The following is a 57,671-nucleotide window of genomic DNA, read 5'->3' on the forward strand; positions in this document are numbered from 1 at the left end:
CGGAGCCAGACAACGTCAGGTTCCAGAAGGCGCGGATGACGATCAACGCCAGCACTGCCCACCCGGCAAGCCACAGGGTCGAGCTGCCGATGTGCCGAACCAGTGACTCGCCCGAATCGCTCAGCCGGGTAAGCAGGCGCTCATACCAGCCGGTTTCATCGAGCGCTTGCGCCGTCGCGGGAGAGTCTGCGGCAACAGGTGCAGCCAACGCGCGGGCACGCCACATCGCGACGTGCCTGGCCGACTGCAGGCCCGCAGCGAGCAGTATCAGCGCCGCCGACGCATTGCCCAGCACGGCCATCCACAATGAACCAGGGGAAAACAGATCGATGGACAGCGCCAGCAGCAGCCCGAACGCGCCCACCCCACCGCTCACATACATCAGTCGCCCGAGACGCCGAACCTGCTGCACCGCCATTTGAAAACGCGGCAGGCCTTCGAGGCCATCGTGCTCACCCAAATCAACCCGCATCACTACCCCGGCACCCGCTGATTATTGCCCTGTGGAGAGCCGTGTATCGGCATCCATTAATGCAGCTGCATCATAGCGTTACGATATAACACGCAGAGTGAAACTTTCGTCAGGACTATTGCCTGAACGAATACGATATAGCGGCAAATGATTGGGCTGGATATCGTGCAGATGCTCCGCACCAGCATGCGGTACTGGACGCTCGCCTGCGGCAGGCTGACATTTGCTCAGTTTGCGACCCGGCAAAATGGTTGCTGAATATTGCGCGCATATTCGGGCGCTCTGCGCCAACGCACCCTATCGCCCTGACCGGCGCTGCGCACCCACCTCGCTCGCAAGCCTTGCGCCAAGCGGTGCCGAGCGCATTCAACCCACCCCAACAGGCCTGAAAAACGTCCATTCCTGCCCTCTGGATGCCGCTTCCATTGAGCACAATCGGCGATTTTTTTTGACTGATTTCCGAACGGGATCTCGTCTTTGTTATCTGTTGTGGGTAGTTTGCGTTCGGCAAGGAGTCGTTGGCGCGCCATTTTTTGTGCAGGACGCACAGAATTACTCAGAGGCTTCACCCTTATGAATCGCAGAAATCTCCTGAAAGCGTCCATGGCGTTGGCCGCTTACGGCAGCGTGTCGGCCTCAGGGCTTTATGCTGCGCGAGCACTGGCCGCCGCAGCCGATGGCGAGATCGAACACTTCGATTTTGCAGAGCTGCAAGCCCATGCCAAGAAGCTCGCAGGCAAAGGCTATGTGAGCAACAAGCAAGTGCTGCCACCCGTCCTGGCAGATATGACGCCGCTGCAATTCAATGCCATTCGCTACGACCCGAACCACTCACTGTGGAAAGACGTCCACGGTCAGCTCGACGTGCATTTCTTCCACGTCGGTATGGGTTTCAAGACGCCGGTGCGCATGTACAGCGTCAACCCGCAGAACAAGCAGGCGCGCGAAGTGCATTTCCGCCATGACCTGTTCAATTACGAAAGCAGCGGCATCGACAAGAATCTGGTCAAGGGCGATCTGGGCTTTGCAGGCTTCAAGTTGTTCAAGGCGCCCGAAATCGCCATCAACGACGTTGTCTCGTTCCTCGGTGCCAGCTACTTCCGGGCCGTAGACAGCAACAAGCAATACGGTTTGTCGGCCCGCGGCCTGGCCATCGACAGTTACGCCAAGCGTCAGGAAGAATTCCCCGACTTCACCAAGTTCTGGTTTGAAACGCCAGATAAAAACGCCACACGCTTTGTGGTTTACGCACTGCTCGACTCACCCAGTGCAACCGGTGCCTACCGCTTCGACATCGACTGTCAGGCTGGCCAGGTAGTCATGGAAATCGACGCGCACATCAATGCCCGTACCGATATCCAGCAACTGGGCATTTCGCCGATGACCAGCATGTTCAGTTGCGGCACTCACGAGCGCCGCATGTGCGACACCATCCACCCGCAAATTCACGATTCGGATCGCCTGTCGATGTGGCGCGGTAATGGTGAGTGGATCTGCCGTCCGCTGAACAACCCGGCCAAACCGCAATTCAGCGCGTTCGCCGACACCGACCCGAAAGGTTTCGGGCTGGTGCAGAGCGATCACGAGTTTTCCAGCTATCAGGACACTGTAGTCTGGTACAGCCGCCGTCCGAGCCTGTGGGTCGAGCCGATTACCGCGTGGGGCGAGGGCGAGGTCAGCCTGCTGGAGCTGCCGACCACGGGCGAAACGATGGACAACATCGTGGTGTTCTGGACACCGAAGACGCCGGTCAAGGCCGGGGATTCGATGAACTACGGCTACAAGCTGTTCTGGAGCCCGTTGCCACCTGTAAGCACGCCGCTGGCGCAGGTCCACGCCACTCGTTCAGGCATGGGCGGCTTCCTCGAAGGCTGGGCACCGGGCGAGCATTACCCGAAAACCTGGGCGCGCCGTTTTGCCGTGGACTTCAACGGCGGCGGTCTGGATCGCTTGCCGGAAGGCACCGGGATCGAGCCTATCGTCACGGTCACGCATGGCAAGGTGCAGGACTTCAACATCCTCGTATTGCCGGACATCAAGGGCTACCGCGTCACCTTCGACTGGGTACCGGACAGCGACTCGGTCGAGCCGGTTGAAATGCGCATGTTCATCCGCACCGCCGACCGTACGCTGAGCGAAACGTGGATGTACCAGTACTTCCCGCCAGCACCGGACAGACGCAAGTACCCGTAGTCCGCAGATAGGTGACGCAGAGCGTCACGAAAGGCATTCCCACGCGGAGCGTGAGGAACGATAGGTGCAACTATCGTGCGACGCTCTGCGTCGCATGCCTTTCTGGACGCTCCGCGTCCGATCCTGAATGTGCAGTGCGGCGCAGAATTGTGACGCGGAGCGTCACGCACTGCATTCCCACGCTGGAGCGTGAGGAACCATGAGTTCAACTAAGTGCCCGCCAAAACACTATCGTGCCCATGCTCCAGCGTGGGCACGCCGTTCTGGACGCTCCGCGTCCAATCCCTGGCACAAAGTGCAGCGCATAGCCCTTAATCCTGACTAATTAATTGACAGTTGCCCGAACTGCGACTGATATACGTGTTGTCACGCCGTTGCGAGCGTTCGCTCCAGACCTTTCATCTCCCAGAGCCTTCCTGTGTCGACACATGCCCGTGATCGTCGGGCGGTAGCTTTGTCCGCGCAATTCCCCTGACGCATATCCAGAAGGCAGCCAGCATGGCGTTGACTACTGCGAACAGCGCCGACACCAGGTCGTCGGTGATATCCTTTGATAAATCCACGGTTGTGATGTGGGTCGCCATCAGCCTGATTCTGGTCGAGACCTTCTCCGGAGCCTTGCGCTTCTACTTCGATCAGGCAGGCATCAGCCTCCTGCTCTACACGCCCAAAGCTGCCTGCATCCTGTTGTTTGTGCTTGAGCTGTGCACCTTCAAAGCGGGACGGTTGTTCTGGGCGTTCATGGTGGTGTGGCTGATTTCCGGGCTGCTGGCCATGCTGCATCGCGCCAGCGTCCACAACCTGGCGTTCAGTCTGTTCGCCCTGAGCCCGCTGGTGTTCGGCCTGGTGTGCAGCAAGCACCTGCTCTACCGCCGCACGCTGTTGTACCGCGCCATCGGCTTTTGCCTGCTGGCCTCACTGCTGGGTATGGCTCTGGACAAGTACACCTCGGTGCCCTGGAAGGGCTACAGCTACAGCGTCGGTGAAACCGAACTGAGCGCCAACACCACATGGAGCGCGGACGAGGTAGACCGCATTGCCGGTTTCGCCAGAGTGTCCAACGTGCTGTCGATCATGATCGCCTTCTACACGCTGTACCTGATCATTTTCGTGCGCTCACGCCTGATGATGATGCTGCTCAGTGCCGTGGCGCTTTACGCCATCGTGCTGACCACCAGCAAAGCGCCAGCCGCGGCATTCGCCCTGACCCTCATTCTGCTGTTGCTGCGGCGAATGAGCTGGACCTGCCGAACGCTTTGCATCGTGGTGGTAGGCATCGGGCTGCTGCTACCGACTCTAGGGCTGATTGTGAGCCCCGATGCCTATGCGGTGAGTAGCGGCGGCTCTCTGGCCTCGCTGTATGACCGGATGATCAATACCTGGCCCAACCTGATCAATGCCATGAGCCGCGAAGGCTGGATGATCAGCGGCGCGGGCTTCGGCATGGTCGGCAGCACAATGGGGCTGTTTCCGGTCGAAGGTGCCGGCGTATTTCTCGGCATGGACAGCTCGGCGCTGTATCTGTGGGCGATGCTGGGCGTGCTGGGGCTGTTGCTGTACGCGCTACAGATTCCGCTGTTGTTCCGACTGATCGATGATCAGACCCGCATCGGCCACATGCTGCTGGCGATCAGTTTCTGCTGGTGCCTGATCAGCTGGACCACCGACATGTTCGAGGTCGCTGTCGCCAATCTGTTTATAGGCGTGGCCATTGGTCATGTGATTGCCAGCAGACAATCCGCTGCAAGCCATGCGCTCAGGCTGCCCTCCACTGCCCACTGACGGACCGCCAGATCATTTACCGGCCGCTGCACAGTGCCATTCTCCCTTACGATCATCCACCGGATGGCTTCATCAAATGGACTTCAGAAAAGACATCAATGGGCTGCGCGCCATCGCGGTGGCTGCGGTGCTGCTCTTTCACTTTCAGCCCGCCTGGATGCCTGGTGGTTTCGCCGGGGTGGACGTGTTTTTCGTGATCTCGGGGTATCTGATTACCGGGATCATCCTGCGTGGCTTGAGGAGCGGCAAATTCAGGCTGACAACGTTCTACACGTCGCGGGCCAGACGCATCGTCCCGGCCCTCGCGGTGCTGTGTCTTGCCTTGCTGCTGCTGGGCTGGTTCTCTTTGCTGCCGCTGGACTACAGCGCGTTGGGCACTCATGTGGCCAGCAGCCTGGGATTCGTTTCCAACGTTGTCTATTGGCGCGAGGCCGGTTATTTCACCGCCAGTGCTCATGAGAAATGGCTGCTGCACACCTGGTCGCTGTCGGTGGAGTGGCAGTTTTACCTGCTGTACCCGATTGCACTGTTGCTCCTCAGTCGCTTTGTCGCGCTGCACAACCTGCGCTGGTGGGTGCTGGGCGCAAGTCTGGCGGGCTTTGTGGTGTGTGTGTTTGCCTCGTCCCGATGGCCAGAAGCTGCGTTTTACCTGCTGCCGACCCGTGCCTGGGAGTTGCTCGCGGGTGGCGTGGCCTGCCTGTTCCCGCTGCAACTCAGGCCCCTACAGCAGCGAGTTCTGGAACAGGTCGGACTGGCGCTGATCGTTGCCGGTTTCTGTCTGCTGTCCGTACAGGATACGTGGCCAGGGTATCTGGTGCTAATGCCGGTGCTGGGGACTTTCGCGGTGATCGCGGCGGCCCGCAATGATTCGCTGCTGACCTGCAACCCACTGTTTCAATGGGCAGGCAAACTGTCGTACTCGTTGTACCTGTGGCACTGGCCGGTGGTGGTGTGGATGAACTACACCGGTTTGCTGGGCGACACCCGCACGGTGCTATTGGGCATCGGCGTGGCTCTGACACTGGGGCTGATCTCATGGCGGTTGATCGAGCGGCCCGCCAGCCCACATCAACCTGACCAGCGCCGGAAATTTGCCATGCCTGGCGCACTGGTCGTTCTGGTCTTCGTGGCGGGGGCGCTGGTGGGTGCGACGCGAGGCGCGGTATCGCCACTTCGCCCGATCAGTGTTTCGGACAAGGCGCATTTCATCCAGGAATACGTTGATCGACAGCACAACCTGTACGAGCCCTACTGGCTGAAATGTGACGCCTTTTCCGCCCTGACCCAGCGTGGCCAGTCGGCCATCGACGAGACCTGCACGCGCAAACAGGGGCCGGGCGGAGTGTTCTTGTGGGGCGATTCTCACGCCCAGGCGTTGTCACTCGGGCTGCGTACCTTGCTGACACGCACGACCCCCTTCTATCAGGTGGCCTCGGCCAGTTGCGTTCCCGACCTGAATGACCACGAGGGACGCGCTTCAGCGACCAGCAAGGCCTGCGACTACTCCAACAGGACTGCCCTGCAGAGCATCGAGAGGCTGCGTCCGGACATCGTGGTCATCGCGCAGAAGGATGGCCACGACAAGACCGACTGGAAGCAGATTGCGGCCCGCCTCAAGGGCTTTGGCGTGAAACATATCGTGCTGATCGGTCCGATGCCATCGTGGAGCCCATCGCTGCCCAGTGTCATCGTCAACCGTCACTGGGGGCTGAGCGAGTCGCATATCCGCGATCCGGCGCTGGATCAAAGCGTCATGCGGGTGGATCAGACAACCCGCGCGCTGGCTGTATCGGCGGGCATCCAGTTTATATCGCTGATCGACAAGCTGTGCATCGCCGATGCCTGCCGGGTACGCCTGGAAAACAGCCGCTCATTGCTGCAGATCGACTCGGGACACTTGAGCGCAGAGGGTTCGTTGTACGTGGTACGCAACTACGTATTGCCACAACTGGTGAATGAGTCGAGCAAGCAGCGCGGCGCAGAGTTGTGACGCGGAGCCTCACGCAAGGCGGTCACACGCTGGAGCGCAAGGAACGATAAGTGTGCGGGCGTGGGTTAATCAACGGAGCTCTTTGAGCCGCTCGGCAAACTTGACCAGGTCAGCCAGCGAGTCGGCTTCCATCTTGCGCATGACCGAGCCACGCCGGACCTTGACGGTGATTTCACTCACGTTCAGGCGGGCTGCGATCTGTTTGTTGAGCAAGCCACTGACGACCAGTTCCATCACCTGCTGTTCGCCATGATTCAGGCTGGCGTGACGGCGCTGCAACTCGGCTTCCACGGCGGAGTTGCGGCGACGGCTGCGGTCTCGCTCAAGCCCTTGCTGGAGCGCATCCAGCAAGTCCTGGTCACGGAAGGGTTTGGTCAGAAACTCCACCGCACCGGCCTTCATCGCCCGCACGGACATGGGAATATCGCCATGCCCGGTGATGAAAATGACCGGCAGAAAAATCCCCGACCTGGCCATGTGCTCCTGAAAATCCAGGCCACTCATGCCGGGCATGCGAATGTCCAGAATCAGGCAGCCCGGCGCATCAGGACGAGGGGTGTCCATGAACTCGTGGGTCGAGCCGAACAACATACTGCGCAAGCCGACTGACGCCAGCAGGTCTTCCAGCGAAGAACGCACCGATAGGTCGTCATCGATGACAAAGATGACCGGCTCTTCGGCCTGCGGTGCAGTGGCGGCTGTGTTCATCAGGTTTCCATTTTTCCAGTGGGCAGCGTGAAATGAAACGTGGCCCCGATTGAGGGGTTGGGCGTCACCCAGATTCGCCCGCCATGGGCTTCGATGATAGACCGACTGATCGCCAGTCCAATCCCCATGCCTTCCTCTTTGGTGGTGTAGAAAGCGTCGAAAAGCCGGTCGGCTGCTTCCGGCTGAATCCCTACACCGCTGTCGCTGACAGTGAACTCGATTTCCCCGCCTCCGTGCCACTCGGCCCGCACGTCCAGTTGCGCCTGTTCCGGTTCGACTTTCCTCATCGCGTCCATGCCGTTGAGCATCAGGTTCAGCAGCACTTGCTGGATCTGCACCCGGTCAGCCAGCAGCGGTGGCATTCCCTCCGGCACGTCAACCGACAGTGTGACGCCCTGCCCGTCTATCTCGCTGCGCGCCAGCGCGACAATCTCGGCCACCGTGTCCGCCACACTGATCCACTCTTTGTGCGTCGACGAGCGCTTCGCCAGGGCGCGCACGCGCACGATGATATCTCCGGCGCGATTGGCATCACCGATCATGCGCTCGACTGCCTGACGGGCCTTTTCCAGATTGACCGGCTCGGTGGCCAGCCAGCGCTGACAGGCGTTACCGCTGATGACAATCGCCGACAGCGGCTGATTCACCTCATGGGCAATGGACGCAGCAAGCTCACCCAACTGATTGACCCGAGCGATGTGCGCCAGCTGCGAGCGCGCTTCATGAACCGTGCGGATGGCCCGCGCCATACGTAGCGCCAGCCAGGTGGTCATGGCGATGGCGGCCAGGCTGATGACGCAGTTGATCAGCCCGGACGCCTCGCTGCCTCTGGAGGTGGTCATTTCGTAACTGACCACCGTCAGCAGCATGCACACCGCCGCCATGACAATAACGCCCCTGAACGGCAAAAGCCTGACCGCCAGCAACACCACCGCGATCTGGAACACCCCCACGGCGATCTCTAGATCGGTCAGGGTATCGGCAATCGCGATGACCAGCGCCAGCGCCAGCAAAGCGACCCACCTGACGACCATCGCGGCTCTGCTACAGGATTCTGGCTCGTGCATCTGCACCATCTCGCTCTTCAAAAGGCCTGCCGAGTATGTCGTACAAACCTCAGGACGGGTTATCCAGACTGAACTGATCGGCCAGCTCATCATAAGCGAACAGCTCGGCGTAACGCCCCCATTGCGTAACGACATTCAGGGTCTGCATGGCATCGCTTTCCGACATGAAGTCTTCCAGTTGATCGCGAAAACGCCGCGCCGGTGCCGTGTGCGTGGGGCGATCATCCAGCACCCGCCGAATGTGCGCGACCAGCGGCACGAAGCTCAGCAGATGCTGGGCAAACAGTTGCTTGCGTTCGTCCACATCCGCCAGCGCATAGCGATTTGCGGCAGGCAACAAGCGAATATCACCGCCCTTGAGCTCTGCAAAACGCAGCAGTTGCAGGACCTCGGCAATCGGAAACAGCTCATCGGCGTTGTAGTGCAGCGCGCTGGCCAGTTCCGGCAGGTCCGCTTTGAGGCTGTAGGGCGGCGCATGAATGGCTTCGATCAGCCCTGCCAGCGCATTGGTGGACACCTGCGGCAAGACCATGCCCAGCCCGGTGCCTGGAAACACGCCCTGACGTATTTCGCCTGCATCGTTGTCCTGGGTCATTAGCACGTAGATCTCCTCCACCAGCGCCCGGAAGATCGGGTCCTGGCGATTGCGCGGCTGAGGCAGATCGACCTTGATCTCGCTGATCACCCGACCCGGATTGGAGGAGAACAGCAGAATGCGATCGCACATCAGCACGGCTTCGGCAATGTTGTGCGTCACCATAAGGATCGACTTGATGGGCATGCGCCCTTCGCTCCACATATCCAGCAAGTCGGTGCGCAGGGTTTCGGCCGTCAGCACATCGAGCGCGGAAAACGGCTCGTCCATCAGCAGTACATCAGGGTCGATGACCAGCGCACGTGCCATGCCCACGCGCTGGCGCATGCCGCCTGAAAGCTCTTTGGGGTAAGCACTCTCAAAGCCGTCCAGACCGATCAGGTCGATGGCCGCCAACGCGCGCTTGCGACGCACGGCGGGTGGCACACGTTGCGCTTCAAGCCCGACTTCGACGTTTTCCAGCACGGTCAGCCACGGGAACAGGGCAAAGCTTTGAAAAACCATGCCTACCGACATCGCCCGCCCCTGCACGCGGCGAGGAAAATTCACTTCGCCTTCGGTGGGCACCACCAACCCCGCGATGGAGCGCAGCAGGGTGGACTTGCCCGAGCCGGAGCGACCCAGCAGGCCCACAATTTCGTTCTCATTGAGCGTCAGTGTCACGTCATCCAGCACCAGGCGCTCTTTGCTGCCTTTGCCGTACACATGTCGGACTTTCTGAACATCTACCAGGCAACGCGTTTCGACAGCCATCATGATGGCGCCCTCCTCAATCAAAATCACACAAGACTCAGACGCCGCTCGGCAAACCCGTACAGCGGACGCCACAGCAACCGGTTGAACGCGATGACGAAGATCGACATGACAACAATGCCCAACGCAACGCGTGGAAAGTCTCCCGCCTGAGTCGCGTTGGCGATGTAAGAACCCAGCCCTGCCGCTTCCAGATGCTGATCACCCCAGGACACCGCTTCAGCGACGATACTGGCGTTCCATGACCCACCCGATGCGGTCAGCGCCCCTGTGACGTAGTAGGGGAACACCCCCGGCAAGGCCACACACCGCCACCACTGCCAGCCGCGCATGTTGAATATCGTGGCCGCTTCGCGCAGGTCAGTCGGCAAGGCGCTGGCCCCTGCGATCACGTTGAACAGGATGTACCACTGGGTGCCGAGCACCATCAGCGGCGAAAGCCAGATGTCCGGGTTCAGGTGCAGGCCGACAATCGCAATCACTGCAAAAGGGAACAGTACGTTGGCTGGAAAAGCCGCCATGAACTGCGCTATCGGCTGCAAGCGTTCAGCCCAGACCGGACGCAAGCCGATCCATACACCAACAGGCACCCAGATCAGGCTGGCGATGACGATCAGGACAATCACCCGCACCATTGTTGCCAGCCCCAATCCCAACGCGGTGACCAGGTCGCTCATGCCCAGCGATGTCTCGATGAACCTGAACAGGTAAACACTGCCGGTCAGGCAAGCAGCCATCACCAGGGCCAGCCATAGATAGTCGAGCAACCGGGCAACGCCAGGCGTGAGCTTTACGTTCCACAGCCGGGATACCACGCGCCAGTCGATCAGCATCAGGCATTTGCACGGCGCAGCGAGGATCGAGCCCAGCATCGGTGCCACCCGCGAGCGACCCAGCACGCTGTACATCCAGGAGCGCGGACGCTTTGACGACGCGGTTTGCTCGAAGCGAAACTTGTCCGCCCATGCCACGATCGGCCTGAACAACACTTGGTCATAGGCCAGGATCACCAGCGCCATTGCGCCCACCGCCCAGGCAATCGCAGCAAGGTTTTTCTGCTCGATGGCCAGCGCCAGCCACGAGCCGATACCAGGCAGATTGACCGTGGTGTCACCGACCGAAATGGCTTCGCAAGCGACCACAAAAAACCAGCCGCCGGACATCGACATCATCATGTTCCACACCAGCCCCGGTACGGCGAACGGCAGCTCCAGACGGGTAAAACGCAGCAGTGGAGACAGTCCGAACTGCCGGGTGACTTCATTCAGGTCGCTCGGCACGGTACGCAGTGACTGATAGAAACTGAATGCGAGATTCCATGCCTGGCTGGTGAAGATGGCAAAAATCGCTGCGCATTCGACACCCATTTGCCGACCGGGGAACAGCCCCATGAAAAAGGTCACTGTGAACGTCAGAAACCCCAGTACCGGAACCGATTGAAGAATATCCAGCGCCGGGATAATCACCTGCTCGGCCTTACGGCTTTTGGCCGCCAGCGTGGCCACGACAAACGTGAAAACCAGCGAAGCGGCCAGCGCGATGAACATGCGCAGCGTGGTGCGCAATGCATATTCGGGCAGGCGCGCAGGGTCGAGGCTCATCGGGCTTGAGTTCAGCGCGGCAAGTGGCTGCATCATCTGGCCCACGCCATACAGCACCAGCGCAATAAACACGGCAATAACGACCAGGCAAATACCATCGGCCCAATAAGGAGTGCGCGCACCGGGTTTTACAAAACGGGGCGTGCGCAGGCTTTTACCGAATTCAAATATCGAATGCATTGTTCACCTCGAATCGGCTGTGCAGGCGCGTACCCGCCAGCGTGATAAACAAACAGGCGGTCGGCGATAACAGAAAAAGGCCGTGAGTTAATAGTTGCCGGACAGTGAGTAAAGCTTATCGAGTTTTGAACAACTGTTAAAACCTGCAAACGTAGGTCATGTTTATCTGTGAGTATGAGTTATATATACCAACGTATATTTGCAGGACTAACGGGTATGCCGTTCTGAATGTTCTGCGCCCGATCGTGAACAGTCGGCGCTGCGTAGATTGGTGACGCGGAGCGTCACACACGGCATTCCTACGCTGGAGCGTGAGGAACGATAATCTAAGCTATCGTGCGACGCTCTGCGTCGCATGCCGTTCTGGACGCTCTGCGTCCTCTTTATGACTTCTTAGCTGGAGCGCAGGGAACGAGAGGTGTCCGAAAGAACACCTCACGCGCCCCGCGCCGCACGGGCACAACAGTGCGCTGGTTCAGACGCGGAAGTGGCTGACCATCGTTTGCAACTGGCCTCCCAGACGCGCCAGTTCGACGCTGGAGGCTGCGGTTTCTTCGCTGGCTTCGGCGGTCTGTTCGGATACGTCGCGAACGTTGACGATGCTGCGGCTGATTTCGTCGGCCACCGAGCTTTGTTGCTCGGCGGCGGCTGCGATCTGCTGGTTCATCGCCTGAATATTCGACACGGTCCGGGTGATGCTTTCCAGTGACGTACCGGCCCTGCGCGTCAACTCGACACTGCTGTCAGTCAGTGTGCGGCTGCCAAGCATGATGCCCGACACCTGACGCGTGCCATTCTGCAATGCCGCCACCAGGCCCTCGATCTCCTCGGTGGACTGCTGGGTCCGTTGCGCCAGGCCGCGGACCTCGTCGGCCACCACGGCAAAACCGCGACCGGCTTCCCCGGCACGCGCGGCCTCAATGGCTGCGTTGAGTGCCAACAGGTTGGTCTGCTCGGCAACCGCCTTGATTACATCCATAACCTTGCCGATCTTGTCGCTTTCCTGCTCCAGCACGTTCATTGCATCGGATGAGCGAACCACCTCGGCGGCCAGTCGCTCGATCTGCTGGATGGCTTCGCCGACGACCTTGTCACCCTCACGGGCCTGCTTGTCGGCATCGGAGGCAGCAACGGACGCCTGCTCGGCATTGCGTGCCACTTCGTGCACGGTGGCCGACATTTCATGCATGGCGGTCGCCACCTGATCGGTCTCGACCTTCTGGCTGTTGACCCCGGCGCTGGTCTGCTCGGTAACCGCCGACAGCTCTTCGGCAGCGCTGGCAATCTGCGTGACGCCGTCACGAATACCGGAAATCAGCTCGCGCAGGGTGGTGCCCATGCGCTGGATGCCCTGCTGCAATACGCCCAGTTCGTCACGTCGGGTGACGGCTTCGGTATGAGTCAGGTCGCCAGCAGCGATGCGCTCGACAATCGCCAGCGTGTCGCGCAGCGGCCGGGTGATCTGCCGGGTAATGACGATGGCCGCAAGAATGCCCAGCAACATGACCAACAGCACGCAACCGATCTGCAGATTACGCGCCTGAGCAGTGTCATCCTTGCCCATCTGCATCTGAATGCCATACAGCTCTTCGCCCAGTTTGACGATGGCAGCCCCTTGGGAAGTCAGGTCCTTACGCACGCTCGCAGCAGTCTGAGTGGTGGCCTTGAAAGCCTCGACCGAGCTGCGGTAGCTACGAAGAGCGCTTTCAAACTGGGCAATTTGTTCGCGGTTGGCAGCGCCAAAAGTGGTTTTGAGCCTGTCCAGATGACTGATCGCCGTATCCAGTTGCTGAAAAGCTGCTGTCTCGGTCTTGTCATTGGGGTTGCTGGTATAACCACGTACTTCATAGCGAACCAGAATCAGGTCTTGCCTGGCGGCAGTCGCCAGTTGGGCCTGATCAAAACGCGCCGGGTCCGCAGGATCGATCTGCGTGACGGCATCGTTCAACGAGTCGACAGCCCGCATGGCAACCATGGCATTGGCGGTCATCTCGTTACGCACTTTGGCGCCAGCCTGAAACGCAGCGCGCATGCTGTTCAACGAGGCTTCATAGTCACGGGTGACATCGGCCAGTTCGCGCAGAGGCTTGAGGTTGAGCGGGTTGTTGAAGCTGATGAGCAGTGATTGCTGCTGCGCCTTGAAGACATCCAGCTTGCTCTGCATGTTTTGTGCGGCGGTTTCATCGCCGTCAGTCAGCATATATTGCAGGCGCGCGACCCGCAGATTGGTCAAGTTGTCACTCAACTCAGTGATGTCGCCGATTCTGTCGGTGCGATTGATGAGTTTATCGAGGCTGGTCCAGCCGACCAAGGCGAGAATGGCAGTGAAAAAAAGAACCGTCCCAAAGCCCAATGCCAACTTCATGTTGACGCTGATATTCGCAAAGCTGCTGTTCATAAAATCTCCTGAAAATGCTTTTTGTGCGCGACGAAAGAGCTGAAGATTTGTTTTTATGGACAGCAAACCCGCGCGCCAGAGCTATCGGCTGCAGAAGAGCAAAACTTGATCAAAAAAAGGCAATCAGCGTTCGAACGCCGATTCGAGAGGAGAATCGGGGGGCTGCAAGCCCCCGATCCGGTCAGGCAGTCAGCTTGAAACGCGCCACGACATTGCGCATGTCGGTGGCAACTCGCGCCAGTTCTTCGGCAGTGACCGCATTGTTGTCGATACCCAGCATCAAGGTCCCGGAGCTGTTGCGGATCTCCATGACATTACGGTTGATGTCTTCGGAAACCGCATGCTGCTGCACCGCGGCGCTGGCGATCTGAGTGTTCATCTCGACGATACGCTCGACGCCCTGGCTGATGCTCGACAGGCTGCCAGAAGCATCGCTGGCGGCACTGATGCACGCTTGAGCCTTTTGCTGGCCGGCCTGCATCTGCTGCACGGCAACCTCGGTGGCACTTTGCAGTTGCTGGATGATGTTGCGGATTTCTTCGGTCGACGCCTGAGTGCGCGAAGCCAGTGTGCGGACTTCATCAGCCACCACAGCAAACCCACGGCCTTGCTCGCCAGCCCGGGCCGCTTCGATGGCAGCATTCAGGGCCAGCAAGTTGGTCTGATCGGCAATCGTACTGATGACCTGAATAACCCCACCAATCGACTGACTGTGCAGGGCCAGCGCCTGGACTTTCTGGGCGCTGACTTCCACTTCTTCAGCCAGAGCCTGAATGGTCGAGTGGGCCTGATGCATGATGCGCAGCCCGTTACGCGAGGCAGTGTTCGCTTCATCAGCAGCCAGCGCAGCACCTTCGGTGTTCTGCGCTACGTCGGCCACGCTTGTGGTCATTTCGTTGATGGCCGTCGCCACTTGCTCGGTTTCAGCCTGTTGCGCGTTCATCGACTGCTTGGCCAGACCGATGGAGGTGCCCAGGCGGGCAGCTACATCAGACAGCTCGTATGACGTGCGGTCCATGTGCGAAATGGAGCTGGCGAATGCTTCGGCCATCAGGTTCAGACCGTTGGCGATGTCAGCCACTTCGTCCTTGCTGCTCACCTGTACACGGGCGCTCAGATCACCGTCGGCCAGGCGACGGGTGACGCCCAGCAGACCATCAATGGTCAGGCGCAGGGCACGGTAGATGCTGAAGAACGCATAGAGCAACAGCAAGCCCATGATTACGCACATGGCAATCACGACTTCGCGTTGCAGCAAGAGCGCGTCGTAACGCGTATCCAGTTCACCTTGAAGCGCACTCTGGATTTCGTCCTGGGCCTTATAAAGCCCGGCTACCACGGCGTTACCGCGCGCGCTCAGCGCCTGCCCCTGCTGCACCGAGAACTCTGTACCTTTAACGTAGGCGTGCAGGTCGTTGCGAAAGCTGTCCATCGTCGAGGTGGCCGAAGCGATAGGGTCGCCAATGCGGGCAGCAAGCTCTGGAGCACGACGCTTGAGCAGTCGAATGCTTTGCTCCAGCTCCGCGCGAAATTGCAGTTCGATCTTCAACAGGCTTTCAAGCGAGCCGCGCATCGGTACGCTTAGCCCCTGACCGGTACTCAAACCGGCTGTGATACCCCGGATCTGACCAGCCACGTTGATTTCTCTGGGCATACGAATGGTGCTCAGGTCGATCAGAAACAGCGACGCATAATCTTCGTCGAGCACCATGCCCGAGGTAGCCGAGACGTAATAGATAAAGTTGAGTGTTTGGGCCAGTTGCTCATTCCACTGTGCAAACGCCTCGTCTTGCGAAAGACCAGGCTTGAGACTTTCCATCAGGGAGCGCGCACCTTCGCGAAGACGCTGCACGCGACTCTCGGTCTCCAGCAGACGTCCTTGACGGGCATCCATGTCGGCGAGGTTACCAAGCGCTGTTTCAAGCTGGGTGCGGTTGCTGGCCAGATCCTGGGCAGCGGAGGCATCGCCGGCGAGCAAACGGTTGGTTGCTGCACGCTGCAGCATGGAGAGTCGCAGAACGGGTGTCATGACATGCAGGTATTCGCGACCGATACGTTCCTGGGCAACGGTGTCGATGCTCGCATTCAGACTGTTGAAAACCCGAAGACCAAGAACGATCAGCGGGATGACAATGATGATGGCTAAAACGGCAAACTTGGCAGGGAACCGCAGGCGATTGGTAAGGTAAATACCAGGCGAAAGGATGTTCATAGTGGTCTCTATTTTAATTAGGGTGCCCGATCCGGCTGAAAAAGCTCCTTTATTTCTTTGCATCACGGCAGGTGCAAGGTCAGTGGTACCACCTCGAAGGGAATCATCCATTCAGATAGAGGCATAGTGACATCACTTCAGAGCTGTGCCCTATCAGGGAAGTTCAATGAGGCCATAATCTGATACCGGGCTATCGGCAGGGCCACGTAGAACGTGAGGTTGCGGGGATTTGCGGCGGGGAGCGGAAGCGGGGTGTGAGGTGCGGAGCTTGCGATGAACGCTGATCCAAATGAGGTGAATTCAGCTCAGTATGGCGGGAAACGGGTGTCCATCCGGCAGATCTGCCGACCACAGATTTTTCAGCGCGTACACCGTCGTGCGGCATCGTGACGCACGACGGTGAGCTTCATAGCGTTTTGAACGAGGACCTTTCAAGCCCTCGTCCACTCCACGTTCGACAACCCGAGCTTTTCAGCTTGAGGCTTGCTCAGCTTTGGTACCGGGTCGGAACGGTACTTGGGGATCGCACCGAATCCTGCATCCACCGACGCCCAGTGCCAGGCTTCTTTATTGTCCATGACAACCGCTCTTATATAGAACGTCTTGTAACTGCCATGCAGCAGGTAATCGATACGGTAGTGTTTTTCATCAGCCATTGTGGTGCTCCTGCTTTGTCGACTCGCAAAACAGATCGCAGGGTTTTCGAAAAATTCAAAATATTAATGCCATAATGTAAGCGATATCATATAGCCACCCTCACTCATGCCGATAGGGATGGCCGCAAGGCTATGACAACTAATAGACTTTGTTTATAACCCGTCTTTTTTGAATTTTTCGCCAACATAGACGGCTTACGCTCTGAGCATTGCCTGCGGGGCCTCTGAACTAAGAGTGTGTTGTTTTTCAAACATTCAGCGAATAAGAAAATTCTATTGAACCCGGATTTTCAGGCCGTTCATCCCGTTCACTAAATTTATACGCAACGTCTACATCCCCGCTTTCTCATATCCAGTGACTGCGTTGAATAAAACCCATCCAGGTGGGTTGACGCTTCCCAAAAGATCACGCCTGAGGATACGACATGTTTATTCATAACAAGCGGCTTCAATATACCGTGCGGGTAGCTAGACCAAACCCTGGACTGGCCAATCTTCTGCTGGAACAGTTCGGCGGTGCCCAAGGCGAGCTGGCAGCAGCCGGACGTTATTTCACTCAAGGGTTGAGCGAGGAGGATCCAGGCCGTAAAGACCTGCTGATGGACATCGCCACCGAAGAGTTGAGCCACCTGGAAATAGTCGGCTCGATTATTGTCATGCTCAACAAAGGCGCCAAAGGTCAATTGGCTGAAGGCATCGAAGAAGAAGGCGAGCTTTACCGCTCCATCAACGGCAATGGCAACGACTCCCATATCACCAGCCTGCTGTACGGGGCCGGTGCGCCGTTGACCAACTCTGCCGGTGTGCCTTTTACGGCGGCCTACATCGATACCATTGGCGAGCCAACGGCTGACTTCCGCTCCAACATCGCTGCGGAATCCAGAGCGAAGATTGTTTACGAGCGTTTGATGAACGTGACAGATGACCCGGGCGTGAAAGAGGCACTGGGCTTTCTGATGACACGTGAAATCGCTCACCAGTTGTCTTTCGAAAAAGCCCTGCACGCCATCCAGCCCAACTTCCCGCAGGGCAAGCTGCCAGGCATGCCGGAATTCACCAACAAGTACTTCAACATGTCCGGTGAACCCAATGTACGCGGTCCGTGGAACCAGGGCGGTGTCTGGGAGTATGTGGAATCGCCACAACCGGCTGTCGATGGCGGCGATGGCACTGCTTCCGTCACGCTGGATGCCAAGGATGCAGAAGTGCTGGAAATGATGAAGGAGCGGACCCAGTCAGATCCGACTGCCAACCCTATTACCGGTGCGGATCTGGGTTCTGGTTTTGTACAGGGCAAAAATGTTTGAAACGGGTTTAAGCCTGTCTTGTTCAGGAGAACGGAATCATGAAAAAACTTCGCTCCCGTAAATCTCTCCCGTCTCAGGGCGAGTTGGATACTGCGTTGACCGACGTGGTGTTTGTAAAAGGGCTTCGTGCTTTCGAGGCTCAGGCGCTGCTCGCACGTCGGGGTCTTCAGGTGGTGATGGCTATGAAGGTCTTCGGAGTTGGAACCTTGCTTGATAACAACCTGCCAGAACGCTGATCACATTCGGTCATCAATGGCACACGTTCTATAAGGCGAGTCCCCGGGCAGGCTGGACACCAGCCTTGCCTGTGGATAAGTCACTCGGTTACTGAAAAGGGTATAACCATGACTCGTATGACCATAGAAAATTTGTTCATTCACGAACGCTCAGATGTTTGCAGCGCCGAAAGTCATATCATTCAGTGACGTCTCAATAGCCGCATGACGTTACCTCTCGCCAGGAAGATGTCATCATGCGCAATATCCCATCACGTTTTTACAGTTACATCACTTTTTGGCAGCGTCGTCGCCATGCGCAGCAGAAAGTTTTTTCGCATGTTCAAGATGCTGCTCAAGTATTGGTAACGTGGCTTTGGCAAACGCCTTGAGCTCGGGGTCATCACCGTTCTCGGCCTCTTCCTTGTACAGTTTGGTCGCCTGCTCATGCGCAATGACCTGAGTATTGGCATACGCTTGATCAAACGACTTCTTGTGCATTTCCAGAATGGCGGCCTCGGCTTTGTCCATCAGTATGGGGTCCTCGGACAGTTCAAGGTTCTTGCCTTTGGCAATCGCTGCCAGCTTATCGTTAGCAGCCGTGTGGTCTGTGACCATTTGCTGAGCAAACTTCTTCACGTCGGCAGACACACCCTTCTCATCCTGTACAAGCTTGCCGACCAGAACTTCTGCGATCCCTGCTGCAGAAGCATCTTTTACAAAGTCATCAGCGTCCTGCGCAGCGGTAGCCACTTGAGAGCCTAGCGAAAGCACGATGGCAATGGCGCTCATGCGAAAATAATTGTTCATTTTCGATCATCCTTGTGTGGGCTGAATACATCATCGTTATCGACGATATAGACGTTTTGACCCACGCCCAAAACCTGTGTTCAGCCTGTCCGACCGCTTGCAGCAAAAGGCCGATGTCGATGATCCTGAACCCAGCAGGTGAGCCAGCCAGCTTATGTATTCAGACTGAGCAGTCGTAAAACTCGCTCAAGACAGTCATCCATTGATAATTGACTGGTATCAAGACAAAGGGCGGCGCCAGCAGGCGGTTCGTAAGGGGCGCTGATGCCGGTAAAGTCTTTCAACTCGCCTGCCAACGCCCGGCGATAAAGCCCTTTAGGGTCACGCTGAATGCAGGTTTCAAGCGGTGTGCTGATAAACACTTCGATGAAGCGTTCGTGGCCAATGATCGAGCGAGCGGCTTCCCGGTCGGCCTCATAGGGCGAAATGAACGACGAGATAACGATCAGGCCTGCGTCATTCATCAACCGGGCGACTTCAGCGATGCGCCTGATGTTCTCCGAACGGTCTGCCGCAGCAAACCCCAGATCCCGGCACAAACCCTGACGTATATTGTCGCCATCCAGGGTATACGCAAGCCTGCCAAGGTCCATCAACGCTCGCTCCAGTGCAAACGCTATGGTGGATTTTCCGGAGCCGCTGAATCCGGTCAGCCAGACTGTTTTCGGCGTTTGCTTCAAATGCTGCTCACGGTCTGTCGAGGACACTTGGCTGGTTTGCCAGACAAGGTTCTGTACGCCATGTGAGTTGTCCATGATCGCCTGTTCCTGATGTGCACACAGAACGAGAATACATTTTTTCCGCGAGGCATTCGTGCTCATGGAATAACCACATCTGCCACCTATCGGCCCTCGGCAAAATACGCTGAATTTCCCCGTATCACGATACTCACTTATCTACGCTGCATAGAAAACAGAAAGTCTCGCGTGACCGCGTCAATCGTGATTTTCAACTGCCGAGGTACGATTTTCATGACGTCTCTTCAAGTAATGACTGGCAATGCCGTCGTCAAAACCGTCGTTGAAGAAGCCTGTTCAAAAACCGTCTATCAATCATGGATGAGTGAACGTGCTCCAGAATATCAACACGATGCGGTCATGTTTCTGAATCACTGCCTGGCCCAGGCCGAGCGGGAAAACTGCGACCTTCCGGCTCAGCCTGAAGCGCTGGAACACTGGATGGAGCAGAACGTAGGGGCCGTAGCGGATCACTATGCGCTCTACCTTGAACAACGTCGCGCCGGGCAGCCCAGGCGATTTTTCAAGACCAAGGCTCACGCGATGTATTTCATTCAGCAGGTCGCGCCGACCAAGCTGGTTGACGGTGCATGGCTGTATGGCTTGCTGCCGCATTGGGCAGACTACCGTTTTCACGGTCTGATTCGTACTTACCTGGAAGAACTGGGCGACGGCGAACAGGCGCAGAATCATGTCTCCCTTTATCGCAAGTTGCTGGCCGACCTGGACTGCGACACCAGCGCCCCACTGGCAGATGATGCCTACCTGCAAGGCGCCATTCAGCTGTCATTGGGGCAACTGAGCGAGCAGTACCTTCCCGAGGTGATTGGTTACAACCTGGGCTACGAACAGCTGCCGCTGCATTTGCTCATCACATCGTTCGAACTGAATGAACTGGGCATCGACCCTTATTACTTTACGCTGCATGTGACGATCGATAACGCCAGCACCGGCCACGCACGCAAGGCTGCGCAGAGCGTTCTTGAGCTGTTGCCTGTGGGCCAGGAACGCGACGAATTTTATCGCCGTGTCGCCAATGGCTACAGGCTGAACGAGTTGGGCATGGGCTCTACCCAGGTCATCCAGTCGTTCGATCTGGAGCAGGAAGTGATCGCCATGCTGGAGCGCAAGCGGACCTTTGGTCAGCACATGCATTCCGACTATTGCCGTCTGGACGGCAAGACGGTCAACGAGTGGCTTGCCGAGCCCGACCAGATCCCGGAGTTTCTTGCCGTGCTGCAAAACAGGGGCTGGATCAAGCGTCACGAAGACCCTCTCAATAGCCGCTTCTGGAAATTGTTCGAAGGGGTCGGTGCACCGATGTTCGGCGTGTTCAATGGCTACGAAAAGCAATTGGTGCACGACTGGATCGCCGGCGAATGGGTGTCGGATGGCAGCGCTCAGCAGCCTGTCGGCAAGCGGCTGCCGGAAGCATTTCGATCCCGTTTCCGCAATCTGCAAGGCGGCGCTCAGCCATCGCCGGTTCTTGCCGTGCCTGTGTCGGCGGATGCTGACCCGGATGTGCGCGAGCTGCACATGAAACTCGAGTCGGCAGCAGCGTCCGAGAAGATGTCCACGTTGATCGAAAGCATGTCCCCGGCAAGGCACGCGACAGCCGCCGGGGTGCATGCCACTCGCCTGTTTGTCAGCAGCATGGCCGAGCGAGTGACAGGAGCCCGCCCATGACTCATTCACTGCCCGACAGCGCCGCGCTGATTGCGCTCGCCCAGCGCCTCAAAACCAGTGGCTATCGTTTCATCACGCCCACGCCGTTGACTCATCAATACGTCAATCAACGCTCGGAAAACCGCATTGCCGCGTCACTGCGGGATGTCTTCGGCTGGAGCCGTACGATACCGGAATCCATGCTTCCGGTTGCAGAGGCTCAAGGGCTTTTGGAAGCCGGTATTCTTCAACGCAGCGAAGACGGCTTGAAGAGCCGGGTGAGATTTTCAAGCCTGGATGACTTGTTGCTGGTGCATTCCGCGTTTCCTACCGGCGATGAAGACTCGGTGTTTTTCGGTCCGGATACCTATCGCTTTGCGCACTCCATCAATCGTCATCTGCAAGGCACTTCACACTCGATCAGCCGTGCTGTCGACATCGGCTGTGGCACCGGCGCTGGTGCCCTGCTGATCGCAGTTGCGCGCCCGCAGGCGCAGGTCTACGCCGTCGACATCAACCCCAAGGCCCTGCATTTCGCTCAGACCAACGCCAGGGTGGCCGGGCTGGAAAACATGCAATGCTGCCACAGCGACATCCTCTCGGGTCTGACGGGCAACTTCGACCTCATCGTTGCCAACCCGCCGTATATGAAAGACGCCAAACGCCGCGCCTACCGCCACGGTGGTGACGCATTGGGCGCGGACCTGTCAGTGCGCATCCTGCGCGAATCACTGGATCGCCTTACCCCGGGCGGCTCGTTGGTGCTCTATACCGGCGTGGCCATGGTGGGCGAGCACGACCCGTTCTTCGAGGCCGTACGCAACGATATCGATCATGCGGCGCTGGCATGGACCTATCGCGAACTGGACCCGGATGTGTTTGGCGAAGAGTTGCTTGAAGAGGGTTACGAAGACGTGGACCGCATTGCAGCGGTGGAGCTGGTGGTGACAAGGCGGGCATAGAAATGCCCCGCAGGCCCACTTCGGTGTCCTTTAATAGTTCAGGCTTATAACGCACATAAGAACCGAGCATTGGTCAGCCCGTCGGCCTCCCGGTAAAACTTGCCACACGCCCTTGATCAACGAGAAGCCGTTGATCAGGGAAGACTTGTCGCAAAACGGAAGGGATGACACCGCATGCTACGACTCAACAAAATTATCGAAACGGCGCTCTATGTAGAGAACCTCGCCAAGGCCAGGGACTTTTATTCCGACACCCTTGAACTGGAGGTCATGTTTGAAAGCCCTACATTGGTGGCATTCAATGTGGGCGGTGTAAGTACCTTGCTGCTGTTCAAATGCGGAGCTTCACTGCAGACGCAGTATCTGAGCGGCGGAGAAATACCGCCTCATGATGCGCAAGGGCGAATTCATGTGTGCTTCGCTATCAACGCCGACCAGATGCAACCCTGGGCTGATCGCCTTGCTCAGGCAGAAGTCGCCATTGAAGGCCGGACTGAATGGCCCCGGGGCGGATCAAGCATTTACTTCCGCGACCCCGATGAAAATCTCGTCGAGTTGCTGACGCCAGGGTGCTGGGCGATTTATTGAGTCGTTATTGATCCGTAATCCCAGCATATTTCTTTGCCGCATGCTGCTCAGCGAGCACGGCGTTCGTGATTTTTTCGATGTAATCAAACACCTCTTCCTGCACTGAATATACGCAATGCTCGCGGCGGTTTTTGGAGACAGTAAATGACCCGGCAGATCCTCCGGATCGAGCGAAACGCCTGGAGGCACGGCCAGGGTTTCGCCGGTTTGCTCAATCCTCGTGACAGGCTGAACCCTTGCCGGTCGATGCAGAGGGAAGCCCGCGAGCTTTAGCGATTCCTGATGCCGGGCATATCCAGCCAGATGCATGGGAAAATCCTTTGTCAGTCTACGCGTCCAGGTTTTTCTTACTCAGCAAAGAAAATCCTGACTTCGAGCGACTGCGCTCGTTTTTTCTTGATTAACCAGTGATAAGCGTAGGTCTTCTCACATCCTTGGAGAAAAACAGACGTGTATATCGCCGCCAAAATGTTATGTTATAACACTAACAAATCATCAAGCGCAGTCCTCCAAAGCGACCCTTCAATCCATGATCAGCCCTCTTTTCCAGTCCCGCCGTGTAGTCACAACCCTCTGCCTGCTGGCCAGCAGCGCAGGTTACGCAAACGCTTCCGAACAGGTCGAGCTTGCCCCGTCCATGATTAAGGCTACGGCCCAGTCGCAAGATGGAGAGCATCTCGATTCAGTTACCCATGCCGGTTCTCGCCTGTCATTGACGGCCTTGCAGACCCCGGCCAGCACCAGCTCGCTAAATGGGGACGAGGTGCGCAGTCGCGGTGACGAAAATGTGCAGCAGGCTGTGGCCCGCAGCCCCGGTATCACGGCGATCGGTACACCCGGCGACGGAGGCACGGCGTTGTCCGCGCGTGGTTTCACAGGTCAGGGCTCGGTGATGCAATTGTATGACGGCAGCCGCATGTACAGCGCCATGGGCACCGTCACCATGCCGGTGGATACCTGGGCAATCGACCGCATTGAAGTGCTGCGCGGCCCGGCCTCCGTACTCTATGGCGAAGGCGCTACCGGGGCAGTGATCAATGTCATTCCCAAGAAACCTTTTGAAGGCGATATCGAAAACCACCTGCGCCTTGGCTACGGTTCGTACGATACCCAGCAGACCGCGCTGGACAGCGGCGGCTCGTTAACCGATCAATTGAGTTACCGTTTGAACCTCAATCAGCTGCGCAGCAACGGCTGGATCGATGACGGCGACTCGCAAAGCACTTTCTTCAGTGGTGCCCTGCGCTGGCAGGCCAGCGAAGACCTGACGTTCACCCTCGCCCATGACGGCGGCAATCAGCGCCCGATGAACTACTTCGGCGTGCCGATGATCAATGGCCGTTATCACGAAGGCTTGCGAGACAAGAACTACAACATCGAGAACGACAAGCAACATTACGACGACCAATGGACGCGGCTGACCACCGACTGGCAGATCTCCGACCGGCTCACCTCATCCAACGAGCTTTACTACCTGACCTCGCACCGACGCTGGCAGAACGCCGAAAACTACAACTGGGACGCTGCTACTCAGCAGCTGTCGCGCAGCGGCTATTTCAGCATCAAGCACAATCAGGAGCAGGTGGGAGATCGGCAGACGTTCACCTTCAAACACAGCCTGGGCGGGCTGGATAGCCAGAGTGTGCTGGGAATGGACGTCAACCGTATCCGTTTCAAGCTGACCAACAATTCGCCCTACAACGATGTGAATCCCGCGGGAGACCCCATTGATATCGAACATCCGGCACCGGGCAATCTTCAGAGTGCGTCGCCCTATTCGGAGCTGTTCAAAAGCACGACCCGACAACTGTCGGTCTTCGGGGAAAACCGCACGCAACTGAGCGACCAACTCTCGGTGATCACAGGCGTGCGCCGTGACTACGTGGATATCGAACGCAACGCCCTGCGTGATGACAGCCGCACAGAAAAGGACCTGATCGGCAACAACTGGAAAATCGGACTGGTTTACGCGCTGACGCCGGACAGCTCTGCCTACGCTCAATACTCGACCAGCACCGATGGCGTTGGCAGCCTTGTCTCGCTCAACCCCACACAGCAACAATTCGACCTCGCCACCGCCAGGCAATCGGAGGTGGGTTTCAAACAGGCCCTGTGGGACCAGCGCCTGGAGTGGACGCTGGCGGCTTACCATATCGTCAAGAAAAAGCTGCTCACTACCGATGCCGGCAATCCTGACCTCACCCAACAGGTAGGCCAGCAGTCTTCCGACGGGCTTGAGGCCAGCATGAAGCTGCAACTGCCGCAGGACTGGGCCCTGACCGCCAACGCGGCCTTCGTTCGTGCGCGCTATGACCAATTTGATCAGAGCGTATCGGGCGTGGCCGTCTCGCGTGACGGCAATACACCCGTCGATGTGCCAAAGCGCACGGCCAACCTGTGGCTCGACAAACAGCTCGGCAGCGCTGTACAGATCGGCGCCGGGCTGCGCTACGTCGACAGCCGATACGCCGATATCGCCAACACCAGCGAACTGCCCGCCTACACCGTGGCCGACGCCAGCCTGTCATGGAAAGCACTGCGCAATACCACGCTCGGCTTGCAGGCGCGCAATCTGTTTGATCGGCAATACGCAGCGAGTCAGTACAACGAAGGCCAGCAATGGATTCTGGGTGAACCCCGCTCGCTGTACGTGACTGCGGACCTGAGTTTCTGATGCTTGCGCTAGAGCGTATCGCATGGGCGCCGGAACAGGCGTCGGTCTGCGCGCACGAACACTTCGCCCTGAAAGATATCGACCTGCAGATCGCTGCCGGCGAGTTTGTCGGCCTGATCGGTCCCAATGGTAGCGGCAAGACCAGCCTGCTGCGCTGCGCATTCCGCTACAGTCGTCCGCACAGTGGCAAGGTTGCGATCAGCGCTCACGATATCTGGTCCCGCAGCCCGCGCTGGTGCGCCCGGCACGTCGCAGTGGTTGCTCAGGAATTCCCCGATGCATTCGGCCTGACGCTGCTGGACGTGACGAGCATGGGCCGCGCGCCTCATCAGGGCTTCTTCGCTGCGGACAGCGCCCACGACCGCGCGATTGTGCAGAGCGCTTTGAACGCCGTAGGGCTGGCGGGCTATGAACAGCATCGGTTCGACACATTGTCCGGCGGCGAGAAACAGCGTTGCCTGCTGGCGCGGGCACTGGTGCAAGAACCTCGGTTAATGGTGCTGGACGAGCCGACCAATCACCTGGACCCGCGCCATCAACTGGAACTGCTGGGGCTGGTCAAGCAGCTCGGCGTGGCGACGCTGGCCAGTATCCATGACCTGAATCTGGCGGCGGCATTCTGTGATCGCCTGTGTGTCATTCATCACGGCAGGCTCATTGCGCAAGGCACGCCCCAGGAAGTGCTGACCCCGGAAATGCTGCTCCACGTATTCGGCGCCAAGGCGCTGGTCGACAGCCACCCTCTGCGTGATTACCCGCGCATTACCTGGATACCCTGAAATGAACACCCTGCTCACCCGCCTGGCTTTGATTACCTTGTTGTGCAGCCCGATGGTGCAAGCGCAACCCAGCGCCTACCCCGTCACCGTGCAAAGCTGCGACCGCTCGGTGACCTTCACGGCTGCGCCGCAGCGTGCAGTCAGCAACGATGTAAACCTCACCAAAATGATGGTTGCCCTGGGTTTGCAATCACACATGGTCGGCTACAGCGGCATCACCGGCTGGAACAAACCTGATCAGGCCCTGCTGCGCGACCTTGGCAACCTGCCCGAGCTGGCCAGCAAATACCCCTCTCTGGAAACACTGCTCAATGCCAACGCCGACTTCTATTTTGCCGGCTGGAACTATGGCATGCGGGTGGGTGGCGACGTCACGCCGCAGAGCCTGGCCCCATTGGGTATTCAGGCCTATGAACTGACCGAGTCCTGCGCGCAGATAATGCCGCGCGCTGAAGCCACACTTGCGGATGTCTACAACGACTTGCTGAACCTGGGCCGGATATTCGACGTGCAGGCCCGCGCAGAGGCGTTGGTTGCGCAAATGCGCCGCAGCGTGAGCGAGGTTCAGGCAAGCGTGGCAGGCAAATCGTCGCCCAGGGTTTTCCTGTATGACAGCGGTGAAGACCGGCCCATGACCGCCGGGCGTCTGGCCATACCCCAGGCACTGATCAGCGCCGCGGGCGGGCAGAATGTCATGGGCGACGTCGCGGCCAGCTGGACCCACGTCAACTGGGAATCGGTTGTGCAAAGCAACCCCGAGGTTATCTTGATCGTCGACTACGGCGAAGTCAGCGCCGCGCAGAAACAGCACTTCCTTGAAAGCAACCCGGCGCTGCAATCCATCGACGCGATCCGCAACCGACGCTATGTCGTGCTGCCCTACGTGGCGGTGACGCCAGGCATCGACAACGTCGCGGCCATCGAGACGCTTGCAGCAGCATTTCATGACGTGACGCGATGACCCTGGCGCAGTGGCTGACCGAGCACCCTCGCCGTTACACGGGTTTGCTGATCACTCTGACGCTCGTGCTGCTGATGTCATGTCTGGTGTGCATCACCTTCGGCGCGGCCCCTGTGCCGTTGAACCGGGTGATGGATATCCTGATGTTCAAGCTGTTCGGCGCCAGCGAAAACCCACCTCTCTGGACCGCGGGACAGGAAACCATCGTCTGGCTGATACGCACGCCCCGCGTGTTACTGGGCGTACTGGCAGGCGCGGGACTGGCTCTGATCGGCAGCGTCCTGCAAGCCGCGACGCGCAACCCGCTGGCAGACCCTCACCTGCTGGGCGCGACCTCGGGCGCGACACTTGGCGCGGTTATCGTGGTCATGCATGTAGGAGAAGTGCTTGGCACGCTGACATTGCCACTGGCTGCGTTTGTCGGCTCGCTGGTCAGCCTGTGCCTGGTGCTGTGGCTGGCCAGCCACAAAGGCCGACTGGACAGCCAACGCCTGCTGCTCGGCGGCGTGGCCGTGTCCTTTGTAATGATGGCGATCGCTAACCTGTCGTTGTTTCTGGGCGATCACCGCGCCAGCTCCTCAGTGCTGTTCTGGATGCTCGGCGGCCTGGGGCTGGCGCGCTGGGAGCTGCTCGTTGTGCCACTGATCACGGTTCTGTCTGGCTGGGTTCTTTTGCAAGGGCTGGGTCGTTCCCTGAACGCATTGATGGGCGGCGATCAGACCGCCACAAGCCTTGGTCTGCAAGTACGCAACGTGCGCCTGCTGGTTTTCCTGATCGCCTCACTGATGACCGGCGTGCTGGTTGCGCTGTGCGGCTCCATAGGTTTCGTCGGCCTGATGGTGCCGCACATCGCCAGACGTCTGGTGGGCTCGGAACATCGACGACTGTTGCCCGTCGCCACGCTTCTGGGTGCTTTATTGATGATCTGGGTGGATGTCGTCTCCCGCACGCTTATCGCGCCAGAGGATCTGCCTATAGGTATTGCGACGGCATTGTTGGGAGGGCTGTTTTTTATTTTCATGATGAAGCGCGGTTGAAGGAACCACTCGATAGGTAGACGGGTAATTTCTCATGACACTCACGCAGCATCGCACTGAGCCTGACTGTTCACTGGCACTTCTGAAATACCTCACTAAAACCAGGTTTCCATCTGAATGCCAAATTGCCAGACACCACCGGAGTTGAAGTCGGTTTTGCCGAAGTTGCCGCTCGTGCTGTATCGGTCCAGATCAGAAGACCAGTTCATCAGGCTTGCGAACACTCGCAATTCGGGACGCGTTAGCAGGTCACCCATGTCCGGCTTGAAGGTCGGCGCAACCGTGAATTTCCAGAAGTTGCCGTCGACTGCATTGCGTTGCAGGTAGCCTTTGGGGTCAAGGTCCATGGTTTGCCAACTCAGCTCGTAGGCCATCTCGAAGTTACTGTTGATCTCGTTGGCCAGGCGCATGTTCAGAGTGAGCCAGCGGTAATCGTCGCCTTTGACGTATCGGTCTTTGCTCTGCTCGGCCAGCAAGCTGGGACCGATGCGCCACCCCGGCGCAATAGGCGTCTCGCCATACATCGCCAGACGCACCGCGCGGGCGTCGTCGATCAGTTCGCCATCCGCGCCAATGTCCTTGACCTGAGCCCCCAGGCCCTGCCCATAGAGCAACGCCGTCTTGAAGAAGCCTTCCCTGCCGAAAAAGTCTTTCTGGTGATTCGCCAACATGGTGTGCAGGCCTGAATCTGCGGGCGCAAAACCCGCTCGATTGGTGCGCGTGCCGACGTCGTTTTTCTTTGCGCCAATGGCGTTGAACATCCACTGCCACTGACCATTGTCGAAGAATTGGTTGGAGGTCAGGATGTAGCTTTCCACATCGGCATCGACGCCGCCCTCACTGAAATCTCCGTAGTTACGTCCAATCAAGGAATAGTTCGAGCGCCAGTCCTTGTTCATCTGCACATCGTAGATACCGCCACCGGTACCGGCCAGAAAGACCACGTCCGAGTCCAGCCAGTGGATATCGAAATTATCCCTGTCGAAGCGCTTGCCGGCCCACAGCGTGGCGTTCTCGAACACCGAATTACCCTTGAAGGCGGCGATATGATCGAGTTCGGTAAATACCTGACGCACGTTCAGGCTGCTTTCTTCGGCTGTCCAGTCGTTATAGCTTTCAACGCCATCGGCGATGGAGACCGTGAATTTGGAACGCGTGCCGTTCTGCGCGTAGATTTCTTTCGACAGATCGAAGCGCATGTAGGTGTCGTCTTCGTTACCCAGGCGCCCGACCGCTCCACCGACTGAACCGGCCGGGGTCGTATAAGGGCCGCCGCGACCGCCGCCCAAACCGTCGTTGATCAATAGACCAGAGCGAGCATAACCCTTGAAGCTGAACCCGTCGGAGAGGTGTCTGGCACTGCCTGGCTTCTCCATGCTTTGCTGGCGGGCTTCGAGCTTTGCCACGCGATCATCCAGGGCGGGTGCTGGACTGGACGACACAGCCGGGGCGGCAGGCTGCAAAGCGGGGGTCGAGAGTTTGAGTTGCTGAAGCTCCCTGGCGAGCGCCTGGGTTTGCTGTTCGGCTGCGGCGGCACGCCGTTCAGCAGCGCTGGCACAAGCTTCAAATGCAGCCATCCGCTCTTCCAGAGTCGCGGCCTGAGAGACGGTTGTCGAGGTGCCGAGTACCCCTGCGAGTAGCCATCTTGATGCGTTCTGCATGTGGACTTCCTGTTTTGTTTTTATTGTTTTCGTGACGTTGGCCGAGCCTTTTTCCTTCAGCACAAAATTGTGCAAATCGGAGAAAAAAGGGTGCCACATCGAAAATGCGCTGTTACATTGACGATGTTAACGTTAACTTTTATAAAAACAAAAATAAAGAGGGCTCTATGAAACAGCTGAAATCTCTTCTTCCCGTCGCGCTGCTCACCCTGTCTGCCGGGTTTTCTGCGCTGTCGAACGCAGCCGATCTGACGATCTCGTGCGGGGCCGTCGGCGCTGAATTGCAACTGTGCAAGGAGGCAGTCGATAGCTGGTCAAAACAGACCGGCAACAACGTTCAAGTGGTTTCCACGCCTAACTCGGCAACCGAACGCCTGTCGTTCTACCAGCAGATCCTCAGCGCCAAGTCCACCGACATCGACATCATTCAAATCGACATGGTGTGGCCGGGGATGCTCGCCAAACACCTGACGGATCTGCGCGAACTGCTTCCGGCAAATGCGACACAAGGCTATTTCCAGGCACAGGTGGACAACGCCACCGTCGACGGCCGGCTGGTGTCGATGCCCTGGTTTACCGACTCGGGGCTGCTGTATTACCGCAAGGATCTGCTCGACAAGTACCAGCAGCCGGTCCCCCAGACCTGGGAGGACATGACCGCTACCGCCAAAAAAGTGCAAAAAGCCGAACGCGATGCGGGGAATGCCACTATGTGGGGCTACGTGTTCCAGGGGCGCGCCTATGAAGGCCTGACGTGCAACGCCCTGGAATGGATCAGCAGCCAGCCGGACGGCGGACTGGTCAACCCGCGCGGAGACATCGTGGTCAACAGCCAGGCCTCACGAGTCGCGCTGACCCTGGCAAAAAGCTGGATCGGCGAGATCTCACCGCCCGGCGTACTTAACTACACCGAGGAAGAAGGCCGTGGCGTATTCCAGTCGGGAAACGCGCTGTTCATGCGCAACTGGCCTTACGTCTGGGCCTTGGTGCAAAGCAAGGACAGCGCGATAAAAGACAAGGTCGGCGTCGCGCCCCTGCCCAGTGGCGGCGCGAACGGCACCCACGCTTCAACGCTCGGAGGCTGGGGCCTGGCGGTTTCGCGCTACAGCCGCAACCCCAAACTGGCGGCAGAACTGGTTGCGTACCTGACCAGTGCCCAGCAGCAAAAACAGCGTGCCCTGGCAGGCGCTTACAACCCGGTTATCGAGTCACTTTATGCCGACCCCGAGTTGCTCGCGGCGATGCCTTACTACACCCAGTTGCACGGCATCCTCAGCAATGGGGTTATGCGCCCCGCCGCGATCACGGCCAACGGCTACCCACGCGTCTCCAACGCATTCTTCGATCGGGTGCATAGCGTGCTGGCGGGCGATATTCCGGTCGATCAGGCACTGGTCGAACTGGAACGCGAACTGACCCGCATCAAACGCCGGAACTGGTAAGCCACACGTAAGGAGATCAACATGCCCGTCTCTTCTACCGACTTCCCCGGAGACGACGAACTCGTCACCCGGGAAACGCCTGTACAACGTCGCAGGCTACGCGCCGCCTGGCTGTTTCTGACGCCGATGCTGGTGTGCCTGACGCTGGTGGCGGCCTGGCCGTTACTTCGCACATTCTGGTTCAGCCTTACCGACGCCGACCTGTCGGACACTGAAGGCGGCTCATTCATTGGCCTGAGCAATTATCTGCTCTACGACGGCACCCTCTGGTCAGGCGTTCTGGTCGATCCGCAATGGTGGAACGCGGTGCGCAACACCCTGCACTTCACCGTGGTGTCGGTCGGGCTGGAAATGGTCCTGGGACTGATGGTGGCGTTGCTGTTGAACGTCAAGTTCACCGGCCGCGCGCTGGTCCGTGCGTTGATTCTGATCCCTTGGGCGATTCCGACCATCGTCTCGGCGAAGATCTGGTCATGGATGCTCAATGACCAGTTCGGCATCATCAACCATATGATGCTGAGCCTAGGCCTGATCGACGCGCCGCTGGCCTGGACGGCAGATGCGGACCTGTCGATGTGGGCAGTGATCATCGTCGACGTCTGGAAGACCGTGCCCTTTGTCACCCTGCTTATGCTCGCGGCACTGCAGATGCTGCCAAGCGACTGCTACGAAGCCGCCAGGGTCGACGGCATTCATCCTGTGCGGGTGTTCTGGCGAGTCACCTTGCCGTTGCTGATGCCCGCCTTGTTGGTCGCCGCGATCTTTCGCATTCTCGATTCGTTGCGGGTCTTCGACGTCATCTACGTCCTGACCTCCAACTCTTCGAGCACCATGAGCATGTCGGTCTATGCCCGCCAGCACCTGGTGGAGTTCCAGGACGTCGGCTACGGCAGCGCCGCCTCCACCCTGCTGTTTCTGGTAGTGGCAGTGATTGCCATGCTTTATCTGTACCTCGGCCGTCGCCAACTGGAGGTGCGTTCATGAACCTGCGCCAACTGAAGAAAGCCCTGCTACGTGTGGGTTTCTGGTGCCTGATCGGGATCTTGCTGCTCTACGCCATATTCCCTTTCTACTACGCCATCGTGACATCGCTGAAGCCGTCCAGTGCCTTGTTTGAAGTGAGCTACTGGATCACCGAAGCCGACTTCTCCAATTACGCAGCGGTCCTCAGTCAGGCGTCATTCCTGCAGGCCATCGCCAACTCGCTGGTGGTTGCGCTGAGTGTGGTAGCGCTGGCGCTGTTCCTGGGCCTGACGGCGTCCTACGCCCTGGGCAGGGTCAAGTTCCGAGGCCGCGGCACGGTGCTGATGATGGTGCTCGGCGTCTCGATGTTTCCTCAGGTCGCGGTGCTCTCGGGGCTGTTTGAAGTCATCCGCGCGCTGGGTCTCTATAACACCTCATGGGCACTGATCCTCAGCTACACGATTTTTACCCTGCCCTTCACCGTCTGGGTGCTGACCACGTTCATGGGGCAACTGCCGCATGAGCTGGAAGAAGCGGCAATCATGGACGGCGCATCGCCCTGGGTCACGCTGACCCGCGTGCTGTTGCCGCTGCTGTGGCCCGCACTGGTCACGACCGGCCTGCTGGCTTTTATTGCCGCGTGGAACGAGTTCCTGTTTGCCCTGACCTTCACCCTGACAGACGCGCAACGAACGGTCCCGGTCGCCATCGCCCTGATTTCGGGCGGCAGCTCCCACGAATTGCCCTGGGGCCTGTTGATGGCGGCGTCGGTGCTGGTGACCGTCCCACTGGTGATTCTGGTGCTGATCTTCCAGCGCCGCATCGTTTCCGGCCTCACTGCCGGCGCGTTGAAAGGTTGATGCACACAACTGACAAGGAACAGCATCGTGATGAAATTGAAGCTAGCCAACATCAACAAGCAATTGGGCGGCACGCGCATTCTGCGCGATGTCAGCCTGGAAATCGCTGCGGGTGAGTTCGTTGTGTTCGTTGGCCCTTCGGGCTGCGGAAAGTCGACGCTGCTGCGCTTGATCGCCGGGCTGGATTCGATCTGTGGTGGCGACCTGCTGATCGACGGACGCCGGGTCAATGACCTGGAACCGCGCGAGCGTGGCGTCGGCATGGTCTTTCAGTCTTACGCTCTGTACCCGCACATGAGCGCCTACGACAACATCAGTTTCGGTCTCAAGCTGGCCAAGACTGAAAAAGGCAGCCTGCGCGAACGCGTGCTGAAAACCGCACAGATCCTGCAACTGGAAAAACTGCTGCAACGCAAGCCCAGGGAGCTGTCCGGTGGGCAGCGCCAGCGTGTTGCAATGGGCAGGGCCATGGCGCGGGAACCGGACATTTTGTTGTTCGATGAACCACTCTCCAACCTCGATGCCTCGTTGCGGGTGCAGATGCGCAACGAAATCGCCCGGCTCCACAAACGGCTGGGCTCGACCATGATCTACGTCACTCACGATCAGGTAGAGGCCATGACCCTGGCTGACAAAATTGTCGTCCTCAACGGCGGTCAGGTCGAACAGGTTGGCTCACCACGCGAACTCTATGAGCGCCCCGCCAGCGTCTTCGTCGCCGGTTTTCTGGGCTCGCCAAGAATGAATTTTCTGCCAGTCCGCTTGCACGCACCAAGCCGCAACAGCCTGATCGATATCCCGGCACTGGGCATGACATCCCTGCCCTTCGACAGCTCGAACCTGGCCGACGACGCGCAATTGACCCTGGGTGTCCGTCCGGAACACATATCTCTAAGTGCAGCGAACAGTGGCACTGGCGTCACCGTGACCAGTGTCGAATACCTGGGTAGCGAGGTCTACGTGCATCTCGCTACAGACGAGAACGAACCCTTGATCTGCCGTTGCGAGGCAAAAGCCGGATGGCAGGTGGACGACCGGGTCGCGCTGCAGTTCGATACCGAAAATCTGCACGTGTTCGACGCCGATGGCCTGGCCTTGAAACGCCACTCTGACGCCGACCAACACCTGACACACGACACCACGCCGCACTTCGTACAAGCGGGTTCCCTATGAGTTTTTCTGTGAATGCCATGAACGGTCCAATGTCCAACACACTGGAGCGCGCGCACCATGCGTTGAAGGATAGCCTGGCGCAGGTGATCCACGACTATCGACCCGGTTATCACCTGGCCCCGCCTGCGGGCTGGATGAACGACCCTAACGGGGTGGTGTACTTTCGTGGCGAATATCACGTGTTCTATCAGCACCACCCGTTCGACGCGAAATGGGGACCAATGTACTGGGGCCATGCAAAGAGTGCTGATCTGGTCCATTGGCAGCACCTGCCCATTGCCCTGGCACCCGGTGATGACTTCGACCGGGACGGTTGTTTTTCCGGCAGCGCAGTGGTGTGTGGCGACACCCTGGCACTGATCTACACCGGGCACACCTGGCTGGGTGAGGTAGGCGACGAGCTTTTGATCCGTCAGGTGCAGTGCCTGGCCACCAGTCTCGACGGCATCAACTTCGTCAAACACGGCGCCGTCATCGACAGCCCGCCGCAAGACACAATCATTCATTTCCGTGATCCGAAGGTCTGGCAGCAGGATGACCACTGGTACCTGATTGCCGGTGCGCGTCTGGGCGACAGGCCGTTGCTGCCGTTGTATCGGTCTGTGGACCTGCACGCGTGGGAATTCGTGAGCTATGTATCCAGCGGCAACGAAGGCGATGGTTATATGTGGGAGTGCCCTGACCTGTTTCGCCTTGATGGACGCGATGTACTGCTTTACTCCCCCCAAGGCATGCCAGCCCAGGGCTACGAGCGACTGAACAAGTTTCATACCGGCTACCGAGTGGGCCAAATCGACAGCCAATGGCAGTTCAACGGCGGGCCTTTTATCGAACTGGATAACGGCCATGACTTTTATGCTGCGCAGACCCTCGTGGCTGCCGATGGCAGACGTCTGGTGTGGGCGTGGCTCGATATGTGGGAAAGCCCGACCCCCACAGCAACCCATCACTGGCGCGGAATGCTCGGCCTGCCACGCGAACTCGAACTGCGCGACGATCGCCTTTGCGTGTACCCCGCACGCGAACTGACAGCGCTGCGCAACACGCCATTGCCTGGCACTTCCTGGTGGAGCGAAGCGGGCACTCAGTGGCTGACTGACGTACACGGCGATCTGCTCGAAATCCACGTGCACCTGGACCTGCTCGACTGCACCGAAGGTCACCTGGGAGTGGCGTTGCGTTGCAGTTCAGATGGCAAGGAGCAAACTCTGCTTTACTACGATGCGTCGCTAAAACGTTTGATACTGGACCGCGATCAGTCGGGCACCCACGTCAGCGGTCAACGCAGCGTAGCAATACACCCACAACAGGACCGGCTTGAGCTGCGAGTCTTCCTGGATCGCTCGTCCATTGAAGTGTTTGACCAAAACGGCAGCTTCAGCTTCAGTAGTCGCCTTTATCCACAGACCGACAGCCTGGGGGTAAAGCTTATTGCCAACGGAACCGGAGGCCGGGTGTGCATTGCCAATGCCTGGGAACTCTCTTCGGGATGCTTACAGGTAAATCATTGAAGTCGCGAAAAAAATCAGGCCTCTGTAGCATGATAATTATCAGTCAACCTGACAGGCCCCGCCTTGCATGACCTCAGTTAAAGACGTTGCACGATTGGCCGGTGTGTCCCTGATGACGGTATCCCGGGCGCTTAATAATCCGGAAAAACTGAGCCCCGAGACGTATCAGCGAGTCCGTAGCGCGATTGACGAGCTTCAATTCGTACCCAGCCTGTCAGCGCGCAGGATTCGCGGCGACAACTTGCAGACACGAACCATCGGAGTGTTTGCGCTGGACACCGCGACAACGCCGTTTGCGGTAGAGCTGCTGCTGTCCATCGAACAGACCGCACAGCAGGCAGGCTGGAACGTATTTATCCTCAACCTGCTAAGCAACCCGCCCACCGACCAGAACGTCGACCTGATGCTGTCCCACCGACCTGACGGGTTGATCTTCAGCGCCATGGGGTTGCGCGAAGTAACTATTCCCCAGCGCTTGAAAAGCAAACCGCTGGTGCTCGCCAACTGCGTAGCCGATGACAGCAGCCTCGTCAGTTATGTGCCAGACGACGAAACAGGGCAGTACCGCGCCTTGCACCATGCGTTCAGCCAAGGCTACCGACGTCCGTTGTTTATCAATCTGCCAAAAAAGAGCCTGGCCTGGAAAATTCGCCAGGCGGGTATGCAGCGGGCCTGCCAGGCATTCGGCCTGGCTACCGGCGAACTCTTGCAATACGACCTCTCCGAGCATGACGCCTATGGGGAAACCGCAGCCATCCTTGAACGGCACATGATTGAAGGCCGTCCGCAGTTCGATATTCTGATCTGCGGCAATGACCGCATAGCCTTTTGTGCCTACCAACTGCTGCTGGGCCGTGGCCTGAAAATCCCCGGTGATGTCGCCGTGCTGGGCTATGACAATATGATCGGCATCTCCGAACTGTTCATCCCTGCGCTGACCACCGTGCAACTGCCGTATTACGAGATCGGCCGCAATGCCGCCCGGTACTTGATCGATGGCCTCGAAGTCTCGGGTGCCCAGCCGGTAGATTGCCCGCTTGTGGTCAGGGAATCGTTATGAAGGGCTTGCGGTTTCGGTAACGTCAGTTCGAAGCTGGCTTTGTAACCGCCAACATCATCACAGAGCAACTTGATCAGCGATCGGTTGCTATCGACTCGCGTCAACCCCAGCGCTTGACGACCCGACGATGACAATCGGCCGGAGTCAGCACCTTGCCCGCCTTGGAACGTACGGCGATGGTTTCTACTGGCTCCGACAATTCATTGTCGAGCAGCACCGAGTAGCTCTCCCCTGCGTTGAACAAGTAGCGCTCCCCCCACTGGCGCATGCTGACGACGATGGGGAACACCGCGCGGCCCATATCAGTCAGCACATATTCTTTGTAAGCACTGCCGTCGGAGGCCGGCTGAATGTCGAATACGCCCAACTCCACGAGCATTTTGAGCTTGACCGTGAGGATGTTCTTGGCGAGACCAAGACGTTTCTGAAATTCACTGAAGCGGCGAACGTCGTCGAACGCGTCGCGGATGATCATTAAAACCCAGCGATCTCCGATTGCTTCAAGCGTGCGGGCGACAGGGCATTCGCTCTGCGCCAATAATTGCTGTTTGGCCATGGGGCTCCTAGAGGCGAGGTAGCAGGAAATGTAAAAAGTTCTAACGTCAGACGAAAATGTTTTACACATGTGGTTGCATTTAACAACCTCGCTTGTTAAAAGTTCACACAAGGTTTTCTTTTGCAACCACATATTCCAAGGATGGAGCGATGCCGTTCAAGTCTCGTGCCCCGGTAAAGATGGAAATCGAAGCCGAAAAATCCAGCGGTGGGTACACGCAAGCTCCCCAACCCCGGGACACCCCCAAGCTTAGTCGCTATCAAACTTTTCTTTTTGCAATTACCTGCGCCATGGCGGTCGCAAACGTCTACTTCGCCCAGCCTTTGCTGGAATCGATGGCTGCCAGCCTGTCGGTTTCGCCGGGCACGATTGGTGTCGTAGTGACCGCGACACAAGCAGGTTATGCCGTCGGATTGTTGTTCATCGTTCCGCTGGGTGATTTGCTCAATCGCAAGAAACTTATCCTTACACAAATGCTGCTGTCAGCTCTGGCCCTGTGCGCAGTGGGTCTGTCGCAGGATTGGGGCATGTTGCTCGGCTCGATGGTGCTCGTTGGCCTGATGGCAGTCGTGGTGCAGGTGGTGGTTGCCTACGCCGCTTCGCTGGCGAGTCCCGAGCAACGTGGCGAAGCCGTCGGCACCGTGACCAGTGGCGTGGTGCTGGGAATTCTGCTGGCCCGCTTCGTCTCCGGTGCAGTGGCTGATCTGGCCGGCTGGCGCGGCGTTTATTTTGTCTCGGCCGCCCTGATGATCGGCATGGCACTGGTGCTGATGCGCGCCATGCCTGCCTCCACCACGCCACCGGCGAAAGGCAGCTACTGGCAATTGCTGCGATCGGTGTTCCAGTTGTACCTGACCGAACGCACATTGCGTGTCCGGGGCACCTTCGCCCTGCTGATCTTCGCCGCATTCAGTGTGTTGTGGACGTCGATGGTACTGCCGCTCAGCGCACCGCCGTTGTCGCTGTCACACACCCAGATTGGTTTGTTCGGACTCGCCGGTGTGGCCGGTGCGCTGGCAGCGGCACGGGCCGGACGGCTCGCCGACCAAGGGCTCGGCAATCGCACCACGGGCATCGCGCTGGCACTGTTGACCTTGTCCTGGCTGCCGACGGCGTTCGTTGAACACTCATTACTCGCCATGGTGGTGGGTGTGGTGTTACTGGATTTCGCCGTGCAAGCCGTCCATGTCACCAATCAGAGTCTGATCTTTGCCGCACGCCCCGATGCGCAAAGCCGACTGGTGGGTGCCTACATGTGTTTCTACTCGGTAGGCAGTGGTCTGGGTGCCATCGCTGCGACTTATACATATGCACACTTTGGCTGGGTCGCCGTTTGTAGTTTGGGTGCCGCCATCAGCGCAGTTGCCCTGCTGTACTGGACCTACCTGGAACTGACGTCCACATAACGTTCAACCCTTAATAAACTTCTCGCGATCGTCAGTTAACGGATGGTGTGAAACAGCGGGAAGCCGGTGGCAAGAACATCATCCCGCTGGGCTGCCCCGTCGCGGACGACCACCTTCACCAAGGCAAATAATCCATGAAACCACTGCACGTAGTGTTGGCTGTATTGATAACGGCAATCTGGGGTGTGAATTTCTCGGTGATCAAACTGGGACTGGCCACCGTCGATCCGCTCATCCTGGCGGGTATACGCTTCAGTCTCTGTGCATTACCGGCGATTTTCTTCATCCGTAAACCCGACGTGCCGTGGCGCTACATCATCGGCTATGGCCTGGTGTTCGGCATTGGTCTGTGGGGCATGGTCAACCTGGGTATCAAGGCAGGGCTGTCGGCGGGCATCGCGTCCTTGGTGCTGCAGTTCAGCGCGTTCTTCACCATCCTGCTCGGCGGTTGGGTGTTCAAGGAAGCGCTGACCCGCTTCCAGGTGCTGGGCATGTTGATCGCCCTCGCGGGGCTGTTGTGCATCATCAAGATCAGTGACGGTTCGGTGAGCCTCACCGGCGTGTTGCTGGTGCTGGTGGGCGCGGCGTCCTGGAGCGTTGCCAACATCATCAACAAGAAGGCCAGCACCAAGGATGTCTTCGGCTTTCTGGTCTGGTCCAGCGCGTTTGCACCGATTCCGCTGTTCGCCCTCGATTACGCGGTGAACGGCAGCGCCGGCTACACCGCGTTTGTCAGTCAGGTGAATACGACTGCCGTGTTGTCGATCCTGTTTCAGGTCTATCCCAACACGCTGTTCGCTTACTGGATCTGGAACTCGCTGCTCAAAACCTATCCGGTTTCCACAGTGGCGCCACTGTCTCTGCTGGTGCCTATCTTCGGCATGCTCGGCTCAGTAATGGTGTTCAACGAAAGCGTGCCAGTGAGCAAAGTACTGGCGGTGGTGCTGATCGTACTCGGCCTGGCCGTCGGCCTCTACGGTCAGCGTATGTTCAATGCTATGTTCGCGCGTCGTGCACGCACTTCAATGTGAGCCCAAGGGGCAAGATTTAACAACTCGAACACGACAAGAAAGCGGTTCTGACACAGCACTCTTGTCATGGTCTGTTTTATGTTTTTTGGCCCCTGGGGGATTCAAGCGCAGCGGCCAAGATGCTTGAGCGAAGTCTTGGCCACCGGCCTGCTTCCGTCCCAATGAAACCTCAAGGAGATGAGTGCAATGTCGCGTAAAGTTTTCGTAGCTGGCGCATCTAGTGTAATCGGCAAAGCCATGCTCAAGCTCTTGGTGGCTGCGGACTACAGCGTGTATGGCGCTACCCGTCGCGCCGAAAAAGTGAAGGACATTGAGGCCACAGGTGCTATAGCAGTAGTGGTCGATGCCTATGACGCCGAGCGTTTAAACGAAGAGCTGGTCCGCATACAGCCATGGGCTGTTATTCATCAACTGACAGATCTGCCTCGTGGCCTGAGTCCTGAGTTGATGGCAAAAGCGGTCGAGAACAACGCACGTATCCGTACAGAAGGAACGCGTAATCTGGTAGCCGCCGCTCGGGCTGCTGGCGCTACGCGTCTGATAGCTCAAAGCATCGCCTGGGCCTACCGTCCAGGCGAAACCCCTTATCTGGAAACCTGTCCTCTGGACGTGGAGGCACAAGGCAGTCGCGGCATCAGCGTGGGGGGTGTGGCGGCCTTGGAACAGCAAGTGCTGAGCGAGCCTGCATTGAACGGCACAGTCTTGCGCTATGGCCAGTTGTACGGGCCCGACACTGGCACTGACGAGCCGACCGGCACTAGCCCTGTACACGTAAAAGCCGCTGCCCGCGCCGCACTGCTGGCGTTGCAAACAGAGCAAAGTGGTATTTTCAATATCACTCAGGACAGCCCGACCGTCAGCAACGAAAAAGCCAAGCGCGTACTGGGGTGGTCGCCTACCGAAGAGGCTTGACGCGCCAACGCAGCTATTCCGTACGAAGGCAGGCTTTCTATTTCCAGTGGCTTGCCTGCCAAGGTCGACAGATGGCAACTTTCAGACAGGAAAGTGTTATGAAACCACTGGACAATGTTTTTCATGAGTTGCACAAGAATGGCCTTTTGATCCTGGCCAATGTCAGCGGTGCAGGCGGCGCAAAAGTCGTGGAGTCGTTGGGCGCCACCGCGATCGCCACCAGCAGTGCGGGCATGGCTTGGGCGCATGGTTACGCCGATGGCAATCAGCTCCCCCTGACGCGGCTGGCGGCCAGCGTTGAATCCATGACGCGAATACTGCACGTCCCCCTGACCGTAGACATTGAGGCCGGTTACTCCGACGACCTCCAGCACGTTGCCAGGGTTGTCGAAGCAGTTGTCGCTTCAGGTGCCGTGGGTATCAACATCGAAGACGGTGCCGCACCACCGGAGGTACTTGTGCGCAAAATCGAAGTTGCCCGAGAAGTCGCCAACAAACACGGCGTTAACCTATTCATCAATGCACGCAGTGACGTCTACCTGAAAAGCCTGGTGCCCGCCTCCCAGCGTCTGGATGAAATCATCCGGCGTGCAGCGCTTTATGCACAGGCAGGAGCCAACGGCATTTTCGCCGCAGGTATGGTCACACCCGCCGAGATTTCCACACTGTGCAACACCTCCACACTACCGGTGAACCTGCTTGCCCGCGATGGGCTGTCAGCGCCCGAAGAACTGCAGCGCCTAGGCGTTAGACGCCTGAGCGCCGGCTCAAGTATTGCGGAGTTCCTGTACGGCGCGATGGAGGGGCTGGCCCGCTCTTTCATCGAGCGCGGACAGCTGGATACGCAGGCGCTCAAGGGTTTTACGTATGGGAAGTTGAATGGCTTGATGGCGGAGCGTGGATAAAGCGAAAAGCCCATGGGCAGATTGCGCGAAAGTACTCAGAAGCCTAGGGGCCATGACGTTTTCCGCGACATCCCTACTTAAGTAACGCGGCGCGGTGATAGGCCCCTTAAGGCCCATCACCGCGGATGCAGAACATTCCGGATCTGCGCTTTTCAGGGACCTAAGCCAGCGATGTTCGTGGCTTAAGGGAAACAGGTGGGGGAAAAGCGGCCGCTTGCGACGATGTTAATTCACAAATACCAACATTTCCCCCTGTGGATAACTCACTCCACCGTAACCGACTTCGCCAGGTTCCTCGGCTGGTCAACATCCGTCCCTTTCAACACCGCCACATAATACGAAAGCAGCTGCAGCGGAACGGTGTACAGAATCGGTGCCAAGGCATCGATGATGTGCGGCATGGCGATGACGTGAGTACCTTCGCCGTTCTTGAGCCCAGCCAGCTCATCCGCGAACACGATCAATTCGCCGCCGCGGGCGCGTACTTCCTGCAGGTTGGATTTGAGTTTTTCCAGCAGTTCGTTGTTCGGCGCGACGGTGACGACCGGCATGTCGGCATCGACCAGCGCCAGCGGGCCGTGTTTCAGCTCGCCAGCCGGATAGGCTTCGGCGTGGATGTAGGAGATTTCTTTGAGTTTGAGTGCGCCTTCCATTGCTACCGGGAATTGCGCGCCACGACCGAGGAACAGGGTGTGGTGTTTCTCGGCGAACAGCTCGGCGACTTTCTCGATGGTGCCGTCCATTGCCAGGGCTTCGCCCAAACGGGTTGGCAGGCGGCGCAGTTCTTCGACCAGTTGTGCTTCAACGCCCTCTTCCAACGAACCTTTGACCTGGCCGAGTGACAGGGTCAGCAGTAGCAAGGCGACCAGTTGGGTGGTGAAGGCTTTGGTCGATGCCACGCCGATTTCCGGGCCAGCCTGGGTCAGCAGGGTCAGGTCGGATTCACGTACCAGTGAGCTGATGCCGACGTTGCAGATCGCCAGGCTGGCCAGAAAGCCCAGTTCCTTGGCGTTGCGCAGCGCTGCCAGTGTGTCGGCGGTTTCGCCGGATTGCGAGATCGAGACGAACAAGGTGTCCGGCTGAACCACGACCTTGCGGTAGCGGAACTCGCTGGCCACTTCCACCTGGCAAGGAATGCCGGCCAGACCTTCAAGCCAGTAACGCGCGACCATGCCTGCGTGGTAGCTGGTGCCACACGCCACTATCTGAACGTTGCGTACTTTGGCGAACAGTTCGGCAGCCTGTGGACCAAATGCGTGGACCAGCACTTGCTGTTGCCCCAGGCGACCTTCGAGGGTGCGCTGTACAACCTTGGGCTGCTCGTGGATTTCCTTGAGCATGAAGTGACGGTATTCGCCCTTGTCAGCGGCTTCAGCGCCTTCATGATATTGCACCACTTCACGCTCGACCGACACACCCTCGACGTTCCAGATCTGCACGCTGTCGCGACGGATCTCGGCGATATCGCCTTCTTCCAGGTACATGAAACGGTCGGTCACCTGACGCAGCGCCAGTTGATCGGAGGCCAGGAAGTTTTCACCCAGGCCCATGCCGATCACCAGCGGGCTGCCACTGCGGGCGGCCAGCAGGCGATCCGGTTGTGCAGCGTTGATCACGGCAAGACCATAGGCACCGTGCAATTCTTTCACGGCAGCCTTCAGGGCAACCGCCAGATCTGGCGTGTCCTTGAGCTTGTGGTGCAGCAGGTGAACGATGACTTCAGTGTCGGTATCGGATGCGAAGACGTAACCCAGGCCTTTCAGCTGTTCACGCAGCGCTTCGTGATTCTCGATGATGCCGTTGTGGACAACTGCCAGCGTGTCGGCCGAGAAGTGTGGGTGGGCGTTACGCTCACACGGGGCGCCGTGGGTCGCCCAACGCGTGTGGGCAATGCCCAGACGACCGATCAGCGGCTCGCCTTCCAGTGCCTGTTCCAGCTCACTGACTTTGCCCGAGCGACGACGGCGCTCAAGGATGCCTTCGTTACTGAAAACAGCAACGCCTGCGCTGTCGTAACCGCGGTACTCAAGACGCTTGAGGCCTTCGAGCAAAATGGCCGTGATATTACGTTCAGCAACGGCGCCGACGATTCCACACATGGTTATCTCCTAGCTGACAGCAGCACAAATCAGATTGATGCCGCGGGCCTGTATCTGATCGCGCGCCTCACTGGGCAGGCGATCATCAGTAATAAGGGTGTGGATACTGCTCCAGGGCAGCTCCAGATTGGGGATCTTGCGACCGACCTTGTCGGCTTCGACCATGACCACCACTTCTCGGGCGACTTCCGCCATGACCCGGCTCAAGCCCAGCAGCTCGTTGAAGGTGGTGGTGCCACGAATCAGATCGATGCCGTCGGCACCGATGAACAGCTGATCGAAGTCGTAGGAGCGCAGTACCTGTTCAGCGACCTGCCCCTGAAAAGACTCCGAGTGCGGATCCCATGTTCCGCCAGTCATCAACAGGACCGGTTCGTGTTCCAGCTCAGCAAGGGCTCGCGCCACATGCAGTGAGTTGGTCATGACCACCAGACCAGGTTGCTGGCCCAGTTCAGGGATCAACGCAGCCGTGGTGCTGCCACTGTCGACAATAATTCTGGCGTGCTCGCGAATTCGGGAAACCGCAGCGCGGGCAATGGCCTGTTTGTAACGGGAAACCGGCTGGCTGCTTTCGCTGATCAGCTCGTGAGGAAGCGGCACTGCGCCCCCGTAACGGCGCAACAACAAACCATTGGTTTCGAGGGCCGCCAGATCCTTTCGAATCGTAACTTCAGAAGTTTCAAAGCGTCTGGCCAAATCGTCGACACTGACTTCACCCAGCTCATTGAGCAGGGCGAGAATGTTGTGGCGACGTTGTGGTGTATTGCGCTTCGACATGACAGCCTTAAGTTTCGTTTCGAAATATAACGAAGGCAATCAAAACCTATTTTTTGGGTTTGGTCAAGGCCAGAGGGTTTGGCAGGGTATTTTCAATGGAGCTTTAGGAACGAGATTCCTGTAACTCTCGCTCCAGTGCTCCGCTCTCAGAAGTATGCATAGGCCAGCTGGACCAACCCGGAATGCTTTTCGTGGGAGCGGACTCGTCCGCGAAAACTATTTACATAGATTCCAGAACGGGGGATGGCTTTCGCGGACGAGTCCGCTCCCACAGAACATCATTTTTCCGGGCTGTGGATAACTCAGTCTTTCCTGATTTTTACCGGACGCTTCCAGCCTTCGATGTTGCGTTGGCGGGCGCGAGCCACGCCGAGTTGTTCAGCGGGCACGTTCTGCGTGATGGTCGAACCGGCTGCGGTCGTCGCACCATCAAAGATATCCACAGGCGCAACCAGTGAGTTGTTAGAACCAATGAACACGTCTGCACCCAACGTGGTCTTGTGCTTGTTGGCCCCATCGTAATTGCAGGTAATCGTCCCGGCACCTATGTTGGTACGTGCGCCGACCTCGGCATCGCCCAGATAGGTCAGGTGGCCAACCTTGGCACCCTCGCCCAGGTTCGCATTCTTGAGTTCGACAAAGTTACCCACATGCGCTTTGGCGCCCAGCACACTGCCAGGGCGAAGACGTGCAAACGGGCCGGCATCGCTGCCCTCGCCCAGAATTGCGCCTTCGATGTGGCTGTTGGCTTTGACGACGACACCCTTGCGCAGGGTGCTGTCTTTGATGACGCAGTTAGGGCCGATGACCACGTTGTCCTCGATGACTACCTTCCCTTCGAGGATCACGTTGATGTCGATCAGCACATCACGGCCGACGCTGACTTCGCCGCGTACATCGAATCGCGCAGGGTCACGCAGGGTCACACCACCCGCCATCAACCGGCGGGCTTCGCGCAACTGGTAATGGCGCTCCAGCTCGGAGAGCTGTTTGCGATCATTGGCACCCTGCACTTCCATTGCGTCGTAAGGCTGCTCTGTAGCAACAATCAGCCCATCATTGACGGCCATGGCTATTACGTCTGTGAGGTAATACTCGCCTTGGGCGTTGTTGTTCGACAGCCGCCCCAGCCAGTCAGCGAGACGCTTGGCAGGCACCGCGAGAATGCCAGTGTTGCCTTCGGTGATTGCCTTCTGTGCATCGTTCGCATCCTTGTGCTCGACAATCGCGCAGACACGATTCTGCTGGTCGCGAACAATGCGGCCGTAGCCGGTAGGATCGTCCAGAGTGACAGTCAACAGGCCCAGTTGCTGCGGATTGACGAGTTTGAGCAAACGCGTAAGCGTCTCCACTTCAATCAACGGCACATCGCCGTAAAGAATCAACACGGTCTCAGCCGTAAGCGCAGGCAGCGCCTGAGCAACAGCGTGGCCTGTGCCCAGTTGTTTGTCCTGCATCACGAAATTCAGGTCATCGGCTGCCAGCTGTTCACGAACAGCATCCGCGCCGTGTCCGATCACGACGTGTATTCCACTTGGGGATAACTGACGCGCGCTGTGGATAACATGACCGAGCATTGAGTTGCCAGCCACGGGATGCAGAACCTTGGGCAAGGCGGAACGCATCCGGGTACCTTGGCCAGCAGCGAGAATAACGATATCGAGAGACATGATAGGACTACCAACTGAGCGGCAACCGGGCCGAAGGCGGGCTGACTTGAAAGAGGAAATCTGAAAAAAGAAAAAGGGTAGCCGAGGCTACCCTTTTTCTCAATCGCGCATCGAATGCAGCGGGGTTAGCCGCCGAACTTCTTGCGAATTTGCTGAACGGTGCGCAGCTGAGCTGCAGCCTCGGCCAGACGAGCAGTTGCAGAGCCGTAGTCGAAATCTGCGCCTTTCTCGTTCAGAGCCTTCTCGGCAGCCAGTACGGCAGCCTGAGCAGAAGCTTCATCCAGGTCGGCAGCACGTTGCACAGTATCGGCAAGCACCTTGACCATGTTCGGCTGAACCTCAAGGAAACCACCGGAGATGTAAAACACCTCGGCTTCCCCACCCTGCTTGATCAAGCGGATCGGGCCCGGCTTCAGATCAGTGATCAGCGGCGCGTGGCCTGGAGCGATACCGAGATCACCCAGGTTGCCGTGCGCAATCACCATCTCGACCAGACCGGAGAAGATTTCCCCTTCCGCGCTGACGATGTCGCAATGGACTGTCATAGCCATTTGCTTGCCTCAACCTAATTAGCGCCCGTTTCCGGGCGCCGGGATTACAGTTTCTTGGCTTTCTCGATCGCTTCTTCGATGCCGCCGACCATGTAGAACGCTTGTTCTGGCAGGTGGTCGTAGTCACCGTTGAGGATGCCTTTGAAGCCAGCAATGGTGTCTTTCAGGGAAACGTATTTACCCGAAGCACCGGTGAAGACTTCTGCCACGAAGAAAGGCTGGGACAGGAAGCGCTGGATCTTACGAGCACGGTTAACCAACTGTTTGTCGGTCTCCGACAGCTCGTCCATACCCAGAATCGCGATGATGTCTTTCAGCTCTTTGTAACGCTGCAACACATACTGAACGCCGCGAGCGGTGTCGTAGTGTTCCTGACCAATGACGTTCGGGTCCAGCTGGCGCGAAGTCGAGTCCAGTGGGTCTACCGCAGGGTAGATACCCAGGGAAGCGATGTCACGGGACAGTACGACGGTGGCGTCCAAGTGGGCAAACGTGGTCGCAGGCGACGGGTCAGTCAAGTCGTCCGCTGGTACGTATACGGCCTGGATCGAGGTGATCGAACCATTCTTGGTGGAAGTGATGCGCTCTTGCAGAGTGCCCATCTCTTCAGCCAGAGTCGGCTGGTAACCTACTGCGGAAGGCATACGGCCCAGCAGTGCGGATACTTCGGTACCGGCCAGGGTGTAACGATAGATGTTGTCGACGAACAGCAGAACGTCGTTACCTTCGTCACGGAACTTCTCGGCCATGGTCAGGCCGGTCAGTGCTACGCGCAGACGGTTACCCGGCGGCTCGTTCATCTGACCGTAAACCAGTGCCACTTTGTCCAGAACGTTGGAATCCTTCATCTCGTGGTAGAAGTCGTTACCCTCACGAGTACGCTCACCCACACCGGCGAACACGGAATAACCGCTGTGCTCGATGGCGATGTTACGGATCAGTTCCATCATGTTTACGGTCTTGCCGACACCGGCACCACCGAACAGACCGACTTTACCGCCTTTGGCGAACGGGCAAACCAGGTCGATAACCTTGATGCCGGTTTCCAGAAGGTCGTTGCCGCCAGCCTGCTCAGCGAAGGACGGTGCAGGACGGTGAATGCCCCAGCGCTCTTCGGTGGCAATCGGGCCAGCTTCGTCGATCGGGTTGCCCAGCACGTCCATGATCCGGCCCAGAGTCGCTTTACCGACCGGTACGGAGATGGCTGCGCCAGAGTCTGTTACTTCCAGACCACGCTTCAAGCCCTCGGTGGAGCCCATCGCAATGGTACGAACCACGCCGTCGCCCAGCTGCTGCTGAACTTCCAGGGTGGTTCCTGCCGCGCTTTGAACTTCCAGCGCGTTGTAGATACTCGGTACGCTATCGCGTGGGAATTCCACGTCGATCACGGCGCCGATGATTTGAACGATACGTCCGCTACTCATTAGCTGGTTCCTCTAATATTTGAACCGTTAAACCGCGGCAGCGCCGCCGACGATTTCCGAGATCTCTTGGGTGATCGCTGCCTGACGCGCCTTGTTGTAGATCAGCTGCAAATCGCTGATCAAATCACCGGCGTTGTCTGTGGCGTTCTTCATCGCGATCATCCGCGCTGCTTGTTCAGCTGCGTTGTTCTCGACCACCGCCTGGTACACCTGCGATTCCACGTAGCGAACCATAAGGCCGTCTAGCAGCTCTTTGGCATCGGGTTCGTAGAGATAGTCCCAGTGGTGCTTGAGCCCTTGATCCGGGGTTGCCACCAGCGGAATCAATTGCTCCACTGTTGGTTGCTGGGTCATGGTGTTGATGAACTTGTTGGATACCACGGACAGGCGATCAATACGGCCATCCAGGTAGGCATCCAGCATCACCTTGACGCTGCCGATCAAGTCGTTGATCGACGGCTCTTCGCCCAGGTGGCTGATCGCAGCGACGACGTTACCGCCGAAGTTGCGGAAAAATGCCGCACCTTTGCTGCCGACCACGCACAGATCGATCTCTACACCGTTTTCACGGTTCACCGCCATGTCCTTGACCAGAGTCTTGAACAGGTTGGTATTCAATCCACCACACAGACCACGGTCACTGCTCACTACGACATAACCGACGCGCTTCACAGGGCGCTCGATCATGAACGGGTGGCGGTACTCCGGGTTGGCGTTTGCCAGATGACCAATCACCTGACGAATGCGCTCCGCGTAAGGACGGCTAGCAGCCATGCGCATTTGAGCCTTGCGCATTTTGCTGACCGCCACTTTTTCCATGGCGCTGGTGATCTTTTGCGTGCTTTTGATGCTCGCAATCTTGCTGCGAATCTCTTTTGCGCCTGCCATGTAACACCTATCAGGTTAGCAAGCGGGAGCCTTGCGGCCCCCGCTGCGGCTTACCAGGTTTGGGTGGCCTTGAACTTCTCGATGCCGGCTTTCATGCCAGAATCGATTTCGTCATTGAAGTCACCCTTCACGTTGATCTTCGCCATCAAATCGGCGTGATCGCGGTTGAAGTAAGCAATCAGCGCTTGTTCAAAGCTGCCAATCTTGGCGATTTCGACGTCAGTCAGGAACCCACGCTCAGCGGCATACAGCGACAGCGCCATGTCAGCGATCGACATTGGTGCGTATTGCTTCTGCTTCATCAGCTCGGTAACGCGCTGACCATGCTCAAGTTGCTTGCGGGTCGCCTCGTCCAGGTCAGAAGCAAACTGGGCGAATGCCGCCAGTTCACGGTACTGAGCCAGAGCGGTACGGATACCACCGGAAAGCTTCTTGATGATCTTGGTCTGAGCGGCACCACCCACACGAGATACCGAAACACCGGCGTTCACAGCCGGACGGATGCCGGAGTTGAACATGGCCGATTCCAGGAAGATCTGACCGTCGGTGATGGAAATCACGTTGGTCGGAACGAACGCGGAAACGTCGCCAGCCTGGGTTTCGATGATCGGCAGTGCAGTCAGCGAGCCGGTTTTGCCGGTCACTGCGCCGTTGGTGAACTTCTCTACGTACTCTTCGGAAACACGCGATGCGCGCTCCAGCAGACGGGAGTGGAGATAGAACACGTCGCCTGGGTAAGCTTCACGGCCTGGTGGACGGCGCAGCAGCAGGGAAATCTGGCGGTAAGCCACTGCTTGCTTGGACAGATCGTCATAAACGATCAGCGCGTCTTCACCGCGGTCGCGGAAAAACTCGCCCATGGTGCAACCCGAGTACGGTGCAAGGAATTGCAGCGCAGCGGATTCGGAAGCACTTGCAGCCACGACGATGGTGTTAGCCAGTGCGCCGTTTTCTTCGAGCTTGCGAACAACGTTGGCGATGGTCGATTGCTTCTGACCGATTGCTACGTAGACGCAGAAGATGCCGCTGTTCTTCTGGTTGATGATTGCGTCGATGGCCAGAGCGGTTTTACCGATCTGACGGTCACCGATGATCAGCTCACGCTGGCCACGGCCGACAGGAATCATTGCATCGACAGCCTTGTAGCCAGTCTGTACAGGCTGGTCTACCGACTTACGCCAGATCACGCCTGGAGCAACTTTCTCGACCGCATCGGTCTCGGTGTTGTTCAGCGGACCTTTGCCGTCAACTGGGTTACCCAGTGCATCGACAACGCGACCCAGCAGTTCCTTACCAACCGGAACTTCGAGGATGCGGCCGGTGCACTTGGCGCTCATGCCTTCAGCCAGAGTCGTGTAAGCGCCCAGTACAACGGCACCCACGGAGTCTTGCTCAAGGTTCAGCGCCATACCGTAGACGCCGCCCGGAAACTCGATCATCTCGCCGTACATTACGTCGGCCAGACCGTGAATCCGCACGATACCGTCAGACACGCTGACGACTGTGCCTTCGTTACGGGCTTGGGAGGTTACATCGAGCTTGTCGATGCGACCCTTGATGATTTCACTTATTTCGGAAGGATTGAGTTGCTGCATTGCTCTGCTGCCCCTTCAAACTCAAGATTTCAATGCTTCGGCTAGTTTCGCGATCTTGCCACGAACTGAGCCATCGATAACCAGGTCGCCGGCGCGGATTACGACACCCCCTATGAGAGAGGCATCCTCCGCAGCATGCAGGCGCACTTCCCGGCCGAGCCGTGCACTGAGAACCTTGGCGAGTTTGTCTTGCTGTTCTTGGTTCAATGCGAAAGCACTGGTGACATCCACATCGACCGATTTTTCCTGCTCGGCCTTGTACAGGTCGAACAGTTCGGCGATCTCCGGCAGAAGCGGGAGGCGGTCGTTTTCAGCAACGACGTGAATGAAATTCTGTGCCTTGGCATCGAACTTTTCGCCACACACTTCAATAAAAGTGGTGGCCTTTTGTGCGCTCGTCAGTCGCGGGGCCTTGAGCATGCGCTGCATGGTGTCGTCTTGCGACACCGCAGCAGCCAGGCCGAGCATGGCTGACCAATTGGCCAGCTGCTGGTGGGCCTGCGCGTGCTCGAAGGCCGCCTTCGCGTAAGGTCGGGCCAACGTGGTCAGTTCTGCCATGATCGCCCTCGCTTAAATTTCAGCAGCCAGTTTGTTAACCAGCTCCGCGTGCGCGTTTTGATCGATTGTGGCACCCAGAATCTTCTCTGCGCCATTGACTGCCAGGCTGCCCAACTGGGCGCGCAAGGCGTCTTTGACACCGTTCAGTTCCTGCTCGATCTCGGCCTGAGCCTGGGCCTTCACACGGTCAGCTTCAACGCGTGCCGTTTCACGGGCTTCGTCGACAATCTGAGTACCGCGTTTCTTGGCTTGCTCAATGATTTCAGCTGCTTGAGCCTTAGCTTCGCGCAGTTGTTGACCCGCTTTCTCTTGGGCCAGCTCCAGGTCGCGAGCTGCTCGGGAAGCAGCGTCCAGTCCATCCGCGATCTTCTTCTGACGTTCGTGCAAAGCCGCGATGACCGGAGGCCACACGAACTTCATGCAGAAAATCACAAAAATGAAGAACGCAACGGACTGGCCAATCAGGGTTGCATTAATGTTCACGCCAACACCTCGCTCGTTCGTTGTCCATCACACCAATCAACTCGAAAATTCGAGTGATCAGCCAGCGAGTTGACCAACGAAGGGGTTCGCAAAGGTGAAGAACAGAGCGATACCAACACCGATCATGGTCACGGCGTCGAGCAGGCCCGCAACGATGAACATTTTAACTTGCAGCATTGGAACCATTTCCGGCTGACGCGCAGCGCCTTCCAGGAATTTGCCGCCCAACAGGCCGAAACCGATTGCAGTACCCAGTGCGCCCAGGCCGATCAACAGTGCAACAGCGATAGCGGTTAGACCAACTACAGTTTCCATCTTTCCTCCCGACTTTTACGTCGTATTGGTTAGGTTTTTTTAATTGAAGCGGTAAAACAAAATCGTTTCTACATCAGCCCTTGCGGGCACCGTCCCGCCGATGGCGAGACGGTCATCAGACACGTCCTGAGACGAATCTCAATGGTTATCTTCGTGAGCCATCGACAGGTAGACGATGGTCAGCATCATGAAGATGAACGCTTGCAGGGTGATGATCAGGATGTGGAAAACAGCCCACGCCCACTGCAGCACTACACCCAGACCGCTGAGCCACAACAGACCGCTGCCGAACATCACGGCGATCAGAATGAAGACCAGCTCGCCAGCATACATGTTGCCGAACAGACGCAGAGCCAGAGAAATAGGCTTGGCGATCAGCGTCACGAATTCCAGCAGGAAGTTGACCGGGATCAACAGCGCCTGAACGAACAGGTTCTTGCTGCCGAACGGGTGAAGGGTCAGTTCGCCGATGAAACCGCCGATGCCCTTGACCTTGATGCTGTAGAAAATGATCAGTGCGAACACAGACAGGGCCATGCCCAGCGTGGCGTTCGGGTCAGTAGTCGGAACGGCACGGAACGGAATGTGCTCGTCGCCCGAAATCAGCATCGCCAGCTGCGGAATCCAGTCCACCGGTACCAGGTCGACCGCGTTCATCAGGAAAACCCAGACGAAAATGGTCAGCGCCAGTGGCGCGATAACCGCGCTGCGGCCGTGGAAGCTGTCTTTCACGCTGCCGTCGACGAAATCGACCAGCACTTCGACGAAGTTCTGCAGTGCGCCAGGCTGACCGGAAGTTGCCTTCTTGGCCGCCATGCGGAAGATCAGAACGAAAATCAGACCCAACGCAACCGACCAGCCAAGGGTATCGACGTGGAAGGCCCAGAAACCCATTTCCTTGGCTTCTGCTGCGGTGTGGGCAAAGCCCCATTCGCCATTGGGCAGGTGCCCGAATGTAAGGTTCTGCAAGTGGTGCTGGATATAGCCCGAAGCTGTTTGCTCTGCCATGGTTGCCTCAAACGCCCTAAGGTCTCGAAAGTCTTGTTCTCGTAAGCAGGGGAGCGAACCAGTTGACCACCTGGATCAACATGAACACACCGAATACCGCCAGCGGTGCCAGTGGCTTCACACCTGCGAACGTCAATGCAAAAAGCACTGCCGTGAAAATCAGTTTGCCTGCCTCGCCGGCGTAGAACGACCGCACGATGGCTTGCGCTGCTCTGGCCCCGGAAAACCGGAATGCCTTGTGAGCAAAGTATAAATTGGGTAGCCAGGCTATCAGGCCTCCACAGAGTCCCGAATATCCTGCAACGACTCCTTGCCACTGCCATAGCACCAATGCGGCCATGAGCAGCACGATCAATTGAGCCAGCAATAGCGGAAAAACCGCCAGGCGATAGAACGGCAAGCGGTCTGGCATGCGGGATTCCATCGCAACTGCTCCTTTGATGTCGGTCGCCATAATCAATAACTTGGCATAATTTGTGCCGACAAAATGCGCGCAGAGTATAGGGGCGGTTCAGCCCCTATTCAACAGTCGGGTAGTGATTTCCGACTATACGCTACAGAGCAATTGTTTCAGCGGATGTGAGCGAGCACTCCTTGCAGCTCATCCAGCGAGTTGTATCGGATGACCAATTGGCCTTTGCCCTTCTGTCCGTGGCGAATCTGCACCGCAGAGCCTAAACGCTCGGCCAGACGCTGTTCGAGGCGGCTGATATCAGGGTCGGCCTTGACTGGTTCGGCAGCCTCCGGCTTACCGCTCAGCCACTGCCTGACCAGTGCTTCAGTCTGGCGCACGGTAAGCCCGCGTGCGACAACATGTCGCGCACCTTCGACCTGCCGATCTTCGCTCAGACCGAGCAAGGCGCGTGCATGCCCCATTTCCAGGTCGCCGTGGGACAGCATGGTCTTGATGGCTTCAGGCAAGGCAATCAGGCGCAACAGGTTGGCCACACTGACACGCGACTTGCCGACGGCATCCGCCACCTGCTGCTGGGTCAGTTGAAACTCCTGCTGCAGGCGCTGCAGCGCCATGGCCTCCTCGATAGGGTTGAGGTCTTCGCGCTGAATGTTCTCGATCAACGCCATCGCAATCGCGGTCTCGTCCGGAACATCACGGACCATCGCCGGGATTGTCTCGACACCTGCCTGCTGGCTGGCACGCCAACGGCGTTCACCGGCGATGATTTCAAAGCGGTTGTCGCCGATAGGCCGAATCACGATCGGCTGCATCACACCCTGTGACTTGATCGACTGCGCCAGTTCTTCGAGCGCCTGAGGATCCATGTCGCGGCGCGGCTGATACTTGCCGCGCTGGATAAGGTCCAGCGGCACATGCTGCAACTCACTTGGCGGAGCCTTGACGGCCTGCTCTTCCAGCGAACTGACGGTTGGACTGCTCAGAAGTGCGTCCAACCCACGTCCGAGACCTCGTTTCTTGACGGCCATGGGAATTCCTTAGGTTGGCTGAGCGGTTTTTGCGCCGCGACGTTGACGACGAACCAGTTCACTTGCCAGGGCCAGATAGGCCAGCGCACCGCGAGACGATTTATCATACGCCAGCACCGGCATGCCGAAACTCGGCGCCTCGGCCAGCCTGATGTTCCTCGGGATCACCGTGTCGTACAACTGCTCGCCAAAGTGTTCCTTGAGCTGTGCCGAAACGTCGTTGATCAGGCTCAGACGCGGGTCATACATGGTGCGCAGCAAACCTTCGATTTTCAGCTGCGGATTGAGCAGTTCAGCGATGCGCTTGATGTTATCCACAAGGTCGCTGAGACCCTCGAGCGCGAAATACTCGCACTGCATGGGGATAATTACCCCGTCTGCCGCAACCAGCGCGTTCAGGGTCAGCATCGACAACGAAGGTGGGCAGTCGATGAGAATGTAATCGTAATTTTCGCGGATCGGCGCCAGCGCATTGCGCAGACGACTCTCTTTCATCTGAATTTCCAGCAGAACCACTTCACCCGCCGTCAGATCACGGTTGGCCGGAAGCAGTTGATAACCACCGTGCTCGGAAAACTGCATGGCTTCGCCCAGATCGCATTCGCCGATCAACAGGTCGTAGACGGAGTTTTCCAGGTTATGTTTATCCACACCGCTGCCCATGGTCGCGTTGCCCTGGGGATCGAGATCGATCAGCAGCACACGGCGCTTGGTCGCGACCAGCGATGCGGCGAGGTTGATGCATGTGGTGGTCTTGCCGACCCCACCTTTCTGGTTCGCTATCGCGAATACCTTAGCCATTCTTGCTTGTGTTCCCAGTCATGCCGTGCGGCGCAGTATCAGCAGATGGCGTTGGCCTTGGCAACCCGGAACGGTCAAGGCGTGTGCGCTATCGAGGTGAAAATCCGAGGGCAATGCTACCAGCTCATCGTCAGGATGCAGCCCTTTCATTGCCAGCCAGCGTGTATTCACGTCGCCCATATGGCGAGTCCAGCCGGTGAAGTCTTCAAGGCTGCTGAATGCACGGGAAATGATCCCGTCGAACGGCGCATCAGGCTGATAGTTTTCTGCACGGCTGTGGATAACTTCAAGATTATCCAGTTTCAACTCCAGTTTGACCTGGGTCTGAAACCGGGTCTTCTTGCCGTTGCTGTCCAGCAGCGCCACTTTGCGCTCCGGAAACAGGATGGCCATGGGAATGCCAGGCATCCCACCGCCGCTGCCGACGTCAATCCAGCGTGTACCTTCGATGAAGGGCACCACACTGAGACTGTCGAGCAGATGCCTCGATACCATTTCGTCCGGGTTGCGTACCGCAGTCAGGTTGTAGGCCTTGTTCCACTTGATCAACAACGCCAGATACTCCAGCAATTGCTCGTGCTGCGCCGGACTGAGGTCGATCCCCAATTCCCGGGCACCGGTGGATAACTCTTGGGCGTGTTGCGGGGTGACCATAGAACTCAAGCGCTTTGCTCCAACTGACGGCCCGCGCCGCGTTTTTTCAAATGAATCATCAACAGCGAAATAGCCGCCGGCGTAACGCCAGGAATGCGCGAAGCCTGTCCGAGTGTTTCTGGCCGAGTTATCCCCAGCTTGCTCTGGATTTCTTTCGACAGGCCGGATATCGCGGCGTAATCGATGTCTTCCGGCAGACGCGTGTCTTCACTGGCGCGCAGACGGGCGATTTCGTCCTGCTGGCGGTCAATGTAACCGGCGTATTTTGTCTTGATCTCGACCTGCTCGGCTACCTGAGGGTCAGTGCAGCCCTGCCCGGTAAGGGCAATCAGACTGGCATAGTCGATTTCCGGACGGGTCAGCAGGTTGAGCAGATTGTATTCGTGGGTCAGCGGCGTGCCAAAGTGCTCTGCAATCGCATCGCCCTGCGCGGTACCCGGGCGCACCCAGGTACTTTTCAAGCGCTGTTCTTCCAGCTCGATGCTTTCGCGTTTGGTGCAGAACGCAGCCCAGCGGGCATCGTCGACCAGACCCAGTTCGCGGCCTTTTTCGGTGAGTCGCAGGTCCGCGTTGTCTTCACGCAGGATCAACCGGTATTCGGCCCTGGACGTGAACATCCGGTAAGGCTCTTGCGTACCGAGCGTGATCAAGTCGTCGACCAGAACGCCGATGTACGCTTCATCGCGACGCGGGCACCAGCTGTCTCGACCCTGTGCGCGCAGCGCGGCATTGGTCCCGGCCAGCAAACCCTGGGCACCGGCCTCTTCATAACCGGTTGTGCCGTTGATCTGACCGGCAAAGAACAAACCGCCGATAACCTTGGTTTCCAGGCTGTATTTCAGATCACGAGGGTCGAAATAGTCATATTCGATGGCGTAACCAGGACGAACGATGTGTGCATTCTCCATGCCGCGAATCGACTGGACGATCTGCAGTTGCACGTCAAATGGCAACGATGTGGAGATACCGTTCGGATAAAGCTCGTGCGTGGTCAACCCCTCTGGTTCGATGAAGACCTGATGGCTTTCCTTGTCGGCAAACCGGTGGATCTTGTCCTCGATCGAAGGGCAGTAGCGCGGGCCAATCCCCTCGATCACGCCGGAATACATCGGCGATCGATCAAGGTTGGACGCAATGATTTCGTGAGTCCGGGCGTTGGTGTGGGTAATCCAGCAACTGACCTGCGGCGGATGTTGTTCTTTGGAGCCCAGGAACGACATGACCGGAATCGGCGTATCACCCGGTTGCTCGGTCATCACCGAGAAATCGACCGAGCGGCCATCAATGCGTGGCGGCGTCCCGGTTTTCAAGCGACCTACCCGCAGTGGCAGTTCACGTAAGCGGTGAGCCAGTGCGATCGATGGAGGATCGCCTGCGCGTCCGCCAGAGTAGTTCTGCATGCCGATGTGGATAAGTCCACCCAGGAATGTACCGGTGGTCAATACAACCGAATCGGCAAATATGCGCATCCCCATTTGGGTCACTACACCGCGCACCTGGTCCTGTTCGACGATCAGGTCATCACAGGCTTGCTGAAATATCCACAGGTTCGGCTGATTTTCCAGCGTTTCGCGGATGGCTGC

General features: G+C 58.0%; 50 protein-coding genes and 2 pseudogenes (2 of these 52 cut by a window edge). 22 read left to right on the top strand and 30 right to left on the bottom strand.

Annotated features, from left to right (window positions below; all coding sequences use genetic code 11):
- Positions 1–472: the start of a protease modulator HflK gene (hflK, locus tag RYA97_RS24060; RefSeq protein ID WP_010199678.1), read on the bottom strand. Its footprint begins 1,475 nt before the window's first position; 472 of the gene's 1,947 nt are visible here — the first part of the coding sequence; it begins with the start codon at positions 470–472; its stop codon lies off the left edge, out of view.
- Positions 473–1,045: 573 nt separating this feature from the next.
- Between hflK and RYA97_RS24065 the strand changes: the two genes are divergently transcribed.
- The 3 genes from RYA97_RS24065 (at position 1,046) to RYA97_RS24075 (ending at position 6,437) form a co-directional block, all read left to right on the top strand.
- Positions 1,046–2,665 (top strand): glucan biosynthesis protein D, encoded by a 1,620-nt coding sequence (locus RYA97_RS24065; protein ID WP_005781408.1) that lies wholly within the window; start codon positions 1,046–1,048, stop codon positions 2,663–2,665.
- Between the two features lie 498 nt (positions 2,666–3,163).
- Positions 3,164–4,447 (top strand): membrane protein, encoded by a 1,284-nt coding sequence (locus tag RYA97_RS24070; RefSeq protein WP_005781406.1) that lies wholly within the window; start codon positions 3,164–3,166, stop codon positions 4,445–4,447.
- 76 nt (positions 4,448–4,523) lie between these two features.
- Positions 4,524–6,437: an acyltransferase family protein gene (locus tag RYA97_RS24075; protein ID WP_005781404.1), complete on the top strand. Its 1,914-nt coding sequence runs from the start codon at positions 4,524–4,526 to the stop codon at positions 6,435–6,437.
- 69 nt (positions 6,438–6,506) lie between these two features.
- Here RYA97_RS24075 and RYA97_RS24080 read toward each other — a convergent pair whose 3' ends face one another.
- The 9 genes and pseudogenes from RYA97_RS24080 to RYA97_RS24110 form a co-directional block, all read right to left on the bottom strand.
- Positions 6,507–7,145: a response regulator transcription factor gene (locus tag RYA97_RS24080; protein ID WP_005781402.1), complete on the bottom strand. Its 639-nt coding sequence runs from the start codon at positions 7,143–7,145 to the stop codon at positions 6,507–6,509.
- Entirely contained in the window at positions 7,145–8,212 is a 1,068-nt protein-coding gene (locus RYA97_RS24085) for a sensor histidine kinase (RefSeq protein WP_039847490.1), read from the bottom strand. The genes RYA97_RS24080 and RYA97_RS24085 overlap by 1 nt, the downstream gene beginning before the upstream one ends.
- Positions 8,213–8,261: 49 nt before the next feature.
- A complete protein-coding gene (locus RYA97_RS24090) occupies positions 8,262–9,566 on the bottom strand; it encodes an AAA-associated domain-containing protein (RefSeq protein ID WP_029241027.1) in 1,305 nt (434 codons plus the stop codon).
- Between the two features lie 20 nt (positions 9,567–9,586).
- The gene (locus RYA97_RS24095) at positions 9,587–11,341 is read right to left on the bottom strand and encodes an ABC transporter permease (RefSeq protein WP_010199667.1); all 1,755 of its coding nucleotides are present in this window, start codon (positions 11,339–11,341) and stop codon (positions 9,587–9,589) included.
- A 475-nt stretch (positions 11,342–11,816) separates the two neighbouring features.
- Positions 11,817–12,680, bottom strand: coding sequence for a methyl-accepting chemotaxis protein (locus RYA97_RS26660; RefSeq protein ID WP_369812074.1), 864 nt, complete (start codon positions 12,678–12,680; stop codon positions 11,817–11,819).
- A 39-nt stretch (positions 12,681–12,719) separates the two neighbouring features.
- Positions 12,720–13,739 (bottom strand): annotated as a pseudogene (locus RYA97_RS26665) (methyl-accepting chemotaxis protein); the annotation flags it as partial.
- Positions 13,740–13,920: 181 nt separating this feature from the next.
- Positions 13,921–14,790: a methyl-accepting chemotaxis protein gene (locus RYA97_RS26670; protein ID WP_371911629.1), complete on the bottom strand. Its 870-nt coding sequence runs from the start codon at positions 14,788–14,790 to the stop codon at positions 13,921–13,923.
- Positions 14,791–16,062: pseudogene (locus RYA97_RS26675) on the bottom strand (HAMP domain-containing protein); the annotation flags it as partial.
- 320 nt (positions 16,063–16,382) lie between these two features.
- Complete coding sequence (locus RYA97_RS24110) at positions 16,383–16,607, bottom strand: DUF6555 family protein (protein WP_002555969.1); 225 nt, start codon at positions 16,605–16,607, stop codon at positions 16,383–16,385.
- Positions 16,608–17,032: 425 nt separating this feature from the next.
- Here RYA97_RS24110 and RYA97_RS24115 point away from each other — a divergent pair, with 425 nt between their 5' ends.
- Both RYA97_RS24115 and RYA97_RS24120 read left to right on the top strand, forming a co-directional pair.
- Positions 17,033–17,914, top strand: coding sequence for a manganese catalase family protein (locus RYA97_RS24115; protein ID WP_002555970.1), 882 nt, complete (start codon positions 17,033–17,035; stop codon positions 17,912–17,914).
- Positions 17,915–17,952: 38 nt separating this feature from the next.
- On the top strand, positions 17,953–18,150 hold the full coding sequence (locus tag RYA97_RS24120; protein ID WP_005744917.1) for a hypothetical protein: 198 nt from the start codon (positions 17,953–17,955) through the stop codon (positions 18,148–18,150).
- Between the two features lie 270 nt (positions 18,151–18,420).
- Here the strand turns inward: RYA97_RS24120 and RYA97_RS24125 are convergent, their stop codons facing one another.
- Positions 18,421–18,939 carry a DUF4142 domain-containing protein gene (locus tag RYA97_RS24125; protein ID WP_005781391.1) on the bottom strand — a complete coding sequence of 173 codons (519 nt, stop codon included), beginning with the start codon at positions 18,937–18,939 and terminating at the stop codon, positions 18,421–18,423.
- A 152-nt stretch (positions 18,940–19,091) separates the two neighbouring features.
- On the bottom strand, positions 19,092–19,694 hold the full coding sequence (gene cysC, locus RYA97_RS24130) for an adenylyl-sulfate kinase (protein WP_004666622.1): 603 nt from the start codon (positions 19,692–19,694) through the stop codon (positions 19,092–19,094).
- A 216-nt stretch (positions 19,695–19,910) separates the two neighbouring features.
- On the opposite strand from cysC, the gene RYA97_RS24135 reads away from it, so the two are divergent.
- The 7 genes from RYA97_RS24135 (at position 19,911) to RYA97_RS24165 (ending at position 28,342) form a co-directional block, all read left to right on the top strand.
- Positions 19,911–21,362, top strand: a complete 1,452-nt coding sequence (locus RYA97_RS24135; RefSeq protein WP_316893222.1) for an iron-containing redox enzyme family protein — start codon at positions 19,911–19,913, stop codon at positions 21,360–21,362.
- Positions 21,359–22,303: a methyltransferase gene (locus RYA97_RS24140; protein ID WP_005781386.1), complete on the top strand. Its 945-nt coding sequence runs from the start codon at positions 21,359–21,361 to the stop codon at positions 22,301–22,303. Before RYA97_RS24135 ends, RYA97_RS24140 begins: the two co-directional genes overlap by 4 nt.
- 174 nt (positions 22,304–22,477) lie before the next feature.
- Complete coding sequence (locus RYA97_RS24145) at positions 22,478–22,891, top strand: VOC family protein (RefSeq protein ID WP_005781384.1); 414 nt, start codon at positions 22,478–22,480, stop codon at positions 22,889–22,891.
- A 529-nt stretch (positions 22,892–23,420) separates the two neighbouring features.
- Positions 23,421–25,565 (top strand): TonB-dependent receptor, encoded by a 2,145-nt coding sequence (locus RYA97_RS24150; RefSeq protein ID WP_316893225.1) that lies wholly within the window; start codon positions 23,421–23,423, stop codon positions 25,563–25,565.
- Positions 25,565–26,344 carry an ABC transporter ATP-binding protein gene (locus tag RYA97_RS24155; RefSeq protein ID WP_005756911.1) on the top strand — a complete coding sequence of 260 codons (780 nt, stop codon included), beginning with the start codon at positions 25,565–25,567 and terminating at the stop codon, positions 26,342–26,344. The genes RYA97_RS24150 and RYA97_RS24155 overlap by 1 nt, the downstream gene beginning before the upstream one ends.
- Position 26,345: 1 nt before the next feature.
- A complete protein-coding gene (locus RYA97_RS24160) occupies positions 26,346–27,305 on the top strand; it encodes an ABC transporter substrate-binding protein (RefSeq protein WP_005781381.1) in 960 nt (319 codons plus the stop codon).
- Complete coding sequence (locus tag RYA97_RS24165) at positions 27,302–28,342, top strand: FecCD family ABC transporter permease (RefSeq protein WP_004667166.1); 1,041 nt, start codon at positions 27,302–27,304, stop codon at positions 28,340–28,342. The genes RYA97_RS24160 and RYA97_RS24165 overlap by 4 nt, the downstream gene beginning before the upstream one ends.
- A gap of 95 nt (positions 28,343–28,437) precedes the next feature.
- Here the strand turns inward: RYA97_RS24165 and RYA97_RS24170 are convergent, their stop codons facing one another.
- A complete protein-coding gene (locus RYA97_RS24170; RefSeq protein WP_316893228.1) occupies positions 28,438–30,003 on the bottom strand; it encodes a carbohydrate porin in 1,566 nt (521 codons plus the stop codon).
- Positions 30,004–30,170: 167 nt separating this feature from the next.
- On the opposite strand from RYA97_RS24170, the gene RYA97_RS24175 reads away from it, so the two are divergent.
- From RYA97_RS24175 to RYA97_RS24200, 6 genes are all read left to right on the top strand, one after another.
- Positions 30,171–31,445 (top strand): ABC transporter substrate-binding protein, encoded by a 1,275-nt coding sequence (locus RYA97_RS24175; RefSeq protein WP_044295457.1) that lies wholly within the window; start codon positions 30,171–30,173, stop codon positions 31,443–31,445.
- A gap of 21 nt (positions 31,446–31,466) precedes the next feature.
- Positions 31,467–32,429: a carbohydrate ABC transporter permease gene (locus RYA97_RS24180; protein ID WP_005781372.1), complete on the top strand. Its 963-nt coding sequence runs from the start codon at positions 31,467–31,469 to the stop codon at positions 32,427–32,429.
- Positions 32,426–33,268, top strand: coding sequence for a carbohydrate ABC transporter permease (locus RYA97_RS24185; protein WP_005744932.1), 843 nt, complete (start codon positions 32,426–32,428; stop codon positions 33,266–33,268). The genes RYA97_RS24180 and RYA97_RS24185 overlap by 4 nt, the downstream gene beginning before the upstream one ends.
- Positions 33,269–33,295: 27 nt before the next feature.
- The gene (locus RYA97_RS24190) at positions 33,296–34,441 is read left to right on the top strand and encodes a sn-glycerol-3-phosphate ABC transporter ATP-binding protein UgpC (protein WP_316893230.1); all 1,146 of its coding nucleotides are present in this window, start codon (positions 33,296–33,298) and stop codon (positions 34,439–34,441) included.
- The gene (locus RYA97_RS24195) at positions 34,438–35,952 is read left to right on the top strand and encodes a glycoside hydrolase family 32 protein (RefSeq protein WP_039847485.1); all 1,515 of its coding nucleotides are present in this window, start codon (positions 34,438–34,440) and stop codon (positions 35,950–35,952) included. Before RYA97_RS24190 ends, RYA97_RS24195 begins: the two co-directional genes overlap by 4 nt.
- A 67-nt stretch (positions 35,953–36,019) precedes the next feature.
- Positions 36,020–37,012: a LacI family DNA-binding transcriptional regulator gene (locus RYA97_RS24200; protein WP_005781366.1), complete on the top strand. Its 993-nt coding sequence runs from the start codon at positions 36,020–36,022 to the stop codon at positions 37,010–37,012.
- A gap of 100 nt (positions 37,013–37,112) precedes the next feature.
- On the opposite strand, the gene RYA97_RS24205 is transcribed toward RYA97_RS24200, so the two are convergent.
- The gene (locus tag RYA97_RS24205; protein WP_005756893.1) at positions 37,113–37,568 is read right to left on the bottom strand and encodes a winged helix-turn-helix transcriptional regulator; all 456 of its coding nucleotides are present in this window, start codon (positions 37,566–37,568) and stop codon (positions 37,113–37,115) included.
- Between the two features lie 149 nt (positions 37,569–37,717).
- On the opposite strand from RYA97_RS24205, the gene RYA97_RS24210 reads away from it, so the two are divergent.
- The 4 genes from RYA97_RS24210 (at position 37,718) to RYA97_RS24225 (ending at position 41,822) form a co-directional block, all read left to right on the top strand.
- Positions 37,718–38,974 (top strand): MFS transporter, encoded by a 1,257-nt coding sequence (locus RYA97_RS24210; protein WP_046832882.1) that lies wholly within the window; start codon positions 37,718–37,720, stop codon positions 38,972–38,974.
- 134 nt (positions 38,975–39,108) lie between these two features.
- Positions 39,109–40,005: an EamA family transporter gene (locus RYA97_RS24215; protein WP_016981480.1), complete on the top strand. Its 897-nt coding sequence runs from the start codon at positions 39,109–39,111 to the stop codon at positions 40,003–40,005.
- A 186-nt stretch (positions 40,006–40,191) separates the two neighbouring features.
- Complete coding sequence (locus tag RYA97_RS24220) at positions 40,192–40,917, top strand: NAD-dependent epimerase/dehydratase family protein (RefSeq protein WP_016981479.1); 726 nt, start codon at positions 40,192–40,194, stop codon at positions 40,915–40,917.
- 98 nt (positions 40,918–41,015) lie between these two features.
- Positions 41,016–41,822 carry an isocitrate lyase/phosphoenolpyruvate mutase family protein gene (locus RYA97_RS24225; protein ID WP_005781353.1) on the top strand — a complete coding sequence of 269 codons (807 nt, stop codon included), beginning with the start codon at positions 41,016–41,018 and terminating at the stop codon, positions 41,820–41,822.
- Positions 41,823–42,085: 263 nt separating this feature from the next.
- Here RYA97_RS24225 and glmS read toward each other — a convergent pair whose 3' ends face one another.
- The 16 genes from glmS to mnmG form a co-directional block, all read right to left on the bottom strand.
- Positions 42,086–43,921: a glutamine--fructose-6-phosphate transaminase (isomerizing) gene (glmS, locus tag RYA97_RS24230; RefSeq protein ID WP_016981477.1), complete on the bottom strand. Its 1,836-nt coding sequence runs from the start codon at positions 43,919–43,921 to the stop codon at positions 42,086–42,088.
- Positions 43,922–43,930: 9 nt separating this feature from the next.
- A complete protein-coding gene (locus RYA97_RS24235; protein ID WP_005744946.1) occupies positions 43,931–44,698 on the bottom strand; it encodes a DeoR/GlpR family DNA-binding transcription regulator in 768 nt (255 codons plus the stop codon).
- Positions 44,699–45,000: 302 nt separating this feature from the next.
- Positions 45,001–46,368 (bottom strand): bifunctional UDP-N-acetylglucosamine diphosphorylase/glucosamine-1-phosphate N-acetyltransferase GlmU, encoded by a 1,368-nt coding sequence (gene glmU / locus RYA97_RS24240; RefSeq protein WP_005744948.1) that lies wholly within the window; start codon positions 46,366–46,368, stop codon positions 45,001–45,003.
- A 125-nt stretch (positions 46,369–46,493) separates the two neighbouring features.
- A complete protein-coding gene (locus RYA97_RS24245) occupies positions 46,494–46,919 on the bottom strand; it encodes a F0F1 ATP synthase subunit epsilon (protein WP_002555981.1) in 426 nt (141 codons plus the stop codon).
- Between the two features lie 44 nt (positions 46,920–46,963).
- Positions 46,964–48,343: a F0F1 ATP synthase subunit beta gene (gene atpD, locus RYA97_RS24250; RefSeq protein ID WP_002555982.1), complete on the bottom strand. Its 1,380-nt coding sequence runs from the start codon at positions 48,341–48,343 to the stop codon at positions 46,964–46,966.
- A gap of 27 nt (positions 48,344–48,370) precedes the next feature.
- Positions 48,371–49,231: a F0F1 ATP synthase subunit gamma gene (atpG, locus tag RYA97_RS24255; RefSeq protein ID WP_003367855.1), complete on the bottom strand. Its 861-nt coding sequence runs from the start codon at positions 49,229–49,231 to the stop codon at positions 48,371–48,373.
- 50 nt (positions 49,232–49,281) lie between these two features.
- Positions 49,282–50,826, bottom strand: coding sequence for a F0F1 ATP synthase subunit alpha (gene atpA / locus RYA97_RS24260; RefSeq protein WP_002555984.1), 1,545 nt, complete (start codon positions 50,824–50,826; stop codon positions 49,282–49,284).
- Between the two features lie 21 nt (positions 50,827–50,847).
- Entirely contained in the window at positions 50,848–51,384 is a 537-nt protein-coding gene (locus RYA97_RS24265; protein ID WP_003315956.1) for a F0F1 ATP synthase subunit delta, read from the bottom strand.
- 12 nt (positions 51,385–51,396) lie between these two features.
- Positions 51,397–51,867, bottom strand: coding sequence for a F0F1 ATP synthase subunit B (locus RYA97_RS24270; protein ID WP_002555986.1), 471 nt, complete (start codon positions 51,865–51,867; stop codon positions 51,397–51,399).
- Positions 51,868–51,924: 57 nt separating this feature from the next.
- Positions 51,925–52,182: a F0F1 ATP synthase subunit C gene (atpE, locus tag RYA97_RS24275; protein WP_002555987.1), complete on the bottom strand. Its 258-nt coding sequence runs from the start codon at positions 52,180–52,182 to the stop codon at positions 51,925–51,927.
- 138 nt (positions 52,183–52,320) lie between these two features.
- Positions 52,321–53,190: a F0F1 ATP synthase subunit A gene (gene atpB, locus RYA97_RS24280; RefSeq protein WP_002555988.1), complete on the bottom strand. Its 870-nt coding sequence runs from the start codon at positions 53,188–53,190 to the stop codon at positions 52,321–52,323.
- 16 nt (positions 53,191–53,206) lie between these two features.
- Positions 53,207–53,614, bottom strand: a complete 408-nt coding sequence (locus tag RYA97_RS24285; RefSeq protein ID WP_002555989.1) for a F0F1 ATP synthase subunit I — start codon at positions 53,612–53,614, stop codon at positions 53,207–53,209.
- A 146-nt stretch (positions 53,615–53,760) separates the two neighbouring features.
- Positions 53,761–54,633: a ParB/RepB/Spo0J family partition protein gene (locus RYA97_RS24290; protein ID WP_002555990.1), complete on the bottom strand. Its 873-nt coding sequence runs from the start codon at positions 54,631–54,633 to the stop codon at positions 53,761–53,763.
- 9 nt (positions 54,634–54,642) lie between these two features.
- Positions 54,643–55,434: a ParA family protein gene (locus RYA97_RS24295; RefSeq protein WP_117139777.1), complete on the bottom strand. Its 792-nt coding sequence runs from the start codon at positions 55,432–55,434 to the stop codon at positions 54,643–54,645.
- Positions 55,435–55,452: 18 nt separating this feature from the next.
- Entirely contained in the window at positions 55,453–56,097 is a 645-nt protein-coding gene (gene rsmG / locus RYA97_RS24300) for a 16S rRNA (guanine(527)-N(7))-methyltransferase RsmG (RefSeq protein ID WP_016981476.1), read from the bottom strand.
- A protein-coding gene (mnmG, locus tag RYA97_RS24305) for a tRNA uridine-5-carboxymethylaminomethyl(34) synthesis enzyme MnmG (protein WP_005756465.1) crosses the window boundary here: on the bottom strand, positions 56,094–57,671 show its 3' portion. The gene runs 315 nt beyond the window's last position; 1,578 of the gene's 1,893 nt are visible here — the last part of the coding sequence; its start codon lies beyond the right edge, outside the window; the stop codon is at positions 56,094–56,096. The genes rsmG and mnmG overlap by 4 nt, the downstream gene beginning before the upstream one ends.

The organism is Pseudomonas syringae group sp. 26L6 (assembly GCF_032587815.1).
Lineage (GTDB): Bacteria > Pseudomonadota > Gammaproteobacteria > Pseudomonadales > Pseudomonadaceae > Aquipseudomonas > Aquipseudomonas amygdali.

Coding starts and splice junctions, on each gene's coding strand:
- RYA97_RS24065 (WP_005781408.1), top strand. CDS start 1,046: ATGAATCGCAGAAATCTCCTGAAAGCGTCCATGGCGTTGGCCGCTTAC.
- RYA97_RS24070 (WP_005781406.1), top strand. CDS start 3,164: ATGGCGTTGACTACTGCGAACAGCGCCGACACCAGGTCGTCGGTGATA.
- RYA97_RS24075 (WP_005781404.1), top strand. CDS start 4,524: ATGGACTTCAGAAAAGACATCAATGGGCTGCGCGCCATCGCGGTGGCT.
- RYA97_RS24080 (WP_005781402.1), bottom strand. CDS start 7,145: ATGAACACAGCCGCCACTGCACCGCAGGCCGAAGAGCCGGTCATCTTT.
- RYA97_RS24085 (WP_039847490.1), bottom strand. CDS start 8,212: ATGCACGAGCCAGAATCCTGTAGCAGAGCCGCGATGGTCGTCAGGTGG.
- RYA97_RS24095 (WP_010199667.1), bottom strand. CDS start 11,341: ATGCATTCGATATTTGAATTCGGTAAAAGCCTGCGCACGCCCCGTTTT.
- RYA97_RS26660 (WP_369812074.1), bottom strand. CDS start 12,680: ATGGGCACCACCCTGCGCGAGCTGATTTCCGGTATTCGTGACGGCGTC.
- RYA97_RS26670 (WP_371911629.1), bottom strand. CDS start 14,790: ATGGCCGAAGCATTCGCCAGCTCCATTTCGCACATGGACCGCACGTCA.
- RYA97_RS24110 (WP_002555969.1), bottom strand. CDS start 16,607: ATGGCTGATGAAAAACACTACCGTATCGATTACCTGCTGCATGGCAGT.
- RYA97_RS24115 (WP_002555970.1), top strand. CDS start 17,033: ATGTTTATTCATAACAAGCGGCTTCAATATACCGTGCGGGTAGCTAGA.
- RYA97_RS24120 (WP_005744917.1), top strand. CDS start 17,953: ATGAAAAAACTTCGCTCCCGTAAATCTCTCCCGTCTCAGGGCGAGTTG.
- RYA97_RS24125 (WP_005781391.1), bottom strand. CDS start 18,939: ATGAACAATTATTTTCGCATGAGCGCCATTGCCATCGTGCTTTCGCTA.
- cysC (WP_004666622.1), bottom strand. CDS start 19,694: ATGGACAACTCACATGGCGTACAGAACCTTGTCTGGCAAACCAGCCAA.
- RYA97_RS24135 (WP_316893222.1), top strand. CDS start 19,911: ATGACGTCTCTTCAAGTAATGACTGGCAATGCCGTCGTCAAAACCGTC.
- RYA97_RS24140 (WP_005781386.1), top strand. CDS start 21,359: ATGACTCATTCACTGCCCGACAGCGCCGCGCTGATTGCGCTCGCCCAG.
- RYA97_RS24145 (WP_005781384.1), top strand. CDS start 22,478: ATGCTACGACTCAACAAAATTATCGAAACGGCGCTCTATGTAGAGAAC.
- RYA97_RS24150 (WP_316893225.1), top strand. CDS start 23,421: ATGATCAGCCCTCTTTTCCAGTCCCGCCGTGTAGTCACAACCCTCTGC.
- RYA97_RS24155 (WP_005756911.1), top strand. CDS start 25,565: ATGCTTGCGCTAGAGCGTATCGCATGGGCGCCGGAACAGGCGTCGGTC.
- RYA97_RS24160 (WP_005781381.1), top strand. CDS start 26,346: ATGAACACCCTGCTCACCCGCCTGGCTTTGATTACCTTGTTGTGCAGC.
- RYA97_RS24165 (WP_004667166.1), top strand. CDS start 27,302: ATGACCCTGGCGCAGTGGCTGACCGAGCACCCTCGCCGTTACACGGGT.
- RYA97_RS24170 (WP_316893228.1), bottom strand. CDS start 30,003: ATGCAGAACGCATCAAGATGGCTACTCGCAGGGGTACTCGGCACCTCG.
- RYA97_RS24175 (WP_044295457.1), top strand. CDS start 30,171: ATGAAACAGCTGAAATCTCTTCTTCCCGTCGCGCTGCTCACCCTGTCT.
- RYA97_RS24180 (WP_005781372.1), top strand. CDS start 31,467: ATGCCCGTCTCTTCTACCGACTTCCCCGGAGACGACGAACTCGTCACC.
- RYA97_RS24185 (WP_005744932.1), top strand. CDS start 32,426: ATGAACCTGCGCCAACTGAAGAAAGCCCTGCTACGTGTGGGTTTCTGG.
- RYA97_RS24195 (WP_039847485.1), top strand. CDS start 34,438: ATGAGTTTTTCTGTGAATGCCATGAACGGTCCAATGTCCAACACACTG.
- RYA97_RS24200 (WP_005781366.1), top strand. CDS start 36,020: ATGACCTCAGTTAAAGACGTTGCACGATTGGCCGGTGTGTCCCTGATG.
- RYA97_RS24205 (WP_005756893.1), bottom strand. CDS start 37,568: ATGGCCAAACAGCAATTATTGGCGCAGAGCGAATGCCCTGTCGCCCGC.
- RYA97_RS24210 (WP_046832882.1), top strand. CDS start 37,718: ATGCCGTTCAAGTCTCGTGCCCCGGTAAAGATGGAAATCGAAGCCGAA.
- RYA97_RS24215 (WP_016981480.1), top strand. CDS start 39,109: ATGAAACCACTGCACGTAGTGTTGGCTGTATTGATAACGGCAATCTGG.
- RYA97_RS24220 (WP_016981479.1), top strand. CDS start 40,192: ATGTCGCGTAAAGTTTTCGTAGCTGGCGCATCTAGTGTAATCGGCAAA.
- RYA97_RS24225 (WP_005781353.1), top strand. CDS start 41,016: ATGAAACCACTGGACAATGTTTTTCATGAGTTGCACAAGAATGGCCTT.
- glmS (WP_016981477.1), bottom strand. CDS start 43,921: ATGTGTGGAATCGTCGGCGCCGTTGCTGAACGTAATATCACGGCCATT.
- RYA97_RS24235 (WP_005744946.1), bottom strand. CDS start 44,698: ATGTCGAAGCGCAATACACCACAACGTCGCCACAACATTCTCGCCCTG.
- glmU (WP_005744948.1), bottom strand. CDS start 46,368: ATGTCTCTCGATATCGTTATTCTCGCTGCTGGCCAAGGTACCCGGATG.
- RYA97_RS24245 (WP_002555981.1), bottom strand. CDS start 46,919: ATGGCTATGACAGTCCATTGCGACATCGTCAGCGCGGAAGGGGAAATC.
- atpD (WP_002555982.1), bottom strand. CDS start 48,343: ATGAGTAGCGGACGTATCGTTCAAATCATCGGCGCCGTGATCGACGTG.
- atpG (WP_003367855.1), bottom strand. CDS start 49,231: ATGGCAGGCGCAAAAGAGATTCGCAGCAAGATTGCGAGCATCAAAAGC.
- atpA (WP_002555984.1), bottom strand. CDS start 50,826: ATGCAGCAACTCAATCCTTCCGAAATAAGTGAAATCATCAAGGGTCGC.
- RYA97_RS24265 (WP_003315956.1), bottom strand. CDS start 51,384: ATGGCAGAACTGACCACGTTGGCCCGACCTTACGCGAAGGCGGCCTTC.
- atpE (WP_002555987.1), bottom strand. CDS start 52,182: ATGGAAACTGTAGTTGGTCTAACCGCTATCGCTGTTGCACTGTTGATC.
- atpB (WP_002555988.1), bottom strand. CDS start 53,190: ATGGCAGAGCAAACAGCTTCGGGCTATATCCAGCACCACTTGCAGAAC.
- RYA97_RS24285 (WP_002555989.1), bottom strand. CDS start 53,614: ATGGAATCCCGCATGCCAGACCGCTTGCCGTTCTATCGCCTGGCGGTT.
- RYA97_RS24290 (WP_002555990.1), bottom strand. CDS start 54,633: ATGGCCGTCAAGAAACGAGGTCTCGGACGTGGGTTGGACGCACTTCTG.
- RYA97_RS24295 (WP_117139777.1), bottom strand. CDS start 55,434: ATGGCTAAGGTATTCGCGATAGCGAACCAGAAAGGTGGGGTCGGCAAG.